Here is a 50,526-nt window from a genome sequence, read left to right on the forward strand (position 1 = left end):
TGCTGGTATCGGCCAACGGCCAATCCATCCGGTTCTCGGCGACCGACGAGGCGCTGCGCCCGATGGGCCGCGCCACCTCCGGCGTCCAGGGCATGCGGTTCAACACCGACGATTACCTGTTGTCGCTCAACGTGGTTCGCGAGGGCACGTACCTATTGGTGGCGACGTCCGGCGGCTACGCCAAGCGCACCGCGATCGACGAGTATCCGGTGCAGGGCCGCGGCGGCAAGGGCGTGCTGACGGTGATGTACGACCGGCGGCGCGGCAAGCTGGTGGGCGCGCTGATCGTCGACGAAGACAGCGAACTCTACGCCATCACCTCCGGCGGCGGGGTAATCCGCACGGCGGCGAGGCAGGTCCGTAAGGCGGGACGGCAGACCAAGGGTGTTCGCCTGATGAACCTGGGCGAGGACAACACGCTGCTGGCCATCGCGCGCAACGCCGAGGAGAACGCGGACGAAGTCGTCGACGAAGCGGAAGGCGCCGCGGACGCAGACGACTAGTCGTTGACAATCCGCGCGGTCCGACGAACGGCCGGGCAATTAGACTCGGCCCGACCGGACAAAATGCGACGCCCCCGCGGCCGTGGCAGGAGAGCTAAGGAGTCGGGGTGACCTCACCGAACGAGCCGGGCGCCCCCAAACTGGGCGATGGCCTTAATGGGGATGGCTCGGCCGAGCGTGCCGGCGCCCACCGCGCGACGCCGCCCGCACCGGCCGGCCGCGCTCCGGACGCCGGGGACTCACCGCCGTGGCAGCGTGGCGGTCCCCGGCCCCCGCAGGCGCCGCAACGGCAGACCGAGCCGCCCACCGAGGCGCGCCAGTCCGGCCCGCCCAGTGGTGTCGAGGCGCGGCTCAACCGGTTCATCTCCGGCACCGCGGCCCCCGGCGCACCCGCGCAGGGCAAAAACCCGCCGCACGACAACGACGCCCCGCAGGGGCGTGGCGACGGGCCGCCGGCGGAGGCTTACGCCAGCGAGTTGCCCGACCTGTCCGGCCCGATTCCGCGGGGCCCCCAGCGCAAAGCGTCACCCGACCGCGCGCCGGAGCCGTCGACACAGGCGGGATCCGGCCGGTCGTCGGCCACGGAAAACCGGGAGGGCCGCGAGACCCGCGAGAGCCGCACCCAGGTGTCGCGGCGACCGCGCGGGCCCGTGCGGGCCAGCATGCAGATCCGCCGGATCGATCCGTGGAGCACGCTGAAGGTCTCGCTGTTGCTCTCGGTCGCGTTGTTCTTCGTCTGGATGATCGCCGTGGCGTTCCTGTATCTCGTCCTCGGCGGCATGGGCGTGTGGTCGAAGCTGAACAGCAACGTCGGCGACCTGCTGAACAACACCAGCGGCAGCAGCGGCGAACTGGTCTCCAGCGGCACCATCTTCGGCGGGGCCGTGTTGATCGGCCTGGTCAACATCGTGTTGTTGACGGCGATGGCCACCATCGCCGCGTTCGTCTACAACCTGACCACCGATCTGATCGGCGGCATCGAGGTGACGTTGGCCGACCGCGACTAGCGTTTTTGGGGGTCGGGCGGCAATTGCGGTAATCTCGTCGCTCGGCCGTACGCGTGTACGGGCCTATAGCTCAGGCGGTTAGAGCGCTTCGCTGATAACGAAGAGGTCGGAGGTTCGAGTCCTCCTAGGCCCACAACCATGTGCCCATCAAGACGTTGCGTAAGACTTGCCCTGCCAATCACACTGATCGCTGTGGTGGCGGCGGTGGCGTGGTCCCGACGCGGGGTCGAGATCTGGCACGTGGCGGTGGACGACACCACGGGTCAGCCACCACCCGAGCCCGGCGAGGGGCCTTAGCTCAGTTGGTAGAGCACCGCCTTTGCAAGGCGGGTGTCAGGGGTTCGATTCCCCTAGGCTCCACAAATCGTGGGCGCGCCGACGTGCGTCCACGCCGCCAGGAACAGCCAACGGAAACGGTTGGCGTAACTCGCGACCCGCCCGAATTTGGCGCGGGTTTTGCGTCCCGGATCGATAGCTATCCCGCTAGTGTGTAAGCACTGATCGCGTGCCGAATAAGTCGCAGCCGCAGCGAAAGCGGTTGACCTGCGAGAAAGCCCACCGCCAAACCACACACCCTCGATATCGACGTCGCAGTAGGCAGCCCCACAACCCGACAGTTGCTATCGCGCGATAGGCAGCCGACAGCGCGACTCCGCCTTTGCTGTGAGGAGGAAACGGCTTTGTTCGGGCCAATATCAAGGGCGCGTGTGCGGGGCGGGCTATGTCTTCGCACCCGGTAGCCACTCCCGTCGCGGTCATCGGCATGGCTTGCCGCCTGCCCGGAGGCATCGATTCTCCAGAACAGTTGTGGGAGGCCTTGCTCCGCGGCGATGACCTGGTCACCGAAATTCCACCCGAGCGGTGGGACGCCGACGAGTTCTACGATCCCCAGCCCGGTGTGCCCGGTCGGTCCGTCTGCAAATGGGGCGCGTTTCTGGACGACGTCGCCGGCTTCGACCCGGAGTTCTTCGGCATCACCGACAACGAGGCGACCGCGATGGACCCGCAGCACCGCCTGCTGCTGGAAACCTCGTGGGAGGCCATGGAGCACGGCGGCCTGACCCGAGAGACGCTGGCCGGTTCCCGCACCGGCGTCTTCATGGGACTGATGCACGACGACTACCAATTGGTGCACGCGGACGCCAACGCCCTGGAGGGCCCGTACGGCTACCTGGGCAATAGCTTCGCCATGGGCTCCGGACGCGTTGCCTACACGATGGGGCTACGCGGTCCGGCGATGACGGTGGATACCGCCTGCTCGTCGGGGCTTGCGGCGGTGCATATGGCGTGCCGCAGCCTGCATGACGGCGAAAGCGAGCTCGCATTGGCGGGCGGCGCCTCGGTGTCGTTCGAACCGCGTAAGTCCTGCTCGGGTTCCGCCATCGGAATGCTGTCTGCCACGGGACGCTGCCGCGCCTTCGACGTCGGCGCCGACGGGTTCGTGGCCGGCGAGGGCTGCGTCGTCTTGTTGCTCAAACGGTTGGCGGATGCCTTGCGCGCGGGCGACCGAATCTTGGCTGTGCTCCGCGGCACCGCGGCAAACCAGGATGGCCACACGGTGAACATCGTGACGCCGTCACGGGCCGCACAGGTCGAGGCCTATCGGGCCGCCCTGGCCGCGGCGGATGTGGACGCCCGCACCGTCGGCATGGTGGAAGCACACGGTCCCGGAACGCCGGTGGGTGACCCCGTCGAATACGCCAGCCTGGCGGAGGTGTACGGCGCGGACGGGCCGTGCGCGCTCGCATCCATCAAGACCAACTTCGGGCACACCCAGTCGGCCGCCGGAGCCCTCGGCCTGATGAAAGCCGTTCTCGCGCTGCAACACGGGGTGATCCCGCGCAACCTGCACTTCACCCAATTACCCGACGAAATGTCCCGTATCAAGACCAATCTCTTTGTGCCGCAGGCTAATACACCGTGGCCCAGCCAGCACGGACCGCGCCGGGCGGCGGTGTCGTCGTACGGGTTCTCGGGGACCAATGTGCACGCGATCGTGGAGCAAGGGCCGGTCACATCGGGCGCCCCGCCGACTCCCCCGGCGATCGATGGCCCGCTGCTCTTCCCGCTGTCCGCCACGTCGGCAGACGGGCTGCGGCGCACCGCCGGACGGCTCGCGGACTGGGTCGAAAAACACGCTCCCGGGCTCGCCGCATCGGACCTGGCGTACACGCTCGCCCGGCGGAGGGCGCACCGGACGGTGCGCACCGCGGTCATCGCCGGCACGCTCGACGAGCTGACCACGGGGCTGCGGGGGGTCGCCGCCGGCGGCTTCCCCTATCAGCCGGCGGTCGGGCAGGACGACCGAGGACCGGTCTGGTTGTTTTCCGGCCAGGGCTCGCAGTGGGCGGCGATGGGCGCGGAGTTGCTCACTACCGAACCGGTGTTCGCCGCGACGGTCGCGACGGTGGAGCCGCTGATCGCCCGGGAATCGGGTTTCTCAGTCACCCAGGCGATTTCGACGCCCGCCACGGTGACCGGGATCGACCGGATCCAGCCGGCGTTGTTCGCCATGCAGGTCGCGCTGGCGGCCACGATGAGGGCCTACGGGGTGCGGCCGGGCGCCGTGATCGGCCACTCGATGGGCGAGGCCGCGGCCGCGGTCGTGGCCGGGGCGTTGTCGCTGGAGGACGGCGTCCGCGTGATCTGCCGCCGTTCCCGGCTGATGTCGACAATCGCCGGCTCCGGCGCAATGGCGTCGGTGGAACTGCCGGCCGAGCAGGTCCTTTTGGAACTCATGGCCCGGGGTGTCGACGACGTCGTGCTGGCGGTGGTGGCCTCACCGCAGTCGACGGTGGTCGGCGGCGCCGCGCAGGCCGTGCGCGACCTGGTCACCGCGTGGGAGCAACGCGACGTGCCTGCGCGCGAGATCGCCGTCGACGTGGCGTCGCACTCCCCGCAGGTGGATCCGATCCTCGACGAGCTGTCCGACGCCCTCGCAGAGGTCGACCCCAGGACACCCGACGTACCCTTCTACTCCGCGACCGCATTCGACCCGCGCGAGCAGCCCGTGTGTGACGCCTGGTATTGGTCGGACAATCTGCGCCACATGGTGCGTTTCGCGGCCGCCGTGCAGGCGGCGTTGGAGGACGGCCACCGCGTGTTCGCGGAGTTGGCGCCGCATCCGCTACTCACCCATGCGGTCGAACAGACCGCGGCCAGCCTCGGTATGCCGCTGGCCGCCCTCAGCGCCATGCGCCGAGAGCAGGAACTCCCGCACGGGCTGCGCGGCTTTCTGGCGGATCTGCACGATGCCGGCGCGGCCGTCGACTTCTCGGCGCTCTATCCGGGGGGCCAACTGGTGGACGTTCCGCTCCCGACGTGGAGCCACCGCCGACTGCTGCTGAACCGCGACGGTCAGGATTCGCGGGCACGCGGCGCCTGGACCGTCCCGGTGCACCCGCTGATGGGGCCACATGTGCGGCTGCCCGAGGAACCCGAGCGCCACGTCTGGCAGGGCGAGGTTGGAACCGCGGCGCAGCCCTGGCTGGGCGACCACCGCATCCACCACGTGGCCGTTCTCCCGGGGGCGGCGTACTGCGAGATGGCGTTGGCCGCGGCTCGCACGATCTTCGGCGAGAAGTCGCAGGTTCGCGACATCGCATTCGAGGCGACGCTGCTGTTGGACGACGAGACTCCGGTCTGCGCGGACGCGTCGATGACCGCGCCCGGCGTCGCCGGTTTCGTGGTGCAGAGCTTTCAGCAGCGCAAGCCGATTCGGCGGGCGACGGCGGTGCTGCGGGCGGGAGGACGGGAGGACCGCCCGGCGGCTTACGACATCGCAGGCCTGCTCGCGGCCCACTCGTGCCGGCTGGACGGGGTCGAGCTGCGGAACCAGTTCGACGACCACGGTTTGCAGTATGGCGCGGCCTTCGCCGGACTGGCCGCGGCGCACAGCGCGGGCGAGGGCGCCGCCACGGTGCTGGCGGAGGTCGCGCTGCCCGGTGCTATCCGCTCGCAACACAGCGCCTACGGCGTCCACCCCGCGCTGCTTGACGCGTGCTTTCAATCGGTTGCGGCGCACCCCGCGGCCCGAGTCGCGGGCAGCGCCGGGCTGCTGTTACCGCTTCGCGTCCGCGGTATCCGGCTCTACGCCGAGACCCGCGGAGCGCGGTACTGCTACACGAAGGTGTCAACCGCCGACGGGGCCGGCGTTGAGGCCGACCTCGAGGTGCTTGATGAACAAGGGACCGTGCTGCTGGCCGTGGACGGACTGCAAGTCAGCACCGGAGCCGCCGAGGGTGCCCATCGCGATCGCGTGCTGAACGAACGACTGCTGACCATCGAGTGGACACAGCGAACACTGCCCGACGTGGAACACCTGGGCCGGGAATCATGCTTGCTGATCAGCACTTCCACCACCGCGGACGTGATGGCGACCAGTCTGGCCGATGCGGTGAAGTCCGCGGGAACCGACTGCGCGACCATGACATGGCCGCAGCACTGCGATCATTTGTCCAACTCCGAAACCCTGGGCTCGCACCTTGGTATCGGCAGTGTCCGCCGGGTGGTCATCCTGACCGGGCCGAAAAACGGCAACCCCGATGAGGAGTGCGCCCAGCGTGGCGGGGACTATGTCCGTCATCTCACGCGAATTGCGAGGCATATCACCAAGATCGATCAAGAGCCGCCGCGTCTTTATGTCGTGACGCGCAATGCCCAGGCCGTTGTGCCGGGGGACGTGAACAACCTGGAGCAGGCCGGGCTGCGCGGCCTGGTGCGAGCTATCGGCACCGAATATCCGCACCTGCGCCCAACGCTGATCGACACGGACGAGGAGTCCGACGCCGAGCAACTGGCCAGACAACTGTTGGGGCCGTCGGACGAGGACGAGACGGCCTGGCGGAACGGTCGGTGGCACACCGCCCGCGTGGCCCCCGGGCCGCTGCGGCCTGAGGAGCGGCGTACCGGCGTGGCGGATCACCCCTACGACGGGATGCGCATGCGGATCCGCACGCCCGGCGATTTGGAAACGCTGGAACTGGCGGCGTTTGAACGATTCCCGCCGGGGCGGGGGGAGATTGAGGTCGCGGTCACCGCATCCAGCATCAACTTCTCCGACGTTCTGGTCGCAGCAGGCGGGCAGGCCGGTGGTAACGGCGATGCAGCACGCCTCGGGACGGACTTCGCGGGCGTCGTGACCGCCGTGGGTCCCGACGTCTCCACCCATCGGGTGGGTGACCACGTCGGCGGGTTCTCTGGAAGTGGTTGCTGGGCAACGTTCGTCACCTGTGACGCCCGCCTGGCCGCGACGCTGCCGCCGGGCCTCACCGACGACCGGGCGGCTGCGGTGACCACTCCGCACACGATCGCCTGGTACGCCTTGCACGAGCAGGCAAGGATCGCCAACGGCGAACGGGTGTTGATCCATTCCGCCGCGGGCGGCGTGGGGCGGGCGGCGATCGCGATCGCCCGCGCCGCGGGAGCCGAAATCTTCGCCACCGCCGGAAGCGAGCAACGGCGGGAGTTGTTGCGCGACCTCGGAATCGACCACGTCTATGACTCCCGCGGTGTCGAGTTCGCGGAACAGATCCGCCGCGACACCGACGGATATGGTGTCGACATCGTGCTCAACTCGCTGTCGGGCGCGGCGCAACGTGCCAGCCTGGAGGTGTTGGCCGCCGGCGGACGATTCGTGGAGATCGGTAAGCAGGATGTCGATGCGAATACCAGGGTGGAGCTCTTTCCATTCCGGCGGAACCACACGTTCCACTACGTCGATCTGGCGTTGATGTCGCAGAGCCATCCAAAGCGAGTGGGCGGGTTGCTGGACACCGTGTACCGCCTTGTCGCACAGGGTGAGCTGCCGACACCGGACATCACCCACCACGCGCTCGGCGATGCCGCCGCGGCCCTCCGAGCGAAAAGCGAGGCCGAGCACACGGGCAGGGTCCTCCTCGATGTGCCGCAGACCGGTCACACCAACGTCGTCGTACCACCCCGTCAAGCCCGGACCTTCCGGAACGACGGCTCCTACATCATCACCGGTGGCCTGGGCGGCATCGGGCTCTTCCTCGCCGAAAGGATGGCCGCGGCCGGCTGCGGCCGCATCGTACTGAGCTCCCGGTCGCGGCCGGATGCCAAGGCGTTGGAAACGATCGAACTCATCCGGGCGATGGGCACCGACATCGAGGTGGAGTGCGGCGACATCGCCGAGGACGGCACGGCTACGCGTTTGGTGAGGGCGGCGACTGCCACCGGTCTGCCGTTGCTGGGGGTATTGCACGCCGCCGCGGTGTTCGAGAACGCGATGCTCGCCACCACGAGCGACGAGCTCGTCGACCGCAACTGGGCTCCGAAGGTGTTCGGGGCGTGGAACTTACACCAGGCGACGGCCCACCTCCGCCTGGACTGGTTCTGCGTGTTCTCCTCGGCGGTGGGTCTTGTGGGCTCGCCCGGACAAACGGCGTACGCCGCGGCTAACAGCTGGCTGGACGCGTTCGCGCGGTGGCGCCGCGCCCGCGGCCTTCCGGCCACCGCGATCGGCTGGGCATTGTGGGCAGAGGTCGGTCGCGCCGCCGAGGTCAGGTCGGAGACCGGCGAAGAGGTGACTCCCGGGCAGGACGGCGAAGGCACCGCGATTGCGCACTGGCGCGACACGGCCTTCACCGCCGAGGAGGGCGCCTACGCGTTTCAGGCGCTCTTGCGCCACGACCGGCCGTACGCCGGTTATGCGAAGTTGACGGGTACACCGTGGTTCGCCGCATACGCACAACGCAGCAGGTTCGCCGAGTTGTTTCGCTCCAGAAGCCAAAGCCCCAAGGGGGCAGGCGAATTGGCGGCCGAGTTGCACGCGCTGCCGCGCGAGGACTGGCCGGCCCGGCTCCGGCGCATGGTTTCCGACGCGGTCAGCCTGATTCTCCGGCGAACCATAGACCCGGATCACCCACTGTCCGAGTATGGACTCGACTCAATGGGCAACCTGGAGCTACGGACCCGTATCGAGGCGGAAACAGGGGTCCGCGTCACCACCAACGACATCACCACGATCCGCGGTTTGGCCGGGCTGCTGTGTGAGACTCTCTCCGCCACCGCCGATCTCGACGCCGGAGCAAACGTGCCGAAGGGGGCAGGGTGTTCGTAGGTGCAGGGCCGGCGCGCGGGCTGTTCGTGGGAACCGTTCATGACTGGATGCCGGAGGCGGGCAGAATCGTGTCCTGGCAAGCAGCTCCGGCCTCCCTCGAGAAAGCCCGGCACGCGCCGGCAAGCGATGTGCCGCTGAGCGCCATGCAGGAGGCGCACCTGCGCGGCTTTTCGCGATACGCCGCTCGGGGCCTAGACTATGCCCGGCTGGTCATCGGGTGCGGCGACGAACCGGGCCGGTGCGACGTCCGCGCGATGAATTACGTCATCAATGCACACCTGCGCCGGCACAAGACGTATCACAGTTGGTTCGCGTACGAAGACGCGGAACGCATTGTGCGCCACACCATCCAAGATCCCGCCGATATCGAGTTCGTTCCGATCCGGCATGACGCGATGACACCCAACGAGTGGCGCCAGTTCGTGCTGTCCACCCCGGACCCGGTGCAATGGGACTGCTTCAGGTTCGGCATCATCCAGCGCGCGGACCACTTCAGCTTCTTTGCGATCGTCGACCACGTGCACTGCGATCCGACGATCATCTCGGGGCTGTACACGGAAATCTTGATGAACTACCGGGTCCTGATCACCGGCGGCGCGCTCGTCGCCTCCCCCCCGCCCGCCAGCCACGACGACTTCTGCGTGCGCGAGAAGCAACACCTGGCCGGCCTGACGTCCTCTTCCCCCGAGGTGCGGAAATGGATCGAATTCGCCGAACGGAACGGCGGAACGCTGCCGGACTTCCCGCTTCCCCTCGGTGACTTGTCGGTGCCCTCCGGTGGTGACCTCATGGTCGAACGGCTGATGGACCAGGAACAGACCGCGGCTTTCGAATCACTCTGCATCCGGGCGGCCGCGCGCATCAGCGGGGGGTTGTTCGCCTGCGTTGCTCTCGCGCAATACGAGCTAACTGGTGCGACAACGTATTACGGCCTCGCACCCATCGACAAACGCAGAACCCTGGCGGAATTCTCGACCATGGGCTGGTTCACCGGCGTGGTCCCGTTCACCGTCCCCGTCGACCCGACATCGTTTGCAGAGACCGCGCGTGCCGCGCAGGCATCCTTCGACTCGAATCTGGATCTCGCGAATGTGTCGTTCAACGACGTGCTGAAGTTGGCGCCCTGGCTCAGACCGTGGGGGCCGAATTGCACCATGGTCAACTACATGGATGCCGGCCTGCCGCCGTTCTCTGCCACCGTCTCCTCCCACATGAAGAACGCGAATCTCAAAATCTACTGCGATCCACGGGATCCGGCGCACTTGTACATCTCGGTGATCCGTCTCTTCGATGCGGTATCAATATGGGTGAATTTCCCCAACAATCCGGCGGCCAGGGACTCCGTCATCCGATTTCTGAACGCGTTGCAAGGCGTGTTCAAGCGAGTCTTGGAAGGCCCCGGCTCGAGTGCACCGACCAAAACCACGGACCTCGCCTACGCGGACGACGACTGACGGAGCCGGTAGCAGCGATGAAGGTTGTCTTGGCCGCCCACGGAACTCGCGGTGACGTCGAGCCCTGCGCCGCCGCCGGCCTCGAGCTGATGCGGCGCGGCCACGAAGTGCGTATGGCGGTGCCGCCCAACCTGATCGGCCTCATGGAGGCCGCCGGGCTGCCTGCAGTCGCCTACGGGCCGGATTCGCAGGAGCAGGTGAACGCGCTCGCGGACTTCCACCACCGCGCCTTCAAGCCGCAGAATCCGCTCAGCTTGGTCCGCTCGGGCAGGGAGCTCTTCATCGAGGGCTGGGCGCAGATGGGCACGACGCTGACTTCGGTGGCGGACGGCGCAGACCTGCTGGTAACCGGCCAGACCTACCACGGGGTCGTCGCCAATGTGGCTGAGTACTACGACATCCCAGTGGCGACACTGCACCACATGCCGATCTGCGTCAATGGCCAGCTGGCCCTTCCGTCGGTACCATCGCCGGCCCCCCTGGTCCGCACCGCGTTGAGGACGGCGTGGTGGCTGTACTGGCGCATCACCAAGGAGGTCGACGACGAGCAACGCCGTCAACTGGGCCTTCCGCGGGCCGCCGGCCCGGCGGCGAAGCGAATGGCGCATCGCGGAGCGCTCGAAATCCAGGCCTACGACCGAGCCTGTTTTCCGGGCCTGGCGAAGGAATGGGATGGCCGGCGACCGTTCGTCGGTGCGCTCACGATGGATTTACCGACCTGTGACGACGGTGAGGCGGCCGCCTGGGCTACCGCGGGAACGCCCCCCGTCTACTTCGGGTTTGGCAGCACACCGGTCCGATCCCCGGCCGACACGATCGCCATGATCGCCGCCGCCTGCACGCAGCTTGGCGAACGGGCCTTGGTCTATTCGGGCGAGGGCGCCCCACACCGTACTTCACAATCCGACCGAATAAAGCTCGTCGGCCCGCTGAATTACGCGGCCACGCTTCCACTCTGCCGCGCCATGGTCCACCACGGTGGCGGGGGCACCACGGCCGCGGGCCTGCGAGCCGGAATCCCGATGCTGATCCTCTGGGATGTGGCCGAGCAGCCGCTGTGGGCCGCGCAGGTCAGCCGGATGCGAGTTGGCCGCGCCCAGCGGTTGGTGAGCACCACCGTGGAGTCACTCGCCCGGCATCTCCGCGAGATCCTCGCGCCGCACTACGCCGGCCGAGCCCGTGAATTCGCCGCCCAGATGACCCAGCCCGCCGAAAGTGTCACCGCGGCAGCGGATCTCTTGGAGAAGGTCGCCGTCGGGGAGCGTGCTTGATGATGTGGGGAACGGTGCTGCCGATCGCAGTTTGGCTGTCGCTGGACCCGACGCGACTGGTCATCGGCGGAATCCTGATGTCACGCCCCCGGCCCCGGCACAACCTCCTCGCCTACTGGTGGGGCGGCCTCACAGCGGGCGTAGCCCCGGGCGTCGGCGCCTTCGTACTCCTGCGGGATTCGCCAGCGACGGTTATGGAAGACGCGAGGTCCACGGTCGTGCGCTTCACGGGCGGGTACTTCCAAATCGCGATCGGCGTGCTTGCCCTGGCGATCGCGACCGGAGTGTGGGCGTACCGCGGCGCCCCACCGTCCCGAGCCCCGCAGCCGCCCCGACCGACCGCGGCCGCCCGGCTGACGGCCCGCGTCCGCCGCGCGTTGCAAGGCGGGAACCCGTGGGTGGCGTTTGGGATTGGACTGGTGACGACCGTGCCACTCGCCGATTATCTCGTGGTGCTCACCATCATCGTCTCCTCGAGAGCAGCGATCGGCGCTCAGCTCGGCGCGGTCGTGATCTTCACGATCGTGGTCCTCGTCCTGGTAGAGGTCCCCCTCGTCAGCTATCTTCTCGCGCCGGCGCAGACCCAGCTGGCGATGGTGCAGCTGCAAAGGTGGTTTGCCATTCACCGTCGCCGGCTTCTGATCGCCGCACCCGCTCTCGCCGGGATCATGCTGGTGGCCTCGGGCGTAAGCAGCCTCTGAGCGGTCGATGTCGTTCAGTTCGAACCGCGCGGCCCTCGCCGAGCAGATCCCATGCGCCCGTTCATCCGCCCGGCGCCGGGCCGGGCGTAGCCGCTCATCAGGGTCGGCGCTCTCCGGCCGAGCCTGTCCACGTTCGACTGGATGAGCTGGAAGGGATAGTCGGTGTGTCGCTCGATGACGTCGCGCAGGTCCGCCATGGACGCGTGCCACGGCATGTCGTAGCGGGCCAGGTTCGCCTTGAGGAACGGAAACCGGAAGTCCTCGATGAGGCCATCCCAAAAGTGCAGGGTGCCGTTGTTGCGAGCAGAGCGTCTGGTGGCCCACGGGCGGGCCGATGGGCGGCCGTAGGTGAGTTCGATGGCGGCGGCGGAGACGAACGGGTTGAGGCTGAGTCCGGCTCTACGGGCGCGGGCGGATATGCCGATCTCGTATCGCCAGATGACCATCCCCTTGTGGACCACGTACTGGAAGCCATCCCAGAAGTCTTCGAGGAACGTGCGGGTGTGCGAGTCGAGATCCCAGACGAGAAAGAAAGATTGGAGGTGCGGAACCAATTGGGTGTTCTCGACAGCGCCGTACATGTCGGCGCCGTGAAACGAACTCCACATGTCTTCCAGGGGAAAGAGCGGACCGAAGACGCTGTCGTTGGCGACCAGAAACCGGTCGAATTGATTGAGCGACCACCCGTGGTGCGTGAGAATGCACCACGCGAGGTGCCACGAGCCGAAATCGTAGGAAAGCGTTCGGCGGGTGTAGATGCCATCACAGAGGGAGCGGATGGAAGCCACCGACTCCGGTGTGAGAGTGGGCGAGCCGGAGACGAAGACGATGGCCGCGCCCTGCTCCCGCAAGGCTTTCAGGTAATAGGCGACGTACGGATCGACGACGCCCTGCGGGTCGAAGTGCGCAAACAGGGCAAGCGTGCGGCGGCCGGGCGGAGGATCCGGCGGAAGCTCCAGGTGGGTTTCGCATAGGAAGCGGAAAGCGTTGCCGCTGCGGCGGTAACGCGCCGCGGCCGAAGCGCGCTCGCGTTCGGTGCGCAGCATCTCCGAGAATTTCATCACGTCCCCGTGGCGTCCGTGAGTGCTCAGTCGGCGCGAACGGCCGGCCCTCGGCGCTGCGCATCCAACCGGGCGAACTGATTCTGTCGATACCGCTCGACACAGGCCGCCCGTCGGACCTTGCCGCTGGTGGTGATGGGGATCGAACCGGGCGCTACCACAACGAGATCGGCGATGCTCAACCCGTGGACGGTGGATATCGCGGAAGTGACCTTGCGCCGGACGAGATCGAAAGCCTCCTGGCCGGAATCGTCGCGGCTCTTCAACTCGATGATGGCGACGAGTTTCTCCGTGCCCTCGTCCGGAACGGCGATGGCTGCACAACGCCCCGGCGCGATGCTTTGGATCGTTGCCTCGAGGTCGTCGGGAGAGTGGTTGCGTCCGTACACGATCAATAGATCCTTGATCCGGCCGATGATGAACAGTTCGCCGTCGGCGAAGAAGCCCATGTCACCGGTACGCAGCCACGGTCCCTCCGGCGTGCCGGCCGACGGATCGACAAGCGTTGCGCCGAACGTCGTTTCAGACGCTTGTGGGTTCTGCCAGTAGCCGGAAGCGACGTTGTCGCCTTGCACCCAGATTTCGCCGGTTATTCCGGCCGGACATTCGATTCTCGTCGCCGGATCGACGATGCGCACGAGGGGTGAGCGCGCCGCGCCGTAACTAATCAGTGCTGTACCGCCCCCGCCCGCACACCGCTTCGCGCGGCCGGCGGTCAGTTCTTCGGAGTCGAAATGCGCGACTCGTGGTGATTGACCCGCCTCGCGGGTGGCGATGTACAACGTAGCCTCCGCCATTCCGTATGAGGGCCGCAACACCCGGTCCTGGAGGCCGAAGGTGGCGAATCGCTCGGTGAAGCGCCGCAGCGTCGCGGGCTGGACTCGCTCACTGCCGTTGAGGATGCTGAGCACGTTGCCGAGATCAAGCCCTGCCAGGTCGTCGTCGGAGGTCTTTCTTGCGGCCAGTTCGAAGGCGAAGTTGGGTCCTGCCGAAAGTGCGTGACTGTTGCCGGCCAGCAGCTGAATCCACCGGGCCGGCCGCTGCAGGAACGCCACTGGAGTCGTGAGTACGGTGTGGAATCCCGTGAGCACCGGAAAGATGATTCCGAGATGCAACCCCATGTCGTGGTAGAAGGGCAGCCAGGACACCACGGTGGTGTCCGGTGGCGCAACGCCGCCGTGGTCGCCGAAGAAGGCGGCGTTGATCTGCTCGAAATTGGCCAGGATGTTCCTGTCGGAGACCATCACTCCGACGGGGGTGCGCGTCGACCCGGACGTGTATTGCAGATAGACGGTGTCGATCCCGCTGCCGACCCGGCCGCGCGGCCCGGCCGTCGAGCCCGAAGCCAGCGAATCAACCGCGACGATCGACGGAACGGATCTCCCGGCCCCCGACTCGACGTACCGGGCGGCATCGCCTGCGGCGGACGATACCGTGAGAACGACGGAGGGTGAGGTGTCTTTCAGTACGGCGGCGACGCGTTCGTCGCTGGCCCCACCGAGTGGAACCGCAATCAGCCCTGCCTGTAATGCCGCAAGGAACGCGGCGATGTAGTCGAGCCCGTGCGGCGCCAGGATCACAGCGCGGTCGCCCGGCGATCCGTGAATCCTCAACTCCTGTGCGACGTCAAGCACTCGCCGGTAGAGCTGTGACCATGTCACGCTCTCGGCAATTCCGTTGCGATCGCGCTCGTGATCCATAAACGTGAACGCTGTCCGATTGGGCTGCAGACTGGCGCGTTCGCGCAGCAGTGTCGGAATGGGACACTTAAGCATGGGCGTCAGGTTACCCGGGCCATTAACACTGCGTCGGCTTTGGGCTCGAGACGATGGGCAGTTGCAACGTACGCCTATAGAAAACGTCATCAGCCGGCTGAACGGCACGCCAATCTTGGTGGCGCTGTTGGATTTGCGCTTCAAATACGGGTACCGGTTCCTCAGCCGTCTCCTCACAAGAGATGACGTCCTATTCCTCAATTACGGGTACGAGGAGGATCCGCCGATGGCCCTGCCGCTGGCGGCCTCCGACGAGCCCGACCGGTTCCCCATCCAGCTCTATCACCGCACCGCGACCCAGGTGGATCTCACCGGCAAGGATGTGCTGGAAGTCAGTTGCGGCCACGGCGGTGGGGCCTCGTATCTGATGCGGACGCTGCACCCGGCGTCTTACACGGGCCTGGATCTCAATACGGTCGGCATAGCGTTCTGCCAAAAGAGGCACCGTCTGCCTGGCCTGAACTTCGTGCAGGGTAACGCCGAAAGCCTGCCGTTTCCCGAGGGGTCCTTCGACGCGGTGATCAATGTCGAAGCCGCGATCAATTACCGCGACGTGCGCCGGTTCTTCGCCGAAGTGAAACGCGTGCTGCGGCCGGGAGGGCATTTCCTGTACGCGGATATCCGCTACGCCGACGAGATCGCCTCCTGGGAAGCGGACCTCGCCGGGATCGCGATGCGCCGGATTTCAGCGACGACGATCAACGCGGAAGTCATGCGCGGGCTCGAGCAGAATCGGTTGTTCGACCAGATCACCCGGCGTCTGCCCAGCGTCCCATTCGTACGCGGCATCGCCGAGGACTATGCAGGGGGGCGCGGTTCGCTGATCTACAGGCGTCTGGAGAACGGCGAGGCTTCGTACCGGTTGTTCTGCTTTGCCAAGGACTGATCCGTCCGGGTCTTGAGACTTCACGTCGGCGTCACCCCGTGTGAAGCCAACACTCCCTCGCGCCGTGCCCGACGGCCTATTCTTTGATCACCACAGCAAACGCAGGGGGCCGGATTGGCGGAGGTCGGATGACGGCCGTAGCGGCGTGCCACGCGTGTGGCACCGAGCTTCTCGAGAATGCGCGGTTCTGTCACGGGTGTGGTTCGCCGGTTGCCCAGCCCGCCGCGCATGCGGAGTACAAGCAGGTGTCGGTGCTGTTCGCCGACGTGGTGCACTCCATGGACATCGCCGCGGCCGTCGGTGCGGAGCGGTTGCGAGAAATCATGGCCGAGCTTGTCGACCGCTGCACCGACGTCGTGCAGCACTACGGGGGCACCCTGGACAACTTCACCGGTGACGGAATCATGGCGGTGTTCGGGGCGCCCGTAGCAATGGAGGACCACGCGGTTCGCGCCTGTCTGGCGGCCTTGGGGGTTCAGGAGGAGATCAAGGGGCTGGCGGGCGAGGTCCGACAGCGCGACGGTGTGGACCTGCAGTTGCGGGTGGGACTGAACTCCGGTCAGGTGATAGCGGGCGAAATCGGGTCCGGTCCGTTCCGCTACACCGCGATCGGCGAGCAAGTCGGGATGGCCCAACGGATGGAGTCTGTGGCACCGCCGGGTGGGGTGATGCTCAGCGAGTCGACCGCCCGGCTCGTCCAACACGCCACCGAGCTAGGCGATCCCGAGGAGGTGCGCTTCAAGGGCAGCGACGGCCCAGTGCTGGCCCGGCGTCTGCTGCGCATGACGGACGGGCACCGCCGAACCGGCCTGCCCCAAGGCGCATTGGTAGGGCGTGACCTCGAAGTGACAACGGCCGCAGGGCTTTTGGACCGATCGATGAGCGGGCGGGGATGTGTGGTCTGCGTTGCCGGGCCGCCGGGTATCGGCAAGACGCGACTCGCTGACGAAGTTGTCGCGATGGCCAGCCGGCGCGGTGTCGAAGTGTCCTCGGTGTACTGCGAGTCGCACACCAGCGATGTCCCCTTCCTGGTCGCGGCAGGACTGTTGCGCGAAGCCGCCCGGATCACCGAGCTCGACGACGAGGCGGCGCGAGCACAGGTGCGCGCGGGCCTCCCCGACGCCTCCGACGAGGACGTGCTGCTGCTCTATGACCTGATGGGCATTCGAGACCCCGAGACGCCGCCTCCCACGATCCATCCCGACGCGCGGCGGCGTCGGCTGACCGCATTGATCAACTCCCTGTCGCTGAACCGCACCCAACCGGTCCTCTACGTCATCGAGGACGCGCACTGGATCGATGAGGTCAGCGACTCGATGCTGGCCGAGTTCCTCACCGTCATCCCCCAGACGCCGTCGATGGTCCTGATCACCTATCGCCCCGACTATCACGGCGCTTTGGCGAGAGTCCCTGGCACCCAAACGATCTCGCTCGCCCCTTTGAGTGATTCGGAAACCGCTGCGCTGCTCGACGAGTTGTTGGGCTCGGATCCGTCGGTCTCCGGAATCAAAGCGCTCGTCGCCGAACGGGCCGGCGGGAACCCGTTTTATGCGCAGGAGATGATTCACGAGCTCGCCGAGCGCGGCGTGCTCGAGGGCGAGCGCGGCGAATTCACCTGCAGCACAGACGTGGCCGACGTCACCGTACCGGCCAGCCTGCAGGCAACCATCGCGGCGCGGATCGATCGGTTGGATCCGGATGCCAAGCAGACGCTGAACGCCGCCGCGGTGATCGGGTCGCGGTTCACCCCCGAGTTACTCGCTGCGGTGGGCAACGCCCCTGCCCTCGACGCACTGCTCAGCGCCGCGCTGATCGATCAGGTCCGGTTCACCCCGGGTGCCGAGTTCGCCTTCCGCCACCCGCTGATACGGGCGGTGGCCTATGAATCACAACTGAAATCCGATCGCGCGGAGATGCACGGGCGGCTCGCCGCCGCTATCGAGGCCCGCGAGCCGGAATCGGCCGACCAGAATGCGGCGCTGATCGCCGAACATCTGGAAGCCGCGGGTGACCTGCGGGGTGCCTACGGCTGGCACATGCGCGCGGCCAAGTGGGCGACGTACCGCGATATCGCCGCGGCGCGTCTGAGTTGGGAGAGCGCCACGACGATCGCCGACGCATTGACTGCCGATGACCCGGACCTGGCGGCCATGTGCATTGCTCCTCGCACCATGTTGTGCGGGATCGCCTGGCGGCTGCACGTCAACAACGTCGGCGACCGGTTCGACGAGTTGCGCAAGTTGTGCAGCGCCGCGGGCGACAAGCCGTCGCTGGCCATCGCGATGGCGGGGCTGGTCGTGGACCACGCCTTCCAGGACAGGGTGGGCGAGGCGTCACGGCTGGCCTCCGAAGCCATCGCCCTGATCGAGTCCATCGGCGATCCGACCCTCACGGTGGGGCTGTCCTTCACGCCGATCCGCGCGAAGATGGCAAGCGGCGAGTGGTCAGAGATGCTGCGTTTGTCCCAGCGGGTGATCGACCTGGCCGACGGCGATCCCGCGAAGGGCAATTTTCTTTTCGGGTCGCCCCTGGCGCTTGCCTACGCGCAGCGGGCGACCGCCCGCTACGCGCTGGGCCTTGCCGGCTGGCGAGACGATCAGCGGCGGGGCCTGGCGGTGGCCCACGGCGCCGACTCGCTGTCCTACGTCACGGTCGTCAGCTACGTGTACACGGCCGCGATACCGGCCGGCGCGCTGCGGCCGGACGATTCCGTCGTCCGCGAGATCCAGGACGCGCTGGCGATCGCCGAACGGTCCGGCGACAACCTCCAGGTAGGTGTGGCATGGCTGACCTTGGGCCTTGCGCTGCTGCACCGCGATACGGATGCCGACCGGGATCGCGGGCAGCGGCTGTTGTTGGGGGTTCGCGACGTGTTCGTGCGCGGGGGCCACTTCTTGTGCGATCTACCGATGATCGATGTCTACGTGGCGCGTCAGGCGGCGCGCCGCGGGGAGCATGACGAAGCGATACCGCTGATGTCCGCCGCGGTCGACCACCTCGCCCGCGGGGGGCAGCTGCTGTCCTGGGGCATTCTGGCGACGGGGGTACTGGTGGAGACATTGCTGGACCGGGGAAGCGACCGTGACGTCGGCGACGCCGAGGCGGCAATCGAGCGGTTAGCCGCCGCACCGGCCGATGAGGGCCTGGCGATACGTGAAATCTGGCTGTACCGGATGCGCGCCCTCATGGCGCGGGCGCGAGGCGAGTCGGACGCCTACGCGTGTTTCCGAGATCGCTACCGCGACATGGCGAGGACGCTTGGCTTCGTAGGACACGCCGACTGGGCCGAGGCGATGCGGTAGGGCCGACCGCCGTCAGGGGCGCGGCTGCACGTCGACGCTGGGCGGGCGGGACTGCGGCTCTTGGGGCTTGGCGCGAACCGAGCGCCGCACCAGGCTGAACGCGACTGCGCCGCCGGCGAGGACCACAACGGCCGCTCCCGCGAACACCAACGGGCGCCTGGTCCGACGCTGTGCGCGCCGCGCGTCCTGCAACGCCTGAGGCAGGTTCGAAACGACCTCCTGCGCGGCCGCCAGCTCCTGCGCGAGGGTTTCCTGGGCAGCGGCGAGTTCCTTGGCGAGGCGCCCCTCTTGATATTTGCGACGAATCTGCGCCGCGGTCGACTGCGCTGACTGGGCGCTCAGGCCGACGATCCCCCGGGTGACGTCCACCGGGCCCAGCGTCGAGTAGGTCAGCCCGCGAGCGAGTCGCTCGCGCGGGGTCAGCCGGGATTCCGCCTTCGCGCTCATCTGCCGCCTTTCTGCGCCGCCGGGCAAGCCCGTCGCGGGACCGGCTCGTGGGTACTCGAACAGACTGCCAGCATAGGGATGCCGGCGGAACTGTTCTGCGCGCGCCGCCTTTTCGGTCGTCGCCCGGCTCGGGGTGACACCGGGTGCGGACATCCCGGCGCGGAGTGGCAGACTCTCATGCCGTGACCAACAGCCCCTTTCAGACCGCTACCGCCACGCTGCACACCAACCGCGGCGACATCAAAGTCGCTCTGTTCGGAAACCACGCACCCAAGACCGTCGCCAACTTCGTTGGCCTGGCCCAGGGCACCAAGGAGTACTCGACCCAGAACGCCTCGGGTGGCTCCTCCGGTCCGTTCTACGATGGCGCGGTCTTTCACCGGGTGATTCAGGGCTTCATGATCCAGGGCGGCGACCCGACCGGAACGGGTCGCGGCGGCCCGGGCTACAAGTTCGCCGACGAGTTCCACCCCGAACTGCAATTCGACAAGCCGTATCTGCTGGCGATGGCGAACGCGGGTCCGGGCACCAACGGCTCCCAGTTCTTCATCACGGTCGGCAAGACCCCGCACCTGAACCGCCGGCACACCATCTTCGGCGAAGTCACCGACCCGGAGTCGCAGCGGGTTGTCGAGGCGATCTCGACGACGTCCACCGACAGTAACGACCGCCCCACCGAGCCGGTCGTCATCGAGTCGATCACGATCTCCTAAGCCCGGCCCTTCCCGGTCCGCTCAACGCGGGTTTCGGCCCGCGTAACCGGCGGCCGTCAGCGCGTCGAGCACCTCGAGCGGGTCCGTCCCGAGGTCCCACCGAGAGAAGAGCACCAGGCTGTCGTCGGCCGTCTCGACCTCGAGCAGCCGCACCTTGCGTGCGTAGCGGCGGAACTCGGTGATCCGGATGATCTTGATGTCGGACGGCCGTAATAACTGCGTCCGGAACCATCCCCGGAGCGCCAAGCCGTCGGCGGTAATTGCCAGCTTGGGCCGCGCGCGCCACGTCGCGCCCGCAAACAAGATCAGACCCACCGCGGCAATCCCCGTCAGAATGCGCCCCGGCGCGTCTGTGACCACGGTCACAGACGCGATAGCCATCAGCAGCCCGGCAAGGCCACAACCAGCAATTCCGGGGACACGCGGCTCCCATTGTGTTTGCTGCATGCGCCGCTCAGGCCCTCCCACCACGGCCTATGGAGTTATCCACAGACGCTATCAACAGTGGGGATAAATCACACGCGTGTGATTGGGTGGCGGCAATGTTGCTGGCGCAGTAACGGGGCAACCCAAAAATGAATTCATTCGGCCGCTGGTCGTGCTCAGTGCCAGCGCATCGTCAGCAACAAACCAGTGATCATGAAAGCGAACGCGATGGCGTAGTTCCACGGCCCCAGTTGTGCCATCCAGTTGAGCGCGGCGGGCGCCTGACTCCCGACGGCCGCCAGCTGGAAGACCATCAGCCAGACCAATCCGATCAGCATGAGACCGACGAACAAGGCGACGAACCACACGCTCGACGGCCCGACCTTCACCTTCACCGGCGTGCGGCTGACCGCGCTGACGGTGAAGTCATTCTTCTTGCGGACCTTGGACTTGGGCATGATTACCTCAACAAGACGGTGAGCGGGACGGGGTGCAACGATAACGACCGCAGCTGCACGCACAGCTTGGCTACGAGACTAACCCACCTGGCACGGCGACCAGGAAATTGGAGAGCAGATGAGCGACGGAGGCCGGTCGCCCTGGCGCTTCGGCGTCCCGGTGGTGTGCCTGCTGGCCGGATTGCTCCTGGCTGCCACGCACGGGGTGTCCGGCGGCGCCGAGATCCGCCGCAGCGACGCGCCCCGGTTGGTCGACCTGGTCCGGGAGGCCCAGGCCTCGGTGAATCACCTGAACGCCCAGCGCGACGAGCTGGCCGGCAAGATCGACGCCGCGCACGGCCGGTCCTCGGATCGGGCGTTGGCGGCAATGCTGCGCCGCTCGGCCGAGCTGGCCGCCGATGCGGGGATGAACCCGGTGCACGGCCCGGGGCTGACCGTCACCCTGGAGGACGCGCCGCGCGACGCCAACGGCCGCTTCCCGCGGGATGCGTCCCCCGACGACCTGGTGGTGCATCAGCAGGACATCGAGGCGGTGCTCAACGCCTTATGGAGCGCCGGCGCCGAGGCGATTCAGATGCAGGACCAGCGCATCATCGCCACCTCGGTCCCCCGCTGCGTCGGCAACACGCTGCTGCTCAACGGCCGGACCTACAGCCCGCCCTACACGATCACCGCGATCGGCAACGCGGCCACCATGCAGGCCGCCTTGGCCGCCGCTCCCCTGGTCACCCTGTACCGCCAGTACGTGGTCCGATTCGGGCTGGGCTACCGCGAAGAGGTCAAACCGGACGTGCAGATCGTCGGCCACACCGAGCCCGATCGGCTGCATTTCGCGCAGCCCATGGGAACCATCGGCTACTGATTTCGGCCGGACGGTAACCTGGCACGGTGCGGATCCTGGTCGTCGACAACTACGACAGCTTCGTGTTCAACCTGGTGCAGTACCTCGGCCAGCTGGGCGTCGAGGCCGAGGTGTGGCGCAACGACGACGCCAGACTCTCCGACGAGGCCGCCATCGCCCAGCGGTTCGACGGTGTGCTGCTCAGCCCCGGCCCGGGCACCCCGGAACGCGCGGGTGCGTCCATCGGACTGGTGAACGCGTGCGCCGCGGAGCGCACCCCGCTACTCGGAGTCTGCCTCGGCCACCAAGCCATCGGCGTCGCCTTCGGCGCGACCGTGGACCGGGCCCCCGAACTGCTGCACGGCAAGACCAGCAGCGTCTTTCACACCAACGCCGGTGTGCTGCAAGGACTTCCAGATCCCTTCACGGCGACCCGCTACCACTCGCTGACCATACTTCCGGAGTCGCTTCCGCCGGTGCTGGAGGTGACGGCCCGTACCCGCGGCGGCGTCATCATGGGTGTGCGCCACCGGGAGTTGCCGATCCACGGAGTCCAGTTCCATCCCGAGTCGATCCTGACCGAGGGCGGCCACCGCATGCTGGCCAACTGGCTGGCCTACTGCGGATGGGCCCGCAACGACACGCTGGTGCGCCGGCTCGAGAACGAGGTCCGGGCGGCGGTGCAGCCCTATCTCCCGGCCGATCCCGCGGCTACTGGCCGAACTTCAGCGTGATGATCCCGTCCCGGTTGCAGCCGGTGCCGGCCGGCGGGTTCTGATAGACCACCCGGTGCGACTGGGAGCCGCCCGCGTCGACGTCCGGGCCCTTGTCCAGCACGCCGGTCCAGCCCAGCGCCCGTAACCGCGGCTCGGCGTCCGTCCAGAACATGCCGCTCAGGTCGGGCATCACGAACTGGTTGCCCTTGGACACCTGCAGTTCGATCACCGAATCCACCGGAACGGTCTGACCTTTGGGCGGATTGGTGCCGATCACCTCGCCGGCGGGGCGGGTGCTGTCCACCTGTGCCTGGGTGACCTTGGTGAAGCCATAGACCGTGAGGTTCTTCTGTGCGACGTCGACGGTCTGACCGGCGACGTCCGGCACCTGCTTGGTCTCGGGGCCGGAGCCGACGATGACGGTGATCACGTTGGTGATCGCGGACGTCTGGTTGGCCGGCGGGTTGGTGCCGATCACCTTGCCCAGCAACTCGGGACTCGACGGAGAATTGGCCTGCTTGAATTTGCTGAATCCCGCGGCTTTGAGCTTGCTGACCGCGTCGGAGTAGCTCAGCGAGGAGACATCGGGCACCTCGCGCTGCTCGGGACCCGTCGAAACGTTGATCGTGATCTCGTCGCCGGCGCCGACCGACGCGTTCGCGCCGGGATCGGTGCTGATGACATGGTCGGGCGGGATCGTAGAGTCGGGCTTCTGCAAGGTACGCGTCTTGAAGCCGCGATTCTGCAGCGCGGCAATCGCGTCGGCGGACACTTGGCCCCGCATGTCGGGGACCTGGACATCGCGGGTGGTGCCGCCGAAGGTGTTGAAGGCGATGACGACGACGATCGTCAGCACCGCCAGCGCGGCGACCGCGACGATCCACCGGCCGACCCCCCCGCCGTCGCCGTCGTCGATGCGACGAAGGGGTTGCCGGGGCAGCGGATCGGTGCGCGGCCCGGGCTGGTTTGCGCCGGAGGCGATCAGGCCGCTGCGGTCGGCGTCGGTGAGCACCTTGGGCGCCTCGGGCGGTTCGCCGTTGTGCACCCGCACCAGGTCTGCGCGCATCTCGGCCGCGGTCTGGTAGCGGTTGTCCGGGTTCTTGGCCAACGCCTTGAGCACGACCGCGTCGAGGTCGGCAGAGATGCCCTCGTGCCGCTGCGACGGCGGAATCGGGTCCTCGCGCACGTGCTGGTACGCGACCGCGACGGGCGAGTCCCCGGTGAAAGGCGGTTCGCCGGTGAGGATTTCGTAGAGCACACAGCCCAGCGAGTAGACGTCGGACCGGGCATCGACGCTGTCGCCGCGGGCCTGTTCGGGCGAGAGGTACTGCGCCGTCCCGATCACCGCCGCGGTCTGGGTGACGCTGTTGCCGCTGTCCGCGATCGCCCGCGCGATGCCGAAGTCCATCACCTTGACCGCGTTGGTGTTGCTGATCATGATGTTGGCCGGCTTGACGTCGCGGTGGATGATGCCGTTCTGGTGGCTGAAGTTCAGCGCCTGGCACGCGTCGGCGATGATCTCGATCGCCCGGCGAGGGGGTAACGGCCCGTCGGTGTGCACGATGTCGCGCAGGGTGACGCCGTCGACGTACTCCATGACGATGTAGGGCAGCGGACCCGTCGGGGTCTCCGCCTCGCCGGTGTCGTACACCGCGACGATGGACGGGTGGTTGAGCGCGGCGGCGTTCTGGGCCTCGCGACGGAACCGGAGATAGAAGCTGGGATCGCGGGCCAGGTCGGCGCGCAGCACTTTGACCGCTACATCGCGGTGTAACCGGACGTCGCGGGCCAGGTGAACCTCGGACATACCCCCGAAGCCGAGGATTTCGCCCAGTTCATAGCGGTCAGACAGGTGCTGAGGGGTGGTCATCGTGGTATCTCGTGTCGGGCCGGTGACGCGCTGGGCGTCAGTGGTTCAACCCGCCCGTATTCGGCCGGCCCTCGTTGCAGTCCAGAATTACCTATCGTCCCGCGATCCGTCCAATTCAGCCGCAGCACGGGGCCGGACGCGGCACCGCTCGGGGTGTTGGTGGCCGGCGGCGCCGGCGGAGTCCCGGTGTCGGTGACCGTCGGCGGCGGCGGTGCCTGCTGGGTATCGGCGCGGGAATTGATGACGATGAGCACCGCGATGATGATCGCCAGCGCCCCCAGCACTCCGGCGGCCCACAACAACGCGCGCTGGCCCGACGAGAAGGTGCGCCGGGCCGGGGGTGGCCGATGGCCCCCGGTGGCGGGCCGGGATCGGCGCGGCGCCGCGGCCCGGGTGCTGGTCACGGCGGCCGCCCTGGTGGTCGGGCTCGACGGAATGGCCGCCGGCGACGCCCGCCCGGGCGGGGGCGACTGGCTGGGGCGCGGCGGCCGGCGGCCGGCCCGCACCGCCGCAACGGCATCGGCGAACGGCCCGCCGCTGCGGTAGCGCATGGCCGGGTTCTTGACCAGCGTGATCTCGATCAGTTCGCGCACGTTGGGCGGCAGCTCCGCGGGCAGCGGCGGCGGGGGCTCCTTGATGTGCTTCATCGCCACCGTCAGGGCACCGTCACCGGTGAACGGCCGCTTCCCCGAGACGACCTCGTAGCCGACGACTCCCAGCGAGTACACGTCGCTGGCGGGAGTCGCGTCATGACCCAGGGCCTGCTCGGGGGCGATGTACTGGGCGGTTCCCATCACCATCCCCGTCTGCGTGACGGGCGCGGCGTCGACGGCCTTGGCGATACCGAAGTCGGTGATCTTCACCTGGCCCGTCGGCGTGATCAGGATGTTTCCCGGCTTGACGTCGCGGTGCACCAGACCGGCCGCGTGCGCGACCTGCAGCGCACGACCGGTCTGTTCGAGCATGTCCAGCGCGTGCCGCAACGACAGCCGGCCGGTGCGCTTGAGCACCGAGTTCAGCGGCTCGCCGTTGACCAGCTCCATCACCAGGTAGGCGGTGCGGCCCTCCCCGTCCAGCTGGCTCTCGCCATAGTCGTGGACCTGGGCGATGCCGGGGTGGTTGAGCATCGCGGTGGTGCGCGCCTCGGCGCGGAACCGCTCGATGAATTCCGGATCCTGGGAGAACTCCTGCTTGAGCACCTTGACCGCCACGCGCCGGCCGAGCCGACTGTCCACCGCCTCCCACACTTGGCCCATGCCGCCGGTGGCGATCAGGCGCTGCAGGCGGTACCTGCCAGACAGCGTCACACCAACTCGCGGGCTCATGGTCCTCCCTGTAGCGCGGCTTGGATCACAGCCCGTCCGATCGGCGCGGCGAGTGCACCTCCCGTCGCGGACAGGCGGTCGCCGCCATTCTCCACCAACACTGCCACGGCGACTCTCGGCGTCTGCGCGGGCGCGAAGGCGATGTACCACGCGTGCGGCGGCGTATTACGCGGATCGGTGCCATGCTCTGCGGTACCAGTCTTCGATGCGATCTGCACGCCGGGAATGGCCCCTTTCTGCTGTGCGACCTTCTCGGCGCCGACCATCAGCTCTGTTAGCTTAGCGGCGACCTGGGGCGACACCGCGCGGCGCTGCTGATAGGGAACGGTGGTGCTGATGTTGGCCAGATCGGGCCCTTTGAGGCTGTCGATCAGGTAAGGCTGCAGCTGTACCCCGCCGTTCGCGATGGTCGCGGCGATCTCGGCGTTCTCCAGCGGTGTCAGCGCGACATCCTTCTGGCCGATGCTGGACATGCCCAGGGCGGCGGCGTCCGGGATGATTCCGACGGTCGATTCGGCGACCTGCAGCGGGATGACGCTCGGCGTGGAGTCCAGGCCGAACGCGCGCGCCATGCTGCGCAACGCGTCGGCGCCGGTGTGCATACCGAGTTGCACGAAGGCGGTGTTGCACGACAGGGCGAACGCTTGCTTGAGCGACACCGTGGCCTCGCTGCCGCAGGGCTGGCCGCCATAGTTCTCCAACGTCGCGGTGCTGTCGGGCAGAGCGATTGACGGAGCGGCGGTGAGCTGTTCGGCGTCGGTCGCCCCGGCCTCAAGCGCCGCCGCGGTGGTGACGACTTTGAAGGTGGAACCGGGCGGATAGGTCTCCGAGATGGCGCGGTTGGTCAGCGGGTTGTCGGGGTCGTCGCGCAGCCGCTGCCATGCTTGCGCCTGCACTTGAGGATCGTGCGACGCGAGCAGGTTGGGGTCATACGACGGCGATGACACCATGGCCAGGATCTTGCCGGTGGACGGTTCGAGGGCGACCACGGCGCCCTTGCACGGCGGCCCGCCGCAGCCCTGCTGCATTGCGTCCCACCCCGCTTGCTGGACCCGCGGCCGGATTGTGGTGTCGACGTTGCCGCCCCGGGGGTCGCGGCCGGTGAAGAAATCGGCCAGGCGGCGGCCGAACAGCCGCTCGTCGGATCCGTTCAGCAGCGCATCCTCGGCGCGCTCCAAGCCGGTGCTCGAATAACGCAGGGAGTAGAAGCCGGTGATCGGCGCGTACACCGACGGGTTGGGATACACCCGCAGGAAGCGGAACCGGCTGTCGGTGGCCACCGAATAGGCCAGCAGTTGGCCGCCGGCGATGATCTGCCCGCGTTGGCGCGAGTACTCGTCCAGCAGCACGCGCTGATTGCGCGGGTCGGCGCGCAGCGAGTCGGCGGCGAACACCTGCGTCATGGTGGCGTTGAGCAGCAACAGAACGATCAACGCCATGACGGTGACCGAGATGCGGCGCAGAGAGGTGTTCATACCTTCTCGATCACCTCGGTCTTCGCCGCCGCGATCGGGGAATCCTTGCGGTCGCGTCCGCGCAGGGGGTGGCGGGCGCTGTTGGAGATGCGAGCCAGGATCGCCAGCAGTATGTAGTTCGCCAGGAGCGACGATCCGCCGTAGGACATCCACGGTGTGGTCAGGCCCGTCAGCGGGATCAGTTGGGTGACGCCGCCGACGACGATGAACAGCTGGATGGCCAGGGTGGAGGCGAGGCCCGCGGCCAGTAACTTGCCGAAGCTGTCTCGCGTCGCGATCGCGGTGCGCATGCCGCGGATGATGACGATGGTGTAGAGCATCAAGATGCTGGCGAGCCCGACGAGCCCGAGCTCTTCACCGAATGCGGCGATGATGAAGTCGGTCGACGCGGCCGGCACGGTGTCCGGCTGACCGTTGCCGAGCCCGGTGCCGAAGATTCCACCCGTGGCGAAGCTGAACAGCGACTGCACGATCTGGTAGCCGTTGCCGTCGGGGTCGGAAAACGGGTCCCACCACATCTGCACGCGGACCCGGACGTGGGCGAAGATGAAGTAGGCGATGACGCTGCCCACTGCGAACAGCACCAGGCCGATCAGCACCCAGCTGATCCGTTGCGTCGCAAGGTAAACCACCACCAGGAACGACGCGTAAAGCAACAACGAGGTGCCGAGGTCCTTCTCGAAGACCATCACACCGATCGAGGCCACCCAGGCGCCCAGCAGCGGCGCGAGGTCTCGCGGGCGCGGCAGGGTTAGACCCATGAAATGCTTTCCTACGCTGGTGAATAGCCCCCGCTTGGCGATCAACACGGCGGAAAAGAAGATCAGCAACAGGATTTTGGAGAATTCGGCGGGCTGAATGGAAAAGCCGGGGAGGCGGATCCAGATCTTTGCGCCGTTCTGTTCGGACAGCGAAGCCGGCAGGAGCGCGGGAATCACCAACAGCACCAGGCCGGTGATGCCGCATATATAGCCGTAGCGAGCCAACTGTCGATGGTCTTTGAGAAACGTGACCACGAGCGCGAACGTGACCACGCCGACCACCGTCCACATCAACTGCTGGGTGGCGCTGGGATGATTGCGGCCGCTTGTCTGGCTGTTGACGAGGTCGAGCCGATGGATCATCACCAGCCCAAGTCCATTGAGCAGAGCCACAATTGGCAACAGCAGCGGATCCGTATATGGGGCGAACCGTCTGATGGCCAGGTGCGCGGAGCCGAACACGAGCAGGAATATCAGCCCGTAGCTGATGACGTTCCAGCGCAAGACACGGTCCTGGTTTGCCTCGACGATCAATAACGCCGCGACGGTGATCGCTGCGGCGAAGCACAGCAGCAGCAGCTCGGCGTTGCGACGGGTGGGCAGCGGAGGCGTGACCGCGACGGGCGGCTGGAGTTGGGTCGTCATGCCACCGTCCGGCAGTCGATGCCCGGTTGAAGTGGAGGCGCTGGAAGCGCGGTGACCGTCTGAGATGTGGTCGTGGGGCCCGCCTGCGACGAGGGCGCGGGGCCGCTTGTGGCACTGGTAGGAGCTGGGGTGCTGGAGCCGGGAGGGGCGGTGGTCGGTGGCGTGGTCGGTGCTGGAGATGTCGCGACACTGGACTCGGGGGTGCCGCTCCCGGGGGCCGGCTGCCCCGGCGGTGACGTGGCGCGCGGGGACGGGCAGGTGGGCAGCAGGTATTCGGCGAGCAGTTGACGCAGCTGTGACTCGGCTTGATCCAGGCTGCCGCCCGGCAGTCCGGTCTGAACCTGGACCTGGCCGGGACGGCGCAAGTCCCGCAACGTCATCAGCTGACAGTTCGAGTGGTCGGATTGGCCGTAGCTGATCAGGGAGAGTTCGTTGCGCGCGGTCAGGCAGCCCACCAGATACGGCTGCTGCAGGGGCACGCCGAGCAAGGACCCTTGGATTCCGCGGACGATCGAAACTTTGCCGTCGTACTCGGTGACGTAATAGTTGCGCTGAATCACCCACCATCCGATGGCCAGTCCGGAAAGGGCGAACAGCACCGCCAGCGTCACCACGAAGAACATCCGCCGACGGGGCCACCGCGGCCGGCTCGGCGTTTCCGGTTGCGGCGCAACCCGTTTCGCTGCCTCTTCGCGCGGTCTGATCGCCGAGGCGCGGCCCGCGGAGGTGTTGGGCAACGTCATCTGGTCGTCGTCCCCGGAAACAGCTCCAGCAAGGATCGGCTGGGTCTGGCCGTAGTCGTAGTCGACGACGTCGGCCACCACCACGGTCACGTTGTCCGGCCCGCCGCCGCGCAGCGCCAACTCGATGAGGCGGTAGGCGGCTTCGGCGACGTCGGGAATCTGCAGCGCCTCGAGGATGGTCTCGTCGCTTACCGGGTCGCTGAGCCCGTCGGAGCAGAGCAGGTAGCGGTCACCGGCGCGCGCCTCGCGCATGGTCAACGTGGGCTCGACCTCGTGACCGGTCAGCGCGCGCATGATCAGCGACCGCTGCGGGTGGCTGTGCGCCTCTTCCCGGGTGATCCGCCCTTCGTCGACCAGGGTTTGGACGAACGTGTCGTCCTTGGTGATCTGCGTCAGTTCGCCGTCACGCAGCAGATAGCCGCGCGAGTCGCCGATGTGCACCAACCCGATTCGGTCGCCCGCGAACAATATTGCGGTGAGCGTGGTGCCCATCCCCTCGAGCTCGGGCTCGGCCTCCACTTGCGCCGCGATGGCCGCGTTGCCCGAGCGCACCGCGGCGTCGAGCTTGGCCAGCAGGTCGCCGCCGGGCTCATCGTCGTCGAGGTGGGCCAGTGCGGCGATCACCAACTGGGAGGCCACCTCGCCGGCGGCGTGACCGCCCATCCCGTCGGCCAGCGCGAGGAGCCGCGCGCCGGCGTATACGGAGTCTTCGTTGTTGGAGCGCACCAGGCCGCGGTCGCTGCGCGCGGCATATCGCAGGACCAGGGTCACGGGCGCAACTCGATCGCCGTTTTGCCGATCCGAATCGGCGTCCCTATCGGAACTCGTACCGCAGTCGTCACCTTTGCCCTGTCAAGGTAAGTGCCGTTGGTCGATCCTAGATCCTCGACGTACCATTCCGAACCGCGCTGCGATAGGCGGGCGTGCCGCGTCGAGGCGTAATCGTCGGTCAGCACGAGCGTCGAGTCGTCAGCTCTTCCGATCAACACCGGCTGCCCGCTGAGTGTGATGCGCGCCCCCGCCAACGCGCCCTCGGTGACCACCAGGTAGCGCGCCGCGTGCCTGCGTTGCCGCGAGGGCAGCAGGGTGCTGCGCAGCGCCAAGCCGCGGCGCACCATGACGGCCCCGGTGGGCGCGTAGATATCGGTCCGCAGAATTCGCAACACGGACCAGATGAATACCCATAACAACATTAGAAATCCGGCGCGCGTCAGCTGCAGTACGAGTCCCTGCATCTGGCGTCCTTTCCGTCCTGGCCCCGAAATCCAGCGTCCCCCTGGCGCCCGTGACCCCGAGCACATCGGCAACGTCACGATACTTGGACGGCGGTCGACGCGGGGCGAAGCACGGCAGCGTTGAGCCCAGCGGGTTTAGTGGATCCGGACGATGATCTCCGAATGACCCAGGCGGATCACGTCGCCGTCCGCCAACTGCCATTCCTGAACCGGCGCGTTGTTGACGGTGGTGCCGTTGGTGGAGTTCAAGTCCGACAGGAGCGCCACCTGCCCGTCCCAGCGGATCTCGAGGTGACGCCGGGAGACGCCGGTGTCGGGCAACCGGAACTGCGCGTCTTGTCCACGGCCCACGATGTTGGAACCCTCACGCAGCTGGTAGGTGCGGCCGCTGCCGTCGTCGAGCTGCAGGGTGACCGTCGTTCCGGCCGCGCCGTAACCGCCGGCGCCGTAAGCGCCGTAACCGCCGGCCTGCTGGCCGTAGTCCGCCGGCTGCCCGTAGTCGGCGGGCTGGCCGTACTCGCTCGGCTGGGCGTACTCGGCTTGCTGGCCGTACTCGTAGTCGCGGTGGGCGGTCTCGGGGTATCCGCCGGCCTGACCGGGGTATCCCCCGGCCGGCACGTTCTCGGCATACTGCGTGTAGTCGCCGGCCCCGTACTCCTGCCGGCCGTAGCCGCCGCCCTGTTGGTAGCCCTGCTCGTAGCCGCCGCCTTGCTCATAGCCGGCGCCTTGCTCATAGCCGGCGCCCTGCTCCGGATAGGCCTGCCGCTGCTCGGGCGGAGCGTAGCCCTCGTCTTGGCGGGCCGGCCCGCGGCCGTAATCGCCGTAGCCGCCATAACCCTGCTGGCCTCCCCCGGGCGGCGGGGCGTAGCCGCCGCCCTGACGGTAGCCCTGGTCGTAGCCTTGGCCGCCGTATCCCGTGGGCGCGGGAGGACGCTGCTCATACTGCGGTGGGGGCCCGCCCTGAGCTTGGTCGGGATAGCCGCCGCCGGGGCCTTGGTAGCCGCGCTGGTCGGGGTAGCCCCCTTGATCTTGGTAGCCGCGCTGGTCGGGATAGCCGCCGCCGGGGCCTTGGTAGCCGCGCTGATCGGGGTAGCCGCCCTGACCTTGGTAGCCGCCCTGCTCCGGATAGCCGCCCTGCTCGGGGTGGCGTGGCGGCGGGTAGCCCTGCTGCGGCGGGTAGCCGCCCTGCTCGGGCGGGTACCCCGCGCGCGGGTCAGGGCCGCCCTGCGGCTGGTCACCGGCGCGCGCGTCGTCCTGCGGGCGCGCGTAGCGCTCGTCGTAGTACTCGTCGCCAGGCCGCCCCGGCCCCGGAGGGCGGTAGCTCGAATCGTCAGTCATTGGTGCTACTCCTCGTTCTGCGCCGAACGCACTATTTGATTGTGGCGGGACGGGATCGTGGACCGTCGGGCGGGGCTGCACATCGGGATTGACAGCACCGCGGGCGCGGTACTGCCCGGTACGCAAATCCGACGACCGCTCGAACCGGACGACCACATCACCATACGTTTCCCACCCCTGTTCATGGATGTAGTCGACCAAGTACCTACCGAAAGCACCCGACGTGAGATCAGGGTCGGCGCCCACCTTCTCGAAGTCGTGCCTACCGAGGGTAATGATGTATTCGTTGGGGGCCAAAAGCCGATTGCCGTGGAGTTTCTGGACGCCGTCGCGGGCTTCGCGGCGCAGGAGCGCCTCGACTTCCTGCGGAACGATCGATCCGCCGAAGACGCGGGCGAACGCGTTGTCGACGGTGGCCTCGAGCTTGCGCTCGATCCGCGCGGCCAACCCTCGTTGGCTACTCATGCTCCGCCGTTCGCATGCACTTGCCGCAGCATGCCGCTGGCGCGCGGCAAACGATTCGGCGCGTGTCCCTCACCCCAGCATGTTATCGGGACAGCGCGACGGCGCGGCACCGTCGAAACTCTGAGAACTTGGTCGGCCCTGCTCAGACGCGTTGTCTCCCAGCGCCCCACGGCGTCCGGGCCCGACCAGGCGGGTTGGGGGACGCGGCCATTAGAGTGGTATGGTCCATCGGTTGTTTTTCCGGGCGAGTGGCGGAATGGCAGACGCGCTGGCTTCAGGTGCCAGTGTCCTTCGGGACGTGGGGGTTCAAGTCCCCCTTCGCCCACATTTGAGCGGTTCTCCGAACCGATGCGCTGAGGTCACGGACTCGAGGAGTTCGTGGCCTTCGTGTTTTCCGCCATGTTGTGCCGAGCCCTGCGCGCTTGGCCGCGGCAGTGAATTGACGTCTGCTATCGCGTTAGTAGCGTAATTGCCAGCTCAGGAGGGGTGGCAATGGTCGTCGCGGCGTGTGGCGCTGCGCAGCTACGGGTGATGCGATGCAGCTGCGCTACATAAGCATTGCGGCGCTGATCGCCGAGGCCGGCGGTGATCCGTGGGCAATCAACCGAAGCTTGCAAGCCGGCAGGCCCGGGGAGATCTCCTCGCTCGCCGAGGCCTTCCACCGAGCGGGCCGATGCACCGACGAGGCCCAGCACGCCTTCGAGCAAGCGCGCAACCGCTTCGACGCCGCATGGAATCGCCAGGGCGGCGGCGGCAATCCGATCACCGACTCCGCCGATGTGCAACGGGTGACGCAGTCGCTTGGTGCCCAGTCGCTTCAGCTGCCCAAGATCGGCGTCGACCTGGAAAGTATCGCGGCCTCCTTAGCCGAGGCGCAGAAGGCCGCGGCGGGACAGATCGCGACCCTCGAGAACCAGTTGCAAACACTCGACGACTTGATCGGGCAGGCCGTCGCAATGGAACGATCCGGCAACCTGAGCGCGGAGGACCGGCACACCCTCGATGCCCTCATCCGCAATTGCGAGAGGGATGCCATCGATGACACCAAAGCCGCACTGGCACAGCTCAATTCGATACGGAATGGCTACTCCGATGGCTTGCGGAACTCACTGACCAACCTACGAATCGAGGGCTATGATCCGGCTCGCCTTCACGATCTCGACGCCGACGGCTCACCGAAGCCAACTGAGGCCCAGCTGCAGGCGCTGGCCGACCTGCGCCGGAGCACCGACCAGGCGGTGGTGGATCAAATGGGCAAGGTGCGTGCCGCGCAGGATGCCCTGAACAAGGCGATGGCCGACCTCTATACGCACGGCCCGGGGTCGCCCGAGGGCGAGGCCGCGAGCGGGAGGCTGCCCAAGCTCAGGGAGGACCTCGCTCACGCGCTCGACGACCTGGGCAAGATCCCCGACTACAGGGACGTCGACCCCGCGTCGATCACGATCGCTCCCGACGGTCATTTCATGTTCACCCACACCGTGGATGGACAGCCGGTGCAGGTCTACGGGCAACTCAAGGACGGCACGGGTGAGTTCTTCGATCAGGCCATGGGCACGTCCTACGCCTTCAGCGGTGGCAAGTTGACCGGCATGCGCACGCTGGATCCCGGGAAGGTGGTAGCCACCCCTGAGCCGTTGTGGAGCGCGATCACCACCGCGGTCGGCGGCGGCGCTGTGCTGAAGGCGGGCGGTCAGGTGGCCTGGCAGGGGCTGAAGACGCTTTTCACTCGCGAAGCGATTGAGGGCGTGACCGGCGAAAATGTTTTTCCTCGCGCATTGGTCGGTGCGGAGGAGCGCGCGGCAAGTGCCGAAGAGGACCTGAGCCCGCATGGCTCGCCAACTTCCGGCGTGAGCGGGGAACCGGTGCCGGGCACCCACCCCGGTCCCGCGCCCGTGGTGGAGCACACGCCGCACCCGGGGGGTGGTGGCGGAGGTGAGCTTCCGCCCGATGCCGGACCTCCGGCGGGACCGCATGTGCCGGTGGAACCCGAAGGGCCCCCACCGGTCGTGATCGACCCAGCCCACCCGGAGTTCACCCTCCACAACCCCCTCGACTACATGACGCCGGAGTTGCGGGCGCTGTCTGAGCAACACCTGACCGGGAGCGGCGAAACGGTCCTTGGGCCGTACAGGAATCCTTTGGGCGGCCCCTCCTATATCGAGCTCGCGCAACAACGTGGCGCCAGCTACTTCGACATTGGGGATGCATGGGACGCTGCCACGCCCGTTGAGCGATTTGCCGCCAACCAACATGTGCTCGACATTGCAATTGCTAATCGAGATACGATCAAGCTGTCAGTGCCAATCGATCAGGTTCTCGACGATACTTACACTGCCGCCGAGCTCAGTTATCTGCGAGCTCACGGATACGAAGCAATCGACGGTTCAACACTAGTACCCCCCAAGGCCGGAGGCCCATGATGAAGGCGCTTTTAGAGTTCATTATGCAACACGCGGGATTCTTATACCTCAACCCTGAATACCGAATCACAAATTCCAACACCCGGGGCCTCGCTGACATCGATGCGTCGATTACGTTCACCGGTGAGTTGCTCAGGTGGGATGTCGTGAATGATCGTGGACAGATCTACTTCGCGGCGGTGCCCATGCTGCAGGGAGGTGGCGACAATTGGTTCGCGGCTTCCTTAATTCGTCAGTACCTTGAAGGCGGGGACGACACTGGCGCCGCATCACCCGTCGATCAAGCCAATTGGCTGTCGGTAAATCTGAAACGCGTAGAGCAGCTTTTCGCCGATCCGCCCACTGCTGAGCGCACAGCTGACGAGTTGATCTCGCTACGCCGGTCCAATTCGTCGAAGAAGTGGGGATGGCCGAAACCGGACACGATCTAGGCCGAGTCTCGGTAGCTGCGTATCTGTAGAAAACTCAGATCTAAGATGCCGGCTGAGATGTAAGAATCGTCCGCATAGCCCAGGGCATTGCCCTGCCAGCGTCAAGAGATGGGAAGGCGATCTCGATGTCACGGCGCGCAACCGTAGTCAGTGATTTCGGAAACAGTCAGTTGAGGAGATGTAGCTAACATCATGAAGGGCGCCGAGTAACGTGTCGAGCGTGCTTGACTCGAATCGTCCGATTGGGGCACCTTCGATGAAGGCCCTTTTCGAATTTCTTCTGGAGTACTTCGATTTCCTGTACTTAGACCCGCGCTACCGGGTCGCTGATTCAGACGTGGCGAAGCAGGCGCCCAGTGCTTCTTTGACGATAGTCGGGCCAGCATCAACATTTCAGCTCATCAACGAACGGGACCAAATAGAAATCGTGGTCGCGCCAACAAAACTCATGGATCCAGAGAACTGGTTCTGGCCTTCGCTGATCAAACAATATATTGACAACGATCCAGTAATTCGATATTTGCCTGCTTCGGATGAAGCAATCTGGATGCGTGAGAATCTCGACGCCGTCGAAAGACTCTTCTCAGACGATTCGACACTGAAAGCCACATGTGACGGGCTGTGTGCGCTGTGTCGTGCGAATGCGGAAAGGTATTGGTCAAGCTGGCGAGAGCAGCAAGGGCTTACTTAAGCGATCCGGCGCGGGCTGACGAGCGGACTGCCACCAGGAGCGCATCTGCACTGCTATTCTCCGAACCTGCTACGTCATTGCGTCGCGACCAGACTAAGAATTCACCCACCGCAAAATATCCGGCGTCACGGCGTCGGTGATGTCGTCGTACTCGGGGTGCTTCTTGAGCACGGTGCCGATCATCGAGCACACGGGAACTATGCGCTTGCCCTCGCCGCGCGCCTCGTTGAGCGCCTCTTCGACGAGGATGGTTGCCAGGCCGCGTCCGCCATACGCCGGGTCGATTTCGGTGTGGTAGAAGACGCGCTGGTCGCCGCGGTCGGCGAAGTCGGCGAGGCCGACCTGCTTGCCTTCCACGGCAATGGTGTATCGCCCCTCCTCGAGGCTGACGGTCGTCTCTGCCCCGGTCTTATCGGTGGCCATTTGTGTCTTCCTTTCGTTGCGGTATCGGTCGAGGCCGCAGCCGGGTGGTCGGCAGCGGCGGGGCGGGCAGTCGGATGAGCGAACCCCGGTAGCCGTTGACGGCGCCAAAGCGTTCGTCGCCGGCCTCCCACAGTTGGCGGTAAGCCACGATCTCGTCGTGGCTTCGTCCCACGAAGTTCCACCACATCACCAGTTCTTCGGCGAACGGTGTCCCGCCGAGCAGTAATACCCGCGCGGGCCGCTCCCCCTCGTTGCCAAGCCGCAACGACGAGCGGCCGGGTCTGAGGTAGGCCAGTTCGGCGACAGTCAGAGCGGCTTCCTCCACTTGGACCGCACCCGAATCGCAGAGCACGCCATGCTCGAAAGCCGGATCGACGTCGAGGTCCAGGTGAGTTCCGGCGTCGAGATCGAGCTGGGCTCCCAGCAAGGGAGTGAAGGTGGGCACCGGGCTTCGGCTGCCTGCGAGGTCCCCGAGGAACACGCGAGCCGTCCCGCCCCGGAGCGGTACGGGTTTGGGGGCATAGTGATCGAAGCCCCGGTCGGTGTCGCGATCGGAATCGGGCAGCGCCACCCAGAGCTGGACACCGTGCAAGGCCGCCGCCGACGAAACCGATACCTCCGAGTGGCAGATACCGGCACCGGCGGTCATGAGATTCAACTCGCCGGGACGTACAGCCGCGTACACGCCAGCGCTGTCGTTGTGCTCCACTTCCCCACTGAACAACCAGCTGACGGTTTGTAGTCCGGTGTGCGGATGCGGGGGGACGTCCATGCGCGCGGACGCCGGGCCGTAATGGTCGATGAAGCACCAGGCGCCGATCAGCGAGCGCTGCCGTTGCGGCAGCGAGCGTCGTACGCGCATCGCCCGGGGTCCGCCCAACGGCACCTCGCGGGGGCGCAGCACCTCGGTGCCCGCGCTCGGTGCTGCAGCGCAGGCAACTTCGATCGGCGCCGGCTCGAGGTTGCTCATCGTCCACACCGACCGTACCCATACTCGCTACTTACGTGGGGGTCGGAGCACCTTCATCGCCAGCCGCATGACGGGCTCGGGCACCCGGTCCTGCATCGACAACGCGGTGTCGGCGGCGCGGGAGCGCAGCGGAGTGCCTCGACCGAAGACGCGGTTCAAAGGTCCGCCGGACGGTTCGAGCACCACGTGCAGCGGCGGAGTGCCGACGCTGGCTCCCAGCGCATTGGCGATGACCATACGCTGGATCTCACTGGTGCCCTCAAAGATGGTGTATAGCTTGGCATCCCGATACCACTTCTCCACCGGGTGATCGGTGATGTAGCCCCAGCCGCCCATGGTCTGAATGGCGCGTTCGGTGGCCTTGACAGCCACCTCGCTGGCGGCCATTTTCGACATCGACCCCTCCCCGCGTTCGAAGGGCACGTTGTTGGCGGCCATCCACGACGCTCGCCAGGTCAGCAACCGCGCCGCGTCGATCTGGGTGGCCAGCTCCGCCAGCGGGAAGGCGATGCCCTGGTTGTCGATGATCGGCGCGCCGAATGCCTCCCGCTCGGTGGCGTATGCCGTCGCGTACTCCAGCGCAGCGCGCGCGATGCCGATAGCCTGCGCGGCGACCATCGGGCGGGTCTGTTCGAAGGTGCCCAGTGTGGCGGAGCCCGACCGCTTGCCGCCCGCCACGACCTCGCGAGCCTTGGCGAGCTTGTGCTCCAGCTTCTCTTCTCCGCCAAGCAGATTGGCGCCGGGGACGCGGACGCCCTCGAACAGCAACTCGGCGGTGTGGGACGCGCGACAGCCCAGCTTGTCCAATTTACGAACGAGCTTGAGCCCGGGCGTTCCACCGGGCACGACGAACAGCGCCTGCCCGCGATGACCGAGTTCCTCGTCGACGACGGCGTTGACCACGTGCACGTCGGCGATTCCGCCGTTGCCGATCCACATCTTGTGGCCGTCGATGATCCAGTCGTCACCGTCGCGGCGAGCGTGGGTACGTAGATTCCGCACGTCGCTGCCGCCCTCGGGCTCCGAGATGGCCAGCGCCGCCAACTTGAGATCGCCTGGGGTTCCGAAGCATTCGGGTGCCCACTCCAACATCTGTTCCGGTGACGCTGCCTGGCCGATCGCCGACAAGGCCAACGCCGGCATCACGATTGCCAGCCCGATCCCGGCGCAACCCCAGAACAGCTCCTCCATGAACATCGGCAACGACAGGCCGGTCGGGTCGCCGATCAGATCGCGGTAAAACAGCGGGCTGTAGAAGCCGCGCTGGGCCGCCTCCTCCAAGACCGGCCACGGGAACTCTTGCCGTTGGTCGTAGTGGAGCGCCACGGGCCGGATCACGTCTTCGGCGAACTCGTGGGCCCGCCGGGCCAGGTCGTGCTGTGCTGCGGTCGGGGTCAGGTCGAACGTCATGGATCCCGCCTTCGGGTCGACAGACTCGGTCGTGCCGAAGCTCTACCCCGTTGGCTACGCCAGCAAACGGCCCCTGAGGACGACGGAGCTTCAGGCCGCCGAGCGAGGCCCCACCTTTGCGAGGGGCAGGTGCAGCACCACCGCGGTCACCGCAACCGCCTCGTGCTCATGATTTGCCAGCAGAGCCGCATTCTCCGGCAGCTGGCGGGAGTTGATCTCTCCGGACGCGATGCGCCGCAGGACGTCGTGGGCCTGGGCCAACTGGTCGCGCTTGCGGTACTGGCCGCCGGGAAGTTTGACGCCGGCCCAGACTCCGTACTCCTCGCGGTGCGCGATGGCGTGTTGGGCGCACCGTCGCTGCTGCGCCAACGGGCAGCGGCGCAGGCACTGGAGACGCGCCTCGACGGCCGACCGCTCATACGCGCGGGCCTTCGCCGCGCCGTCGCCACCGTCGTCGTCGGGGTAGCCGAACCACAGTTCCGGGTTGGCAGCGCACGGGTGTCCCATGTCGGTCTCCTTGGTCGAACGTGAAACGTAGGCAAAAGCGTATACACAGACGGGTGCTCCGCGCAAGAGAAACGTGACAGAAACGTATATGCGTAGCGATACGGGACCGGCTGTGTAATATCCGGCCTATGGCCGGAGCGTGCGGTGAGCCGTGAATCGGCCGGCGCGGCCATCCGCGCTTTGCGAGAGTCGCGCGACTGGTCCCTAGCCGACCTTGCCGCCGCGACCGGTGTCAGCATCATGGGGCTGAGCTTCCTGGAGCGCGGCGCCCGCAAGCCGCATAAAAGCACAGTTCAGAAGGTTGAGAACGGGCTGGGCTTGCCGCCGGGCACCTATTCTCGCCTGCTCGTGGCGGCCGATCCGGATGCGGAACTGGCGCGCCTGATGGCCGCGCAGCCGCCTGCCGCCGTACCCGCCAGGCGCAGCGGGCCCGTGGTCGTGGACCGTCACAGCGACACCGAAGTGCTGGAAGGGTATGCCGAAGCTCAGCTCGAAGCGCTCAAATCGGTCATCGATCGGTTGCCAGCGACAACATCAAACGAATATGAGACGTATATTCTGTCTGTGATCGCTCAGTGCGTGAAGGCAGAGATGCTGGCCGCCGGTTCCTGGCGGGTCGCGGTGAACGCCGGCGCGGACTCCACGGGCCGGCTGATGGACCACCTCCAAGCCCTCGAGGCGACGCGGACCGCCCTGCTGAAACGGATGCCGACCAGCTTGAGTGCCCGGTTTGACCGGGCGTGCGCGCAGTCGGCCTTGCCCGAGGCCATCGTCGCCACGCTGATCGGTGTCGGCCTCGACGAGATGTGGGACATCCGCAACCGGGGGGTTATCCCGCCCGGAGCGCTCCCCCGCGTGCGCGCGTTCGTCGACGCCGTCGAATCGGGAAACCAACAGGGCGAGGGGCCGCAGTGAATCAAAGCGAAATCGCGCTGTTGAGCCGCGCCCATGACCTGTTCGCCGGCGGCACACGGCAGCCGCCGCTCGACGCGGGCGCCGCGCACTACCGCAAGGTGCTGCTCGGGGCTGCCGGGGCGAACGACGGATTGGCTCGCGGCTACCGGTTCGCCGCGGAACACAGCCGGCAACGGCTCGGCGCCGCCGCGGCCACCGACGCGGCGATGGCGGGTGTCATCGCCGGCGCCGACCGGGACCGGGCCCAGGCCCGCGAGCTGACCCGAAACGTCGTCGACGAAGCCCGCGCCGAACCCGCCGGCATTTCGGCGACCCCGATGGCCCAGCGCGAAGCGATGCGCCGCCGCGCGGCACGACTACGGGCGCAGCACGCCCATGTCGTGTCGGCCCGGCTGCGGGCTCGTCGGCGCCTCGCCGAATTACGTGCGCTGCGCTACCAACTATGGCGCCGGCGCGCCGCGGGATTGGGCTTGACCGCGCGGGCGGCGACCGCGGTGCGCGCTGCCCTGTCGCGTCTGGGTTGCCCGTACGTGTGGGGTGCGACGGGGCCCGACCAGTTCGATTGTTCGGGTCTAGTCCAATGGAGCTACGCACAGGCGGGAATTCACTTGGACCGCACCACTTATCAGCAGATCAACGACGGGATGCCGGTGCCCCGCTCACAGGTCCGGCCCGGTGATCTCGTCTTCCCGCACGCCGGACACGTCCAGCTGGCCATCGGAAACGATCTGGTAATCGAGGCGCCCTACGCGGGTGCCTCGGTGCGGATCAGCCCGCTGGGCCCCCACGTCGCTATTCGCCGACCGCTATGACGAACAGGGTGAGCCGATGACGGAACAAAGCGGACCTTCGGTCGCCGCGATACAGGCGCGCCAGTCGGCGCTCGCCGGCCAGCACGGCACGGTAGCCGACGCCGACCGCGTGCTGGGAGAAGTGCTCTCTAGTGCGCACGCCGCGATGCGCGAAGGCGCCCGTCGACTGGATGCCATCGCCGAGCAGCTCGACCACGCCACCGCGCACCAGGCGAGCCTCGCCGTCGATACCCCGATGGGCGCGCGCGAGTTTCAGCGCTTTTTGCTGGCCAAACACCGCGAGATCACCTCCGTCGTCGAGGACGCGCGCGAACTCAGTCGAGCGAAAAAGGCTGTGCTGGAAGCGCTTCGGGACCAGTACAGCGCCGGCGGCGGCTAGCAGGCACGGTCGCAGTGTCGTCCACAACCGCACGGCACGGTGAATTGTCGACGTCCGAACGCCTGGGTACGGTCGTCGGGCATGGAGAGGTCGCAACGCATCCCGCACGCATTTCGCGTGACTGCAACCGTGGTCGGGTAGCTGATGTCGGCGCATGAGGAGCTTCTCGCGGCGGTGAAAGATGTCCGAGACCGCACCGGTGACCCGAACGCGTGGCAGGCGGGCCTGTCGCCCGGTGAGCTGGCCGCCGTGATCACCCCGACGACACGTCCCGAACAACTCCAGGCGATCGCGGGGAAGATCCGCCAACAACTCGCGGCTCCGCCGGATCGAGAGAGGGGTGAGGCGGCCGAAGCCATCGCGCACGCCGAAGCAGCCCTCGCCCACCAGAATTCGGCCAGCTCTCAGCTGGACATGCAAGTGATCACGGCTATCCTGAACGCCCATCTCAATGCCGTCGATGGCAGCGAGGCGCTGACGAGGTTGCAGCAAGACACGGAAGCCGCGGTCCGAATGCGATCGGACCTCGACACCCCGGCAGGCGCACGCGACTTCCAGCGCTTCCTGATCGGCAAGCTCCGTGACATTCGCTCGGTGGTCCTCAACGCTCGCCTCGACGACACGTCGAAGTCGGCACTGATGGCCGCATGGACGTCGCTGTACGACGCATCCAAGAGTCCCGACGAGCGTGCGTCGGACCGCGCGGTTGGCACCGATGCGGAAACCGCAGCGTCGACAGGGGACTCGGACTGGGATCCGCTGCTGGACTCGTTGCTGGCCGACGACCCGGGTCTGGCGACCGATGACCTATCGGGCACGGGTACCCCGGAGGCCGGGACCGCCCCGACGGCGCCCATCGCTCCCGTGCCGCCGCCGATGCCCAGCGTCGCTCCAGGCCTGCCGAGCTTCGGCGCGACACCGACCGGACTGCCACTTCCCGCGCTGGGCGGTGAGGAGAGAACGGACCCGATGCTGCGAGGCCTCGACGACGAAGGCCCGGTGGACCCCTCCGAGCGGCCGGATCCGAAGACCGAGTCCGGATCAGACGAACCGGGCGACCAGCACGACGACGGTGGTCGGGAGGCGGCCGCGGCCGAGAATGAACCGGCGGCGGCCGGTCCCACCACGGTGACCCTGCCCGACGGCGAGTCGGTGACGGCCGCGAGCCCCCAATTGGCAGCGGCGATCAAAGCCGCGGTCGGCGGAGTGGCGATACCAGATGCGTTCCAACAGCAGGGAATAACGATTCCGCCCCCGGGCTCCGCGGTCACCAACCCGATCGAGCCGACGCGGGTGAGCCCGGCGGATATCGGGATCTTCATCGACCGGCATGCTCTTGCCCTCGGTCCAGGTAAGGCCCTTCTCGACGGCCAAATTCAAGACATCGCCACCGTGACCGGGCCAAGCTTTCTAGGCTGGGAGCATCCGCCGGCGCCGGCCGCAGCCGTGACCCCGCCGACGAGACCCGATACACCCACACCCACGCGGCCGGCGGCTTCGTCGACCACCTGACAATAGTGATCTCGCCGGTTTTCGCCGGCGGCCGGGAACAGGAGACAGCGGATGGCAGATTCGATCCATGTGGTACCCGCGCACTTGCGTCAAGCCGCCGCGCGCCACCAGGAAACCTCCGATTACCTGCGGACGGTTCCTTCGTCGCACGAGGCGATCCAGGAAAGCCTGGATTCGCTCGGGCCGATCTTCGGTGAACTTCGCGACGCCGGACGGGAACTGCTCGAGCTCAGGCGCCAGTGCTACGAGCAACAGGCCGCGGACCACGCCGACCTGGCGGACAAACTGACGGCCTCGGCGGCGATCTGGGAACAGCACGAGCAGGATGCGGCTCGCAACCTCGGCGGCATCGCTGACCGCGGTCGATGACGGACGCGAATCCCGCTTTTGACACCGTTCATCCGAGTGGGCACATCCTCGTCCGCTCTTGTCGCGGCGGCTATATGCACAGCGTTGCGCTGAGCGAAGAGGCGATGGAGACCGACGCCGAGACGCTGGCACGAGGCATTCTGCTGACCGCCGACGTCTCTTGCCTCAAGGCATTGCTGGAAATCCGCGACGAGATCGTGGCGGCCGGACACACGCCCTCGGCCGAGGTTCCGACCCCGCGAGACCTCGACGCGGCGATCGAGAAGCTACTGGCACACAAACTGCGTCGCCGCAACAGGGCCATCTAGCCGGTTCGCAGGGCTTACAACAGCCATGTCTTGGCCGCCTCGGGATCTGGAGCGATATCGGTGGGCGGCTCTACAGGGTTGGGGCCGAACAACTCTCGCGCACGGGCAAGCAAGGCACGCACTTCATCGAGTTGCTGCTGCAGCGCAGATTCAGCCATGTCCCCACGCTACCCAGGCCCTCACACCTGCACAATTCACTCACCGAATAAGCGATCCATCAAATACCGGTACCCTTAACCGGTGGCGATCTTCGGTCGGATGACGGCGCGCCAGCGCCTCCGGAGAGCTACCCGGGAATCACTGGCGATGCCGGCTTTCAGCTCTCCCATCGATTGCACCCCATGGGTGATCGGTGGACTTTGGCCTGCCGAACTGTCGACGGTGACGGCCGAAAACGCCACGCTCGCAGAGTATCTCAAAGCCGACCTGCAGCGGATCGCCGAAAGCGCGAACGAGCAGCTGAAGATGATCAAGCGCGCGGGCTTGGCCGACCTGTCCCGCCAGGCGGAAGAAGCCCGCGTGATCGATGAAGCGCGCGGCCGCGCCGTGCGGCGAGTCGAGTCGACGATGCGCCAGCTGCACGCGGCGAAGAGCGGAGTGAGCGCCGGATATCCCCGCAGGCAGCTCGCCGAACCGTCGCCACCGGACATGACGCAGACCCGAATCCTTCCCGCGGTCAGCGGCGCCAGACCTTCCGAAGCGCCCACCAGGACGACGAGTAGGCCGCGCTGGCAGGTCGACAAGCCGGCTCCCATGGTGCCGGACCCCGGTGCGGTCGAGCCGGGGCCGCAACCGGAAACCACTGCACAAGAGGTCGCTGCGGAGGTTGCCACCACCCCGAAAACGCCGGATATGGACGAAACGCAGGTCATTCCGAGCGTGACTGACGTGAAGCACATCGTCGAAGCGCCGGCCGATCGCGCAGAGCCCGGCCGGGAGCCCGTCGCCGACGGTCGTCGCCAGGTGGAGGTGCAGGAGCCGGCGCCGGAGCGGGATGAACCGGATTCGGCGGTGGACACCGACGCCGCGGTGACCGCGATCGAGGAGACGCAGATCATTCCCGCGATCACCGAAGTCGAGCAGGTCGCTGACCAGCCGGTCGAGAGCGTGCCTGCGGCGGACTGGGAGCGCCCACCCTTGCTCGATGAGCCGGTTCGCCCCCATTTCGAGAAGGACGAATCAGCGTTCGATGAGGACGAATCAGCGTTCGCCTCGACGGAGGAGACGCAGGTCATTCCCGCGTTGACCGAGGTCGGTCCGGTCGTCGAGCCGCCGGTCGCGACCCCGGCGGCCGAGTGGGAGCCGGTTTCCAACGGCCGCCACCATGTCGACGAGGAGGCGGCGCCGGGCCCGGAGGCGCTGCCGGCTGAGGAGGCGGAGCCCGCCGACGCCGCACCGGCGGCTTCGATGGAGGAGACCCAGGTTATCCCGGCGATCACCGAGTCCCACCCTGTCGTCGACGAGCCGACGGACAGCGGTCGCCATCACGCTATCGTCGACGAACCCGTCGCTGCGCGGGATGAACCGGAGCCCACCCACCTATCTCGCGAAAAAAGTTTCACTACAACGGGTTTCGATGCAGAGCGGCTGAATCGACTGCTTGAGTTCGTGGTCCGCCAAGAGCCGCGGCTGAATTGGGCGGTGGGCGACCTTCCGGACGGCGCGACCGTTCTGGTAACCGATCTGGCCCACGGCTGGATACCGGCGGGCATCAACCTTCCGGCCGGCGTGCGGCTGTTGGGGCCCGAGCGTCGCACCGGCAGGGTCGCCGCGTTGATCGGCGACGCTGCGCGCGTCGTGACCTACGCTCCCGGTGATTCGCTGCGCCGCTCGGCGGACTTCGCGACGACGAAGTCGTCGGTCGAGCCGCGGGAGCTGCCCGCGATCGAGGACCTGGGCAGAGTGCTGAGCGAGACCACCCGCCGGTTCGACGGACTCCCCCGCATTGTGCAGAGGCTCGCGGATGCTGCTGCGGCCGAAGCCGTCATCATCGACCAGGAGGTCGACGTGCTGCGGGTGCACCTCGATACGGCGCGCTATCAGCTCCTGGTCCAGTATCCGGCCGTGAACCCGGCACTCCTGCTGAAGTGTTTGCTGATGGCCGCAACCGAAGGCCTCGCGAGTGGAGACCCGGTTTCGGCGAACTACCACCTCTCCTGGTATCGGAAACTCGTCGCCCAGGTACCGGGCGCGTAGCTCCGACGCGACGCGCTTTCGTGGCCTGCGAGTTTGAATTGACGCTGGTTGGAGGGGTCGACATACTGTGATCGTGTCGGATTCGGGCGGTCGCGCGAATCTCAGCGACAAGGATCTCGTCGAATCAGTTCTCCGCGAATTGAGCGCCGCGGCCGACAAGTGGGAAGCCCTCGTGGCCCAGGCTGAGGCGGTCACCTACAGCGTCGATCTCGGTGATATCTATGCGGTGGCCAACTCTGATGGCCGGCTGCTCAAGCTGACTCTGCACCCGGGCGTGATGACGGGCTATGCGCACGGTGAGCTGGCGGACCGGCTGAACCTTGCTATCTCGGCGCTGCGCGAAGAGGCCGAGGCCGAGAACCGGGCGAGTTACGGCGGCCCGCTGCACTAGCCGCGCTCATCGACCGGCGCTTGGCTGGGATGGGCGCCGGCTCTCTTCGCGCGTAGCCGCGCTCATCGACCGGCGCTTGGTTGGGATGGGCGCCGGCTCTCTTCGCGCGTAGCCGCGCTCATCGACCGGCGCCGGGCGGGCCCGCGAAGGCTTGCGCGATCTCCAGCCAACGCTGGGCGTCGGGCCCGTCGGCAGTGATGTCGAGGGCGCTGAGCGGGCGCCGCTGGGTGACCAAGAAGCAGAAGTCTTCCGCCGAACCGGTGACCCGCTGCGTCGCGTCAGGCGGCCCCCAGGTCCAGGTGTCCCCACCGGGTCCGCGCAGTTCGACCAGGAAGGGCTCGGCCGGGGCGGGCAGATTGTTGACGGAGAAGGCGTAGTCGCGGGTGCGCACCCCCAGGTGAGCAATCGACCGCAACCGATCGGTCGCGGCCCGCTTGATCCCCAGCGCATCGGCAACGTCCAGTCCGTGAGCCCACGTCTCCATCAGCCGAGCGGTAGCCATCGAGGCCGCGCTCATCGGCGGCCCGAACCAGGGAAGTTTGCGTCCGGCGGGAACCGTCAGGAGCTCCTCATGCAGCCGGCCCCGGGTGGCCCGCCAGTCGGCGAGCAGTTCGGCCGGCGGTAGAGCTGCCAATTCCTCGGCGCCCGCGTCGACGAAGCCCGTCGGGTCGGCGGCCGCGGCCCGGAGCGCGTCGGCGAACCCCGCCTCGTCGGTGACCGAGGTCAGCGCGACCCGGTCGGTCCACAACAGGTGGCCGACCTGGTGGGCGATCGACCATCCCGGCGCGGGCGTCGGGTCGGCCCAGCGGTCGGCCGGCAGCGGCGCGACCAGGGCATCGAGGTCGTGGCTCTCGGCGCGAAGGTCGGCCACGATCGATTCGGGACCCGCCATCATTGCCTCCGCTCGTCGGTCGCCCCCGCCGGGGAACGATTATTCGCCTGATCGCCGCGCCGGCCCAGGAAACTGTGCATGGCCAGCCCGGCCAGGTAGAGCCCCGAGCCGAACAAGGCGAATGCGGGCGCATGCCCGTCGGCGGGAATCAGCGCCGCGGCCACCGTGATGGAGGCGATGAACGCGACCCAGAACAGCGCGTCCTGCACCGCGAAGACGTGTCCACGCAGGGCGTCATCGACGTCCATCTGCATCGCAGAGTCGGCGCACAGTTTGACCACCTGCCCGGTCACACCGAGAAAGAACCCGCACACCGCCATCACCGGCAGCAGTAATCCCGCTCCCGCCACCTCGATGCCCGCCGACGCCGCAAGCGCACCGTTCACCGTCGCGTAGCGGCCCCAGCGCCGGACCGCCGGCGGAGTGAGCACGTTGGCCAGGAACGCCCCGAGGCCGGCGGCACCGAAAAACACCAGCGCGGTGCCCAATCCCCCGGCCTGCGGGTCTCTCATGTGGTGGACCAGCAGCAAGACCAGCAGCGAATTGATGCCGATCACCATGCGGTGGGCGGCCAATCCGGACAGGGTGGCGGCCACCGTGGGCCGCTGCGCCACCGTGCGCGCGCCGTGCAACCAGCCAGTGATCACTGCGTAGAAAACCGGTCCGTGGATTGCCCTCTTGGTGTCGTCCGGGCCCAGCACGCGGGCGCCGAATCGCAAGGTCAGGAGCAAGGCGGTCGCGACGGGGACGCCGGTGAGAAAGATGATCGCCGAGGCGCCTTTGTCCCCGGCGCCGAACACGAACCGGGGCACGAGCATGAAGTTCGCGCCGATGAAGGCGGCGATCGCCCCCGACGCGTTGGCCACGGCGTTCATCGTCACCACCTGTTCGCGCGGCACGACGTGCGGCAGGGAAGCCGACAGCCCGGAGCCGACGAATCGGGCCAAGCCGTTGGCAAACAACGCGCCCAACAGCAGCGGCAGGTCGCCTGCTCTGACCGCCAGGATCGTGCCGATCGCGGCGATGAGGACGAGGCGGCCGGCGTTGGCGCCGACGATCACCAGCCGCCGGTCCCAACGGTCCATCAGCGCGCCGGCGAACGGACCCAACAACGAGTAGGGCAGGAACAGCACCGTGAACGCCCGCGCGATCGCCATGGGATCGGCGGCTCGGTCGGGATTGAACAACAACGCGCCGGCCAGACCCGCCTGAAACAGCCCATCGCCGAATTGACTCGCCATGCGCACTTGCAGCAACCGCCAGAAGTCCGGCAAACCGCGCACCGACCGCCAGATTTCGGCGGGTGCGCTTGAGTGCATCCGGGATTGGATCACAAAACCGACTTCCACGATTAGGGTCTAGCAAGCTCGTCACGGCCCGAGCTGACTTACCAACAGTACAAATATTTGCGTCCCGCGCTTGATTCCCCCGGGCGGCAAGTGCTGGATGCGATGATGGTGTGGTGCCGCCGCCCGAGGATCCAGAGGACTATGTCGCGCCGGCCGCGCAGCGGGTGCGGGCGGGGACCTTGTTGCTTGCCAACACCGATCTTTTCGAGCCGACGTTCCGGCGCAGCGTCATCTACATCGTCGAGCACAACGACGGCGGCACCCTGGGAGTAGTGCTCAACCGCGCCAGCGAAACGGCGGTGTACAACGTGCTGCCGCAGTGGACCAAATTGGCCGCCAAGCCGAAAACGATGTTCATCGGCGGCCCGGTGAAGCGCGACGCGGCCCTCTGCCTGGCGACGCTGCGGGTCGGTGCCGACCCCCAGGGTGTGGCCGGCCTGCGGCACGTGGCCGGCCGGGTGGTGATGGTCGATCTCGACGCCGACCCCGACACGATTGCGCCCGTGGTGGAGGGGGTGCGAATCTTCGCCGGCTACTCCGGCTGGACCATCGGTCAGCTGGAAGGCGAGATTGAACGCGACGACTGGATTGTCTTGTCGGCGTTGCCATCTGACGTTCTCGTTGGGGCGAGGTCCGATCTGTGGGGGCAGGTGCTGCGTCGCCAGCCGCTGCCGCTGTCATTGCTGGCGACCCATCCGATCGACCTCAGCCGCAACTAACGCCACTCCCCCACGCCCGGGGGGTCCGCGCTAGCTCAGTGGCAGGACTGCGTGCAGCCGGAGCAGGTACCGGTGCACGTCGGCGCCGCCGCTTCCTGCTGGAGCGCGAAGCGCGCGCTTTGCCACGACCCGGCGGCCAGCGTTCCGAAGGCGCCGGCTACGCAGACGATCACCACCACCAGCGCGGTGTGCGGCGGGGCCGCCAGCGCCACCACCCCGCCGGCGGCCAGCATGATCGCCGCCGCCAGTTGCGCGGGGGCCACCGATCGCAACGCCAACGCGGTGGGATCGACATGTTGGCCGCGCGCGAGCGACCACGTTCCGAACCCGGCCGAAGCCACCGCCGCGCATAAGCACAGCACCCCCGCAATCAGCATGGCCTCACAATACGAGCCCGGCCGCCGGTTCGCTCAGCGGGCTCCAGCGGTGCCGCGGGACCGCCCTAGTGCTGCAGAAACGAGAAGTTCGGCAGTGGGGGCAGGCCGGGGACCAGCGTCAACAGGTTCGGCATGGGCTGGCGGCTGGGCACGGGTCCCTGTACCGGCAGGCCCGTCGGAGCCGTCGCCGATGTCTGCCGCAGCGGAGCCGCGGCGGGCGCCTGCCCGAGCGGCGGGGTCGCCGGAACCTGCGCCACCGGAGCGGTCGCCGGAACCTGCGCCACCGGAGCGGTAGCCGGTACCTGCGCGACCGGGGGCACCTGCGCGGCCGGGACCGGGGCCGGGGCCAGCCCGACCGGCGAGGCTGCCGGGGTCTGGACCGGCGCGGGAACGGGAGCGCCGGGAACGGTCACCCGGAAGCCGTTGACGATGGCGTCGGTGGCGGGCGCGTCGGCGACGGCCACCGCACGGTCGGTGGTCACGGCGAGCGACACCAGGTACTTGTCGTTCCCGGAGGTGGCGATGACATGGCGCCGGGAGGTGTTCAGCAGCATGTCGCCGTCGCGGTACGTGCCTTCGACGATCGACGACGGGAAGCCGCCGAAATCGGCCATCGAGGCGTTGGTCGGTTGCCAGGCCAGGAGTTTCTGGCTGTCGACGTAGCCGTGGCTGATCGCCTCGCGGGGGTCGAAGTTGCCGACCAGCTTGTACACCACCACCTGTGCATTCGAGGTGTAGATGCTGCTGCCTTGCCGGTCGGCGATCACCGCGAACGCGTCGGGCACGTTGGGGTCGGGCACCTGGGTCCAGCGGGCCGGCACCGGCAGGGTGATGTCGAGCGCCTTGAGCCCCTCGGGCTTCTGCGCCTCGAGCTTGACTCCCTTCGACTGGAGGTAGTCACGGATCGTTCCGGAGGCGGCCGGGCTCGTATTGTGAGGCCATGCTGATTGCGG

General features: G+C 67.3%; 44 protein-coding genes, 3 tRNA genes and 1 pseudogene. 27 read left to right on the plus strand and 21 right to left on the minus strand.

The window, feature by feature from the left end; all coding sequences use genetic code 11:
- The 8 genes from A5691_RS04805 to A5691_RS04840 form a co-directional block, all read left to right on the plus strand.
- On the plus strand, positions 1-503 hold a 503-nt coding region (locus tag A5691_RS04805; protein ID WP_304528527.1), incomplete at its 5' end, for a DNA gyrase C-terminal beta-propeller domain-containing protein.
- Between the two features lie 107 nt (positions 504-610).
- On the plus strand, positions 611-1,510 hold the full coding sequence (locus tag A5691_RS04810) for a DUF3566 domain-containing protein (RefSeq protein ID WP_068016473.1): 900 nt from the start codon (positions 611-613) through the stop codon (positions 1,508-1,510).
- A gap of 59 nt (positions 1,511-1,569) precedes the next feature.
- Positions 1,570-1,643, plus strand: a tRNA-Ile gene (locus A5691_RS04815).
- Positions 1,644-1,797: 154 nt separating this feature from the next.
- Positions 1,798-1,870: transfer RNA gene (locus tag A5691_RS04820), tRNA-Ala, on the plus strand.
- 361 nt (positions 1,871-2,231) lie between these two features.
- Positions 2,232-8,594, plus strand: a complete 6,363-nt coding sequence (gene pks2, locus A5691_RS04825) for a type I polyketide synthase (protein WP_068016471.1) — start codon at positions 2,232-2,234, stop codon at positions 8,592-8,594.
- Entirely contained in the window at positions 8,585-10,048 is a 1,464-nt protein-coding gene (locus A5691_RS04830; RefSeq protein ID WP_304528526.1) for an acyltransferase, read from the plus strand. The genes pks2 and A5691_RS04830 overlap by 10 nt, the downstream gene beginning before the upstream one ends.
- 17 nt (positions 10,049-10,065) lie before the next feature.
- On the plus strand, positions 10,066-11,319 hold the full coding sequence (locus tag A5691_RS04835) for a glycosyltransferase (RefSeq protein WP_068016466.1): 1,254 nt from the start codon (positions 10,066-10,068) through the stop codon (positions 11,317-11,319).
- Entirely contained in the window at positions 11,319-12,020 is a 702-nt protein-coding gene (locus A5691_RS04840) for a GAP family protein (RefSeq protein ID WP_068016462.1), read from the plus strand. The genes A5691_RS04835 and A5691_RS04840 overlap by 1 nt, the downstream gene beginning before the upstream one ends.
- A 14-nt stretch (positions 12,021-12,034) precedes the next feature.
- Here the strand turns inward: A5691_RS04840 and A5691_RS04845 are convergent, their stop codons facing one another.
- Entirely contained in the window at positions 12,035-13,066 is a 1,032-nt protein-coding gene (locus tag A5691_RS04845; RefSeq protein ID WP_197694399.1) for a rhamnan synthesis F family protein, read from the minus strand.
- Positions 13,067-13,107: 41 nt separating this feature from the next.
- Positions 13,108-14,856 carry an AMP-binding protein gene (locus A5691_RS04850; protein WP_068016455.1) on the minus strand — a complete coding sequence of 583 codons (1,749 nt, stop codon included), beginning with the start codon at positions 14,854-14,856 and terminating at the stop codon, positions 13,108-13,110.
- Between the two features lie 61 nt (positions 14,857-14,917).
- Here A5691_RS04850 and A5691_RS04855 point away from each other — a divergent pair, with 61 nt between their 5' ends.
- The gene (locus A5691_RS04855; RefSeq protein ID WP_369807430.1) at positions 14,918-15,742 is read left to right on the plus strand and encodes a phthiotriol/phenolphthiotriol dimycocerosates methyltransferase; all 825 of its coding nucleotides are present in this window, start codon (positions 14,918-14,920) and stop codon (positions 15,740-15,742) included.
- A 128-nt stretch (positions 15,743-15,870) separates the two neighbouring features.
- Positions 15,871-19,044, plus strand: coding sequence for an adenylate/guanylate cyclase domain-containing protein (locus A5691_RS04860; RefSeq protein ID WP_068016452.1), 3,174 nt, complete (start codon positions 15,871-15,873; stop codon positions 19,042-19,044).
- Positions 19,045-19,056: 12 nt separating this feature from the next.
- Here A5691_RS04860 and cwsA read toward each other — a convergent pair whose 3' ends face one another.
- Positions 19,057-19,491 (minus strand): cell wall synthesis protein CwsA, encoded by a 435-nt coding sequence (gene cwsA, locus A5691_RS04865; protein ID WP_068016483.1) that lies wholly within the window; start codon positions 19,489-19,491, stop codon positions 19,057-19,059.
- Between the two features lie 164 nt (positions 19,492-19,655).
- On the opposite strand from cwsA, the gene A5691_RS04870 reads away from it, so the two are divergent.
- On the plus strand, positions 19,656-20,204 hold the full coding sequence (locus A5691_RS04870) for a peptidylprolyl isomerase (protein ID WP_067756256.1): 549 nt from the start codon (positions 19,656-19,658) through the stop codon (positions 20,202-20,204).
- A gap of 21 nt (positions 20,205-20,225) precedes the next feature.
- On the opposite strand, the gene A5691_RS04875 is transcribed toward A5691_RS04870, so the two are convergent.
- The gene (locus A5691_RS04875) at positions 20,226-20,651 is read right to left on the minus strand and encodes a PH domain-containing protein (RefSeq protein ID WP_067756360.1); all 426 of its coding nucleotides are present in this window, start codon (positions 20,649-20,651) and stop codon (positions 20,226-20,228) included.
- A 155-nt stretch (positions 20,652-20,806) separates the two neighbouring features.
- The gene (gene crgA, locus A5691_RS04880; RefSeq protein WP_067756253.1) at positions 20,807-21,088 is read right to left on the minus strand and encodes a cell division protein CrgA; all 282 of its coding nucleotides are present in this window, start codon (positions 21,086-21,088) and stop codon (positions 20,807-20,809) included.
- Positions 21,089-21,206: 118 nt separating this feature from the next.
- Here crgA and A5691_RS04885 point away from each other — a divergent pair, with 118 nt between their 5' ends.
- Complete coding sequence (locus A5691_RS04885) at positions 21,207-21,950, plus strand: DUF881 domain-containing protein (protein ID WP_067779094.1); 744 nt, start codon at positions 21,207-21,209, stop codon at positions 21,948-21,950.
- Between the two features lie 26 nt (positions 21,951-21,976).
- The gene (locus tag A5691_RS04890; RefSeq protein WP_067756248.1) at positions 21,977-22,663 is read left to right on the plus strand and encodes an aminodeoxychorismate/anthranilate synthase component II; all 687 of its coding nucleotides are present in this window, start codon (positions 21,977-21,979) and stop codon (positions 22,661-22,663) included.
- On the opposite strand, the gene pknB is transcribed toward A5691_RS04890, so the two are convergent.
- The 7 genes from pknB to A5691_RS04925 form a co-directional block, all read right to left on the minus strand.
- A complete protein-coding gene (gene pknB / locus A5691_RS04895) occupies positions 22,641-24,515 on the minus strand; it encodes a Stk1 family PASTA domain-containing Ser/Thr kinase (protein ID WP_067756246.1) in 1,875 nt (624 codons plus the stop codon). The two genes, A5691_RS04890 and pknB, sit on opposite strands and share 23 nt — an antisense overlap.
- Positions 24,512-25,840, minus strand: a complete 1,329-nt coding sequence (locus A5691_RS04900) for a serine/threonine-protein kinase (protein ID WP_068016449.1) — start codon at positions 25,838-25,840, stop codon at positions 24,512-24,514. Before A5691_RS04900 ends, pknB begins: the two co-directional genes overlap by 4 nt.
- A complete protein-coding gene (pbpA, locus tag A5691_RS04905; protein ID WP_067779087.1) occupies positions 25,837-27,315 on the minus strand; it encodes a D,D-transpeptidase PbpA in 1,479 nt (492 codons plus the stop codon). The genes A5691_RS04900 and pbpA overlap by 4 nt, the downstream gene beginning before the upstream one ends.
- Positions 27,312-28,721 carry an FtsW/RodA/SpoVE family cell cycle protein gene (locus A5691_RS04910; protein ID WP_067756239.1) on the minus strand — a complete coding sequence of 470 codons (1,410 nt, stop codon included), beginning with the start codon at positions 28,719-28,721 and terminating at the stop codon, positions 27,312-27,314. Before A5691_RS04910 ends, pbpA begins: the two co-directional genes overlap by 4 nt.
- Positions 28,718-30,235, minus strand: a complete 1,518-nt coding sequence (locus A5691_RS04915; protein ID WP_067779084.1) for a PP2C family serine/threonine-protein phosphatase — start codon at positions 30,233-30,235, stop codon at positions 28,718-28,720. The genes A5691_RS04910 and A5691_RS04915 overlap by 4 nt, the downstream gene beginning before the upstream one ends.
- Positions 30,232-30,699 carry an FHA domain-containing protein gene (locus A5691_RS04920; RefSeq protein ID WP_046183038.1) on the minus strand — a complete coding sequence of 156 codons (468 nt, stop codon included), beginning with the start codon at positions 30,697-30,699 and terminating at the stop codon, positions 30,232-30,234. Before A5691_RS04920 ends, A5691_RS04915 begins: the two co-directional genes overlap by 4 nt.
- Positions 30,700-30,834: 135 nt before the next feature.
- Positions 30,835-32,502 (minus strand): DUF3662 and FHA domain-containing protein, encoded by a 1,668-nt coding sequence (locus A5691_RS04925; RefSeq protein WP_067756233.1) that lies wholly within the window; start codon positions 32,500-32,502, stop codon positions 30,835-30,837.
- A 242-nt stretch (positions 32,503-32,744) separates the two neighbouring features.
- Between A5691_RS04925 and A5691_RS04930 the strand changes: the two genes are divergently transcribed.
- The 4 genes from A5691_RS04930 to A5691_RS27850 all read left to right on the plus strand — a co-directional run bounded on the left by A5691_RS04930 (position 32,745) and on the right by A5691_RS27850 (position 36,044).
- A tRNA-Leu gene (locus A5691_RS04930) sits at positions 32,745-32,827 on the plus strand.
- Positions 32,828-33,038: 211 nt separating this feature from the next.
- A complete protein-coding gene (locus A5691_RS04935; RefSeq protein WP_067756230.1) occupies positions 33,039-34,922 on the plus strand; it encodes a hypothetical protein in 1,884 nt (627 codons plus the stop codon).
- Positions 34,919-35,353, plus strand: coding sequence for a hypothetical protein (locus A5691_RS04940; RefSeq protein ID WP_231972844.1), 435 nt, complete (start codon positions 34,919-34,921; stop codon positions 35,351-35,353). Before A5691_RS04935 ends, A5691_RS04940 begins: the two co-directional genes overlap by 4 nt.
- A 220-nt stretch (positions 35,354-35,573) precedes the next feature.
- Entirely contained in the window at positions 35,574-36,044 is a 471-nt protein-coding gene (locus A5691_RS27850) for a hypothetical protein (RefSeq protein ID WP_156670137.1), read from the plus strand.
- 93 nt (positions 36,045-36,137) lie between these two features.
- On the opposite strand, the gene A5691_RS04945 is transcribed toward A5691_RS27850, so the two are convergent.
- The 4 genes from A5691_RS04945 to A5691_RS04960 form a co-directional block, all read right to left on the minus strand.
- Complete coding sequence (locus tag A5691_RS04945; RefSeq protein WP_067756226.1) at positions 36,138-36,467, minus strand: GNAT family N-acetyltransferase; 330 nt, start codon at positions 36,465-36,467, stop codon at positions 36,138-36,140.
- A complete protein-coding gene (locus A5691_RS04950; RefSeq protein ID WP_067756223.1) occupies positions 36,454-37,437 on the minus strand; it encodes a pirin family protein in 984 nt (327 codons plus the stop codon). Before A5691_RS04950 ends, A5691_RS04945 begins: the two co-directional genes overlap by 14 nt.
- 27 nt (positions 37,438-37,464) lie before the next feature.
- On the minus strand, positions 37,465-38,847 hold the full coding sequence (locus tag A5691_RS04955; protein WP_067756220.1) for an acyl-CoA dehydrogenase family protein: 1,383 nt from the start codon (positions 38,845-38,847) through the stop codon (positions 37,465-37,467).
- A 90-nt stretch (positions 38,848-38,937) separates the two neighbouring features.
- A complete protein-coding gene (locus A5691_RS04960) occupies positions 38,938-39,354 on the minus strand; it encodes a WhiB family transcriptional regulator (RefSeq protein ID WP_067756218.1) in 417 nt (138 codons plus the stop codon).
- 144 nt (positions 39,355-39,498) lie between these two features.
- On the opposite strand from A5691_RS04960, the gene A5691_RS04965 reads away from it, so the two are divergent.
- The 6 genes from A5691_RS04965 (at position 39,499) to A5691_RS04990 (ending at position 43,649) form a co-directional block, all read left to right on the plus strand.
- Entirely contained in the window at positions 39,499-40,269 is a 771-nt protein-coding gene (locus tag A5691_RS04965) for a helix-turn-helix domain-containing protein (protein ID WP_067756216.1), read from the plus strand.
- Positions 40,266-41,081 (plus strand): C40 family peptidase, encoded by an 816-nt coding sequence (locus A5691_RS04970; RefSeq protein ID WP_068016446.1) that lies wholly within the window; start codon positions 40,266-40,268, stop codon positions 41,079-41,081. The genes A5691_RS04965 and A5691_RS04970 overlap by 4 nt, the downstream gene beginning before the upstream one ends.
- A 16-nt stretch (positions 41,082-41,097) precedes the next feature.
- Entirely contained in the window at positions 41,098-41,460 is a 363-nt protein-coding gene (locus tag A5691_RS04975; RefSeq protein ID WP_067756208.1) for a DUF4226 domain-containing protein, read from the plus strand.
- A 144-nt stretch (positions 41,461-41,604) separates the two neighbouring features.
- Positions 41,605-42,972: a DUF4226 domain-containing protein gene (locus A5691_RS04980; RefSeq protein ID WP_067779069.1), complete on the plus strand. Its 1,368-nt coding sequence runs from the start codon at positions 41,605-41,607 to the stop codon at positions 42,970-42,972.
- Positions 42,973-43,023: 51 nt separating this feature from the next.
- The gene (locus A5691_RS04985; protein WP_067756202.1) at positions 43,024-43,341 is read left to right on the plus strand and encodes an ESX-1 secretion-associated protein; all 318 of its coding nucleotides are present in this window, start codon (positions 43,024-43,026) and stop codon (positions 43,339-43,341) included.
- The gene (locus A5691_RS04990; protein WP_067279683.1) at positions 43,338-43,649 is read left to right on the plus strand and encodes a DUF2694 family protein; all 312 of its coding nucleotides are present in this window, start codon (positions 43,338-43,340) and stop codon (positions 43,647-43,649) included. The genes A5691_RS04985 and A5691_RS04990 overlap by 4 nt, the downstream gene beginning before the upstream one ends.
- Positions 43,650-43,663: 14 nt before the next feature.
- On the opposite strand, the gene A5691_RS28270 is transcribed toward A5691_RS04990, so the two are convergent.
- Complete coding sequence (locus A5691_RS28270; RefSeq protein WP_167374087.1) at positions 43,664-43,807, minus strand: hypothetical protein; 144 nt, start codon at positions 43,805-43,807, stop codon at positions 43,664-43,666.
- A gap of 82 nt (positions 43,808-43,889) precedes the next feature.
- On the opposite strand from A5691_RS28270, the pseudogene A5691_RS29070 reads away from it, so the two are divergent.
- The 3 genes and pseudogenes from A5691_RS29070 to A5691_RS05000 form a co-directional block, all read left to right on the plus strand.
- Positions 43,890-44,348, plus strand: a pseudogene (locus A5691_RS29070) (hypothetical protein); the annotation flags it as partial.
- Between the two features lie 708 nt (positions 44,349-45,056).
- Positions 45,057-45,845 carry a DUF5631 domain-containing protein gene (locus A5691_RS29075; RefSeq protein WP_369830451.1) on the plus strand — a complete coding sequence of 263 codons (789 nt, stop codon included), beginning with the start codon at positions 45,057-45,059 and terminating at the stop codon, positions 45,843-45,845.
- Positions 45,846-45,915: 70 nt separating this feature from the next.
- On the plus strand, positions 45,916-46,236 hold the full coding sequence (locus tag A5691_RS05000) for a DUF2710 family protein (RefSeq protein WP_369807431.1): 321 nt from the start codon (positions 45,916-45,918) through the stop codon (positions 46,234-46,236).
- Positions 46,237-46,354: 118 nt separating this feature from the next.
- Here A5691_RS05000 and A5691_RS05005 read toward each other — a convergent pair whose 3' ends face one another.
- Positions 46,355-47,128, minus strand: a complete 774-nt coding sequence (locus tag A5691_RS05005) for a TIGR03084 family metal-binding protein (RefSeq protein ID WP_067756348.1) — start codon at positions 47,126-47,128, stop codon at positions 46,355-46,357.
- Positions 47,128-48,447, minus strand: a complete 1,320-nt coding sequence (locus A5691_RS05010; protein WP_067756199.1) for an MFS transporter — start codon at positions 48,445-48,447, stop codon at positions 47,128-47,130. Before A5691_RS05010 ends, A5691_RS05005 begins: the two co-directional genes overlap by 1 nt.
- A gap of 140 nt (positions 48,448-48,587) precedes the next feature.
- On the opposite strand from A5691_RS05010, the gene A5691_RS05015 reads away from it, so the two are divergent.
- Positions 48,588-49,196, plus strand: coding sequence for a YqgE/AlgH family protein (locus A5691_RS05015; protein ID WP_156670136.1), 609 nt, complete (start codon positions 48,588-48,590; stop codon positions 49,194-49,196).
- A gap of 35 nt (positions 49,197-49,231) precedes the next feature.
- Here the strand turns inward: A5691_RS05015 and A5691_RS05020 are convergent, their stop codons facing one another.
- Both A5691_RS05020 and A5691_RS05025 read right to left on the minus strand, forming a co-directional pair.
- Complete coding sequence (locus tag A5691_RS05020; RefSeq protein WP_067756197.1) at positions 49,232-49,573, minus strand: hypothetical protein; 342 nt, start codon at positions 49,571-49,573, stop codon at positions 49,232-49,234.
- A gap of 65 nt (positions 49,574-49,638) precedes the next feature.
- Positions 49,639-50,526, minus strand: an 888-nt coding sequence (locus A5691_RS05025; protein ID WP_068266450.1) for an LpqN/LpqT family lipoprotein, incomplete at its 5' end; no start/stop codon positions are given.

Origin of the sequence: Mycobacterium sp. E183, assembly GCF_001667735.1 — a bacterium.
Lineage (GTDB): Bacteria > Actinomycetota > Actinomycetes > Mycobacteriales > Mycobacteriaceae > Mycobacterium.

What these genes read in the sequence shown, in the direction of transcription:
- pks2 (WP_068016471.1), top strand. Translation starts at nt 2,232, where the DNA reads ATGTCTTCGCACCCGGTAGCCACTCCCGTCGCGGTCATCGGCATGGCT.
- A5691_RS04835 (WP_068016466.1), top strand. Translation starts at nt 10,066, where the DNA reads ATGAAGGTTGTCTTGGCCGCCCACGGAACTCGCGGTGACGTCGAGCCC.
- A5691_RS04840 (WP_068016462.1), top strand. Translation starts at nt 11,319, where the DNA reads ATGATGTGGGGAACGGTGCTGCCGATCGCAGTTTGGCTGTCGCTGGAC.
- A5691_RS04845 (WP_197694399.1), bottom strand. Translation starts at nt 13,066, where the DNA reads ATGCTGCGCACCGAACGCGAGCGCGCTTCGGCCGCGGCGCGTTACCGC.
- A5691_RS04850 (WP_068016455.1), bottom strand. Translation starts at nt 14,856, where the DNA reads ATGCTTAAGTGTCCCATTCCGACACTGCTGCGCGAACGCGCCAGTCTG.
- A5691_RS04860 (WP_068016452.1), top strand. Translation starts at nt 15,871, where the DNA reads ATGACGGCCGTAGCGGCGTGCCACGCGTGTGGCACCGAGCTTCTCGAG.
- cwsA (WP_068016483.1), bottom strand. Translation starts at nt 19,491, where the DNA reads ATGAGCGCGAAGGCGGAATCCCGGCTGACCCCGCGCGAGCGACTCGCT.
- A5691_RS04875 (WP_067756360.1), bottom strand. Translation starts at nt 20,651, where the DNA reads ATGCAGCAAACACAATGGGAGCCGCGTGTCCCCGGAATTGCTGGTTGT.
- crgA (WP_067756253.1), bottom strand. Translation starts at nt 21,088, where the DNA reads ATGCCCAAGTCCAAGGTCCGCAAGAAGAATGACTTCACCGTCAGCGCG.
- A5691_RS04885 (WP_067779094.1), top strand. Translation starts at nt 21,207, where the DNA reads ATGAGCGACGGAGGCCGGTCGCCCTGGCGCTTCGGCGTCCCGGTGGTG.
- pknB (WP_067756246.1), bottom strand. Translation starts at nt 24,515, where the DNA reads ATGACCACCCCTCAGCACCTGTCTGACCGCTATGAACTGGGCGAAATC.
- A5691_RS04900 (WP_068016449.1), bottom strand. Translation starts at nt 25,840, where the DNA reads ATGAGCCCGCGAGTTGGTGTGACGCTGTCTGGCAGGTACCGCCTGCAG.
- pbpA (WP_067779087.1), bottom strand. Translation starts at nt 27,315, where the DNA reads ATGAACACCTCTCTGCGCCGCATCTCGGTCACCGTCATGGCGTTGATC.
- A5691_RS04910 (WP_067756239.1), bottom strand. Translation starts at nt 28,721, where the DNA reads ATGACGACCCAACTCCAGCCGCCCGTCGCGGTCACGCCTCCGCTGCCC.
- A5691_RS04920 (WP_046183038.1), bottom strand. Translation starts at nt 30,699, where the DNA reads ATGCAGGGACTCGTACTGCAGCTGACGCGCGCCGGATTTCTAATGTTG.
- A5691_RS04925 (WP_067756233.1), bottom strand. Translation starts at nt 32,502, where the DNA reads ATGAGTAGCCAACGAGGGTTGGCCGCGCGGATCGAGCGCAAGCTCGAG.
- A5691_RS04935 (WP_067756230.1), top strand. Translation starts at nt 33,039, where the DNA reads ATGCAGCTGCGCTACATAAGCATTGCGGCGCTGATCGCCGAGGCCGGC.
- A5691_RS04940 (WP_231972844.1), top strand. Translation starts at nt 34,919, where the DNA reads ATGATGAAGGCGCTTTTAGAGTTCATTATGCAACACGCGGGATTCTTA.
- A5691_RS04945 (WP_067756226.1), bottom strand. Translation starts at nt 36,467, where the DNA reads ATGGCCACCGATAAGACCGGGGCAGAGACGACCGTCAGCCTCGAGGAG.
- A5691_RS04950 (WP_067756223.1), bottom strand. Translation starts at nt 37,437, where the DNA reads ATGAGCAACCTCGAGCCGGCGCCGATCGAAGTTGCCTGCGCTGCAGCA.
- A5691_RS04955 (WP_067756220.1), bottom strand. Translation starts at nt 38,847, where the DNA reads ATGACGTTCGACCTGACCCCGACCGCAGCACAGCACGACCTGGCCCGG.
- A5691_RS04960 (WP_067756218.1), bottom strand. Translation starts at nt 39,354, where the DNA reads ATGGGACACCCGTGCGCTGCCAACCCGGAACTGTGGTTCGGCTACCCC.
- A5691_RS04975 (WP_067756208.1), top strand. Translation starts at nt 41,098, where the DNA reads ATGACGGAACAAAGCGGACCTTCGGTCGCCGCGATACAGGCGCGCCAG.
- A5691_RS04980 (WP_067779069.1), top strand. Translation starts at nt 41,605, where the DNA reads ATGTCGGCGCATGAGGAGCTTCTCGCGGCGGTGAAAGATGTCCGAGAC.
- A5691_RS04985 (WP_067756202.1), top strand. Translation starts at nt 43,024, where the DNA reads ATGGCAGATTCGATCCATGTGGTACCCGCGCACTTGCGTCAAGCCGCC.
- A5691_RS04990 (WP_067279683.1), top strand. Translation starts at nt 43,338, where the DNA reads ATGACGGACGCGAATCCCGCTTTTGACACCGTTCATCCGAGTGGGCAC.
- A5691_RS28270 (WP_167374087.1), bottom strand. Translation starts at nt 43,807, where the DNA reads ATGGCTGAATCTGCGCTGCAGCAGCAACTCGATGAAGTGCGTGCCTTG.
- A5691_RS29075 (WP_369830451.1), top strand. Translation starts at nt 45,057, where the DNA reads ATGGAGGAGACCCAGGTTATCCCGGCGATCACCGAGTCCCACCCTGTC.
- A5691_RS05005 (WP_067756348.1), bottom strand. Translation starts at nt 47,128, where the DNA reads ATGGCGGGTCCCGAATCGATCGTGGCCGACCTTCGCGCCGAGAGCCAC.
- A5691_RS05010 (WP_067756199.1), bottom strand. Translation starts at nt 48,447, where the DNA reads ATGCACTCAAGCGCACCCGCCGAAATCTGGCGGTCGGTGCGCGGTTTG.
- A5691_RS05020 (WP_067756197.1), bottom strand. Translation starts at nt 49,573, where the DNA reads ATGCTGATTGCGGGGGTGCTGTGCTTATGCGCGGCGGTGGCTTCGGCC.